The following is a 56,258-nucleotide window of genomic DNA, read 5'->3' on the forward strand; positions in this document are numbered from 1 at the left end:
CGCCGTCGCGGATGCCGGCCAGCGGCCGGCACTACCAAAGCCGCCCGATTCGACATGTCATGACTCAGCCCCGGTAGGTGTCGACCTTGGTCGACACGCTCTCGCGCCGTCGCGGATGCCGGCCAGCGGCCGGCACTACCGCCGCCGGGCATCGCGCACCCGGCGTACTCATCAACCTCAATACACCGGCAGATCGATGTAACTGGCCTGCGCTGCGCTGTGCCAGACCCGCTGCGTGGCCTTCTGGTAATCGCCCGGCTTGGCCAGGTAGATGTTCGGCACGTAGGTCTGCGGATTGCGGTCATACAGGGGGAACAGGCTGGACTGCACCTGCACCATCACCCGATGGCCCTTCTGGAAGGTGTGGTTGGCGTTGGGCAGGTCGAAGCGGTACGGCAGCACCTGGTTGGCGGCCAGCGGCTTCGGATCGCTGAAGCTTTCGCGGTAACGGCCACGGAAGATCGCCAGCGACACCGGCAGCTCGTAGCCACCCATCTCCGGCGTCGACGCTTCCTGGTCCGGATACACGTCGATCAGCTTCACCACCCAGTCGCTGTCGGTGCCACTGGTCGAAGCCTGCAGGTGCACCACCGGCGCGCCGCCAATGCGCAGCGGCGCGGTCAGCGGTTCGGTGATGAAGGTCAGCACGTCCGGGCGGCCATCAACGAATCGCTGGTCCTTCACCAGCCAGGTGGTCCACATGTCGCGGTCGCCGAAGCGGACCGGGCGCGGCACGAACGGTACCGGCTTGGCCGGGTCGGACACGTATTCCTCGAAGTCCCCCTCGCCCGCCGCCGGTGCCTGGAACGCCAGCTTGCCGCCGGCGCGCAGGTACAGCGGCTTGCTGCTGGCGGCACAGCCCTTGTCGCAGCTGCGCGGCCAACCCTTCAGGCGGTCCCAGTGGTTTTCGCCGGTGTTGTAGATCAGCACCGGCGGCGTATCGGCCGTCGGCACGCCATCCACCAGGTACTGGTCGAAGAACGGCTTGAGCACATCGCGACGGAACTGTAGCGCGGTATCGCCATCGAACTTCAGCGCACCCAGCTCGCTGCCGCCGTAGTTCACCTGGCTGTGCCGCCACGGGCCCATCACCAGATAGTTGCGGTTGTTGCCGCTGTCGCGCCCTTCCATCGCCTGGTAGGCGTGGTTGGCACCCCACATGTCTTCCTGGTCCCACAGGCCCTGCAGCCACATGGTCGGCACCTTCAACGGTGTCTTGGCCATCACCGCGTCCAGCGCCTGGCCCTGCCAGAAACCATCATAGGCCGGGTGCTCGACCAGCTTCTTCCACCAGGTCAGCTGGTCCACGCCGGTGAAACGCGCGTAGTCACCGGCCGAACCGAGGCGCAGGAAGGTGCTGTAGTCGTCATAGCCGAGGCTGGGCAGCGGCGTGCCCTTGCCGCGCTTCTCGGTCTGCATTGCGAAATAGTTGAAGTTGACCTGGCGGAACGCACCGTAGTTGAGCCAGTCGTCACCCATCCAGCCATCGACCATCGGGCTCTGCGGCGCGGCCACCTTCAGTGCCGGGTGCGGGTCGGTCAGCGCCATCACCACGGTGAAACCCTCGTACGACGAGCCGAGCATGCCGACCTTGCCGTTACTCTCCGGCACATTCTTCACCAGCCAGTCGATGGTGTCCCAGGCGTCGGTTGAGTGATCCACCTTGGTGTTGTTCAACGGCCCGCGCAGCGGCCGGGTCATCACGTAATCGCCTTCGGAGCCGTACTTGCCACGGATGTCCTGGAACACGCGGATGTAGCCGCCGTCGACGAACACCTCGTCGCCCTGTGGCAGCAGGTCGCGCATGCGCGGCGAGTCACTGCGGTTGGCACGGCCAGCAGCGTCGTAGGGGGTGCGGGTCAGCAGGATCGGGGCATTGCGGGCACCCTTGGGCACCACGATCACCGTATACAGCTTGGTGCCATCACGCATCGGCACCATCACCACGCGCTTGTCGTAGTCACGACCGACATCGGGGGCAACGAAGGGCTTGCCGCTGATGTCCGGGGTCATCGGCGGGGTATCGGCGGCCAGCACGGCGCTGGACAGGCAAAGGGCAATGGCTACAGCGACGGCACGCATACGCATGGACAACCCCTCCCGGCAGGAAAGCTCCAAGCCTACTCCTGCCCCGAGCCATGAAGTGTGTGCGGGCTTTGCATTCTGCGGTGGATGCAGGCAGGACTGATGGCACATGTGCGGCCAATGTGGGAGCAGTGCGTCCTGTAGAGCCGAGCCCACGCTCGGCTCAGACCGCCGCGACCTACCCGAAGAGCAGCCGAGCGTAGGCTCGGCTCTACAACATCAGGCCACCACCACCTCATGCAGTGCCAGCCAGCGCCAGCGACCCTCTTCCTGCCGCAGCACCGCCAGTGACTCCCGCCATGCAGGCGTGCTGCCATCGAGCGAATGCCCTTCGCGATAGCGCAGCACCGCCAGCGGTGAAGGCGCTTCCACCGCGTGCACGGCGTCGATGGAAATCCGCAGCCCGGGGCGCGCCCCGTGACCGCCCGCGAACAACGCCTGCACGGCTTGCCGATCCAATCGGCGACCCGCGATGCCGACCATGCTGAAGTCCGCGCTGAAGTGCGCCATCAGATCCTCCAGCGCATCGGCGCCGACATCGGCACGGAACCAGGCCTGCAGCTTGTCGTGCAGGTGGTGGATTTCATGTTCTGCGGTGGTATCCATCAGATGTTCTCCGGTTGCGAAAGGGTGAGCAACTGCGGCCGGCGCAGCAGCGCCATCGGCAGCAGGGTCAGTACCGCGGCCAGACCCAGCGCCATGCCGGTGGCGTGGGCCGGCAGCCATTGCATGGCCAATGCCAGCAGCAGCGCGATGGCCGCGGTGCCCAGGCAGAAGCTGAGCTGGCGGTTGAGGTTCCAGAGTGCGCTGGCATCGCCCAATGCTTCGCCCTCGACCCCATGGAAGGCCAGCGTCTGCGCGGTGCTGCTGCACAGGCTGCCGCCGGCGCCCATCAGCGCGAACAGCAGCCCGGCCAACGCGAAGGCCGGCTGCGGCAGCAGCGCCATCAACAGCAGGCCGCTGGCCTGCAGGAGCATGCCCGTACGCAGTACCGTGGCCGGGCCGAAGCGCGCCAGCAGGCGCTTGCTGGCCGTGATCGCAATGGCCGAGGCCAGCGCCCAGGGCAGCATCAACGCGCCGATGCGTGCCGCGCTGTAACCGGCCTGGTGCAGCTGCAGGGTACTGACCAGCTGGCTGCCGATGAACACACCGGGCACTGCCAGATAGACCAGCATCGCCAGGCGCAGGCCCCGATGGGACAGCAGCGACCAGCGCAGCAGGGGCTGCGCCTGCTGCCGTGCATGCCGCAGGTGGGCCGCCGCCAACAGCATTGCGATCAACAGCAGTACGGCACCGGCGGCCCGATGGCCGGGTTCACCCAGCCAGGTCAACGCCAGCAGCAGCGCGCCCAGCGCCAGCATCGCGGTGGACAGCGCATAGGCCTGCAGGCGCGGCGCACTGCGCGCGCCATCGGCCGGCATCCAGGCCAGCACCAGGCTGATCGCCACCACCGCCAACGGCAGGCTGGCCCAGAGCACGCCGCGCCAGGACAACCACTGCACCAGCAACCCGCCCAGCGCCGGCGCCAGTGCGGGCACCAGCAGCGCCACCAGCAGGATGCGGCGGGTCAGCGCACCACGCTGGTCCGGCGTGCATTGTCGGTACGCTGCCGCCTGTGCCACCGGAATCAGCAGGCCACCGGCCAGCCCCTGCAGCAGGCGCCAGCCCAGCAGCCAGCCGATACCCGGTGCGGCGCCGGCCAGCACAGCGGCAACCGCGAACAACAGCAACGCCACCAGCAGCAGGCGACGCTCACCACAGCGCGCGGCCAACCAGGGCGCCAGCGGAATCACCACGCTCAGGCCCAGCATGTAGGCGGTGCCCACCCAGGCCAGGGTACCGACATCAGCGTGCAGTTCCGCTGCCAGTGCCGGATAGGCCACCGTGGCGATGAACATGTTGACCAGATCCAGGGCGAACACCAGCAGGAAGATCGCCTCATGGCGCAGGCGGGGGGACGGCATCGGCGGTGCTCCAGCAGAGAGACCGCCAGCATGCCGCCCGGGAGCTGTTGGAAAAACACGACAACACCTGCAACACTGTCAAATCTTTTTTGACAATGAACCGCCATGGTCAGTCTCGATCGCTTCGATATCTTCCGTGCCGTGGTCGAGGCCGGCAGCCTGACCGCAGCGGCCGATCGGCTCGGCCTGAGCCGTGCGGTGGTCAGCTTCAACCTGAAACGGCTGGAGCAGGAGCTGGGCGTGACCCTGCTGCTGCGCAGTACCCGCCACCTGGCCCTGACCGACGCTGGCGAACAGTTCCTGCAGCACTGCGTACAGGCGCTGGATGCCGCGCAGGCGGCAATCGATGCCGCGCGGCGCGACCAGCACCAGCTGCAGGGTGTGCTGCGCCTGACCACCACCCCGGAGTACGCGCAGCTTCGCCTGATTCCCGCACTGGAAGCCTTCCGTGCGCGGCATCCGGCCCTGCAGCTGCACCTGTCCACGTCTCCCGCGCCGGCAGACCTTATTCCCGAGCGCTTCGACCTGGCGATCCGTCTTGGCCGTCTGCCCGATTCGGGCCTGCATGCCAGTGAACTGGAACGGCACCCGCTGTGCGCGGTGGCGGCTCCGTCCCTGCTGGCACGCCTGCCCTCTGCCGATGCGGCCAACGACCCCGTGCAACTGGGCACCCTGCCCCGCCTGGGTTACCCGCGCCTGGCCGACGTGCCGGTGGTCGCGCCCGACGGCAGCGACGCCTTGTTTGCCACCAATCCGGGCAATGCAGTGGTGCGCGTGGATGGTGCCAGCAGCCTGCGCGCCTTCGCCGTGGCCGGCGCCGGGGTCACCGTGCTGCCACGCTGGCTGATCGAGGACGACCTGGCCCGGGACCGCCTGCGCCCGGTGCTGCGCCAGCACCGCTTCCCGCAGCAGAGCGTGTACGCGGTCTACCCGCACAGCACGCAGCCCTCGCCGAAGGTGCGGCAGCTTATCGATTTCCTGCGCGGGTGGTTCGCCATATGAAAAGGGGACGGAGGGGATTAAGTCGTTTATGCATAAACGACTTAATCCCCTCCGTCCCCTTTTTCAGGCACGGCCCTTGCGGGCCGTGCCTTCAAGCCTCAGCGCAGCACCTGCTCCACCAGCTGCACGTCCACCGTCTGCAGCGGTTCGGCGGCGTTGCGCGACAGCTGCACCTGGTAGGTGCCACCGTCGATCTTCCACTGGCGCGCCTGTGCATCGTAGTGGGCCAGCGTCTTCGGCTCGGCTTCGATGCGGATGCGGCGCTGTTCGCCCGGCTGCAGGGTCACCTTGTCATAGCCGATCAGGCGGATCGGCGTGGTGCTGCCGGCCGGCAGCTTCAGGTACAGCTGGGCCACGTCGGCACCGGCGCGCTTGCCGGTGTTGCGGATGTCGACGCTGGCGACCAGGCGCGAACCTTCCACGCTCACCTTCAGGTTGTCATAGGCGAACGAGGTGTAGGACAGGCCATGGCCAAAGGCGAAGGTCGGGGTCAGGCCCTTGGCCGCCATCCACTTGTAGCCGACGTTGGCGCCTTCGATATCGAAATCGAACACATCACCGAACGGCTTGGCCGGCTTGAAGCCGAGGCCGTCGATGTGCGGGCGCGGCAGCTGCGATTCGTCCGTCACCCAGGTCACCGGCAGGCGGCCGGACGGATTGACCTGGCCGGTCAGCAGTGCGGCAATGCCTTCGCCACCGCGGATGCCCGGGTACCAGGCCTGCAGCATCGCCGGCACCTGCGCCAGCCACGGTGTGCGCACCGGGCCGTTGGTTTCCAGCACCAGCACGGTCTTCGGGTTGGCCTTGGCCACTGCCGAGATCAGGGCATCCTGGTTGTCCGGCAGCTGCATGTCCGGCAGGTCCACCGATTCGGCGGCCCACTGCGTGGCAAACACGATGGCCACATCCGCCTGCGCGGCCGCCTTGGCCGCAGCAGCGGCGTTGGTGCCATCCACATACGTGATAGTCGCGTCCGGGCGCGCCGCACGCAGCGATTCCAGCGGCGAGGACGGATGGAAGATCACCGGGCCCGGCCAGGTGGTCGGCATCACGCCGGGCACCGCGTTGGTGCCCTTGGCGGTCACGCCCACCATCGATGAACCACCGCCACCGATCACGCCCTTGTCGGCATGGCCGCCGATGATGACGATGCGCTTCACGCTGTCGGCCAGCGGCAACAGGTTGCCCTCATTGCGCAGCAGTACGCTGCCCTCCTCCACCGTGCGCTGGGCAACGGCGAAGCCGGCCTCGGCATCCACCTTCTGGTGCTGCGGCGGGTTGTCGAAGTTGCCATGCAGGAACATCGTGCGCAGGATGCGCGCCACCATGTCGTTCAGGCGCGCCTGCGGCACCACGCCGCCATGCACGGCCAGGCGCAGCGGTTCATCGAAGAACACCGCCGCGTCGAACACCTCACCGGCCGACTGCTGGTCCAGGCCGGCCAGCGCAGCCTTCGAGCCACTGTGCACGCCACCCCAGTCGGACATCACGAAACCGGGGAACTTCCATTCCTGCTTCAGCACCTGGTTCATCAGGTAGCCGTTCTCGCAGCCGTAGGTGCCGTTGATCTTGTTGTACGAGCACATCGCCACGCCCGGGCGACCGGCATCCAGCGCGATCTCGAAGGCCAACAGGTCCGACTCGTGCATGGCCTGTTCGCCAATGCGCACGTCGTGGAAGTTGCGACGGGTCTCCATGTCGTTCAGCGCGAAGTGCTTCATCGAGGAGATCACGTGCTGGCTCTGCACGCCCTGGATCAGCGCGCCAACCATCGAGCCGGCCAGCAGCGGGTCTTCGCCGGCGTACTCGAAGTTGCGGCCGTTGCGCGGGTCACGCTGCAGGTTGACGCTGCCCGACAGCAGGATATTGAAGCGCTGCTGCCACGCCTCGCGGCCCATCGTGGCGCCACCGGCGAAGGCAACTTCGCGGTTCCAGCTCGATGCGGTGGACGGGCCCGATGGCATCGCCGTGGCGAAGTCGCCCGGGCGGATGCCCCCCGGATTGGTCACGCCGACACCGGCGTCGGCCGACTGCTGCGACGGGATGCCCAGCCGCGGTACGCCCGGCACGAAGCCGGCCGAACCGACCGCACCTTCCGGCAGTGGGCCGCCGTCCTTGCCCAGCCCGAAGTAGCTGTGCAGCATCTGGAACTTCTCATCCTCGGTCATCGCCTTCAGCAGCAGCGCAGCGCGCGCATCGGCGTTGAGCGTGGTGTCCATCCACGGCGTGTTGCCGTGCTTGTCGGCGGCATAGGCCAGGGTCAGCAGGGTGGCACGCAGCGTGCTGCCTTCCACCTTGAACGGCGCGCTGCTGGCGGCCTGGAAGCCGTCGCTGAAATAGCTGGCATCGGCTTCCAGCGCCACACGCGCCGGATCGAAGCCTGCGGCCTTGGCCGATTCACCGGCCACCGCGCCGAGCAGCACCGCCGGTGCACCCAGCCGCGAACGGGTGACCAGCGCCGGCAGCTGCGCCGCACCTGCACCGGCATCGGTATAGACCGCCACAGTGTGGCGGCCGTCGTCCAGGCGCAGGTAGTTCAGGCCCGGCTGGTCGGGGCCGGATTCAGCGGCGATCGGCAGCCGGGTCAGAACAGCCTGGCCGCGCTGGGTCTGGCCATCGTCCTTGCCGGCGGCAATGAAGCGGTACTCGTAGCCCAGGCCATCGGCCAGCACCTGCAGCGGATCGACCTGGCCGATGCCGCGCTGCACCTGGCGCACGCTCACCGCGTCCACCTTCAGGCTCTTCAGTTGCGCGGCCAGCGCCGGCATCGCCTCGGCGTGGGGCGCCTGTTCCAGGGTCAGCACAGTGAACGCGGTCGGGTCGGCCCAGGCCGGAGCGGCCAGTGCGGCAGACAGGGCCAGAGACAGTGCAAGCGGTTTTGTAAACGTTTTCATCGGCAGGCGTAATTCCGTTGCCAAGGCAATCGGTCCAGGGAAAGTGCCGCCGAAGGGTGCAGCGTTCATGCCGCGCAGGGGTTGCCAGGCAACGCCCCGCAGGCCGATGGACGGGCCGGTCTGCGCGCGGGACCCTCCTCCCGGCGTGACAACCTGCCTGCCCGGGCCGCGCAGGGCGACCCAATCCTGTGAAGATTGTGCGAGGGCGTTCACACCTGTCAACAGGACCTAAGTCACAGGGGCAACCCGGCCAATGGTTATCAGTCCATCACTGGCGGTCATCAGCGCGCCGCGCGAGGCTGCTGATAATGGAGATCCCTGGCCACGAATCGAGCCCATGACCGTACATCGCGACTTCGATCATCTCTGGCGCGACCGCTGTGACACCTCCAGCCAGCGCGCACCGCGCGTGCTGATCCGGGTGTTCGTGGCCCCGGGCGAGCTGGAGCGCAGCGTGGCGTTCTACGAGCAGTTGCAGGGCGTGGTAGCCGATGCGGGGTTCCCGTTCCCGGAAGCCGGGCTGCGCCTGGCGATGGTCGGCGCCTTCCTGCTGATCGAAGGCAGCCAGGCGGCACTGGCACCGTTCACCTCGACCACGGGGACACTGCTGGTCGATGACGTTCGGCCCTATCACGACAAACTGGTCGCCGCCGGCGCCGAGATCATCTTCCCGCTGCAGGTAGTCCCGACCGGGGCGGCGTTCAATGCGGTGCATCCCGATGGCACCGTGGTTGAATACGTGCATCACCGGCCGGATCCGCACGGGCGCTGAGGGGGCGCACGGCCGGGCGGCGCCCGGCACCCGCGGTAGTGCCGGCCGCTGGCCGGCAACCTCAGAAGCAACAGCCGGAGCAAAAGCGGGCTTCCTGTGGGTTGGCGGGGGTGGGGGCCGGTTGCGGGGACGCCGTGAATCCGTCTGTCGAAATAATCGATTTCGATTGAGATTCATCCACGCATGGCGTGGATCTACAATCCCTCAATGTCCTCCCCCGCCCTGCCCTGGAATGGCACGTTGCTGCTGGATGCTCACGTGGCCGTGCTGCAGGGTCATGCCGGTGACAGCGCCGCGCACGCGCACTACGCCCATCAACTGCTGCTCAGCGATGGCGCAGCCTGGAAGGTCGAGGTCGATGGCGTGCAGCAGCAAGGCCAGCGGCTGTGGCTGCCGTCATTCCAGCCGCACGCGATCCTGTTAGCGCCAGAAGCAGGCTGCACGGTGTTCCTTGAGCCGACGCATGCCAATCCCGCACAGATCCAGCAATACCTGCACGCACTGCCGGGCAACGCGCTGGAACTGCACGGCTGGCTGCCCCGGCTGAGCCGCCCGCAACCGTTGGACCGCCGCGTGCAGGCGGCATTGGCCCGTATCGCCCAGCACCTGCCCGGCCCGGTGCCGGCCGCCGATATCGCCGGGGCGGCGCACCTGTCGACCAGCCAGCTGCACCGGCGTTTCCAGTCTGATCTGGCGGTGACCCTGCGCGGCTGGGTGCTGTGGCAGCGGCTGCGCCGCGCACTCATGCATCATCTGCGCGGGCACACCCTGACCGACAGTGCGCATGCCGCTGGATTCGCCGATCTGGCCCATCTGTCGCGCAGCCTGCGCCGCATGTTCGGTATCGGTGCCGCGCAGCTGCAGGGCCTGCAGCTTCACGCGGCCTGACACGGCCCATCATCCGCGCCTGCGCAGACCTTCCGGCAGCTCCGGCACCTCGCCATGCGGCAGTTCGCGGAACGGCGCCAGCAGCTGTCCCGGATAATCGCGCGGATAGTCCGGTTGGCTGCCGATGCCGAGGTCGCGCTGCTGCAGCCGATAGCCCGGCGCATCGAAGGCGGTCCCCAGCAGGTGATCCCAGACGGTCAGGAACAGGCCGAAGTTGACGTCGCCAGCGTTGCCGTAACGCATGTGGTGGAAGCGGTGCAGCGGTGCCCACGCCATCACCCGGCCCAGCAGGCCCGGGCGCATGTCCACGTTGGAGTGCTGCAGCAGCAGCTGGATGGCAATGGCGAAGGCCAGCACCGCAGCCACCGGCATCGGCAGGCCCAACAGCAGCAGCGGCAGTACGCCGCCCACTGCTTCGGCCGCCTGGTGCAGCGGATGCTTCATCAAGCCGTTGAAGCCGTACATGCGGGTGACGCTGTGATGCACCGCGTGCAACCGCCACAGCCAGCCGATGCGATGGCTGGCGTAGTGCACCAGGGTAATGCCAAGGTCGGCGCAGACGATGGCCAGCAGTACCTGCAGAACGAACGGCCACTGCAGCGGCCACAGCTGCCACGGAAGGAGCGCTGCCAGCAGCGGCACCGCAGCGATCGACAGCAGGTTCAGGCTTTCGTTGACCAGTGCATGCAGGGTGTCACGCAGACTGTCGCCGTGGTCGTGGTTGAACGCGGGGTCATACGGCCAGGCACGTTCGGCAGCGAACGAAACCGCGATGGCGACCGCCAGCAAGGCCAGCAGCCATAGCGGATCGCCATGGAGGTGGCCGACCCAGACGACGGCGGCGGCAACGAAACCGAGCAGGAACAACGGGGCATACAGGCGGAGGATCCAGTGTTTCATGGGCAACCCGGAACGTGAGGGGCCTGCATGCTGGCGCGGCACGACGGTTGCGCGCTTGAACAAACGGCGCAACCCGCCCCGTCTCGGTGGATATCCCCCCTTTGGCCGACACCGCGTTTCCCCCACCCACGGATGGCGTGGATCTACAATGGCGCCCTCATCGCGCCCGGTACCGGCATGGATTCCTTCAACCTGATGCGCGCCTTCCGCCGCATCGTCGAACGCGGCGGGCTGGCCCGCGCTGCCGAAGACCTGGGCATGTCGCCGGCCGGGCTGAGCAAGCAGTTGCGCGCGCTGGAAACGCACCTGGGCGTGGTGCTGCTGCAGCGGACCACGCGGCGCATGAGCCTGACCGAGACCGGCCACGCCTATTACCGCGAATGCTGCCGCCTGCTCGACGAATTGGACGCATTGGAACGTGGCATCGCCGAACAGCGTGGCGAGGTGGCCGGGCGCCTGCGTGTCAATGCACCGCAGTCGTTCGCACTGAGCACGCTGTCGCCGCTGCTGCCACGCTTCCTTCAACAGCATCCACAGCTGTCGCTGGACCTGGTGATGGAAGATCGCCTGCTCGATGCGGTCGGTGAGGGTTTCGATGTGTCGTTGCGGCTGCGTGCCGAGCTGGACGACTCGCGACTGGTGGCGCGCCGGCTTGCCTCGCTGCAACAGGTGCTGTGCGCTGCCCCGTCCTACCTGCGGCAGCGTCCAGCACCGCAGTCGGTGGACGATCTGCAGGTGCACAGTGTGCTGGCCTACAGCCTGTCCGACTCCCCCGGCAGCTGGCCGCTGCTCGGCCCGGATGGGCAGGTGACCATCACCCTGCCGGCACGCGTCACCGTCAACAACAGCCTGCTGCTGCGCGACCTGCTGGTGGCCGGCATGGGCATCGGCGCCCTGCCCTCGTTCCTGGCGGCACCAGCGCTGGCCCGTGGCGAACTCCAACAGGTGCTGCCCGACCACCGCTATCCGCCACGCTTCGTGCATGCGGTCTATCCCACGTCGCGCCACCTGCAACCCAAGGTGCGTGCCTTCATCGATTTCCTGCACGCCGAGCTGCCCCGCTGCGCCGGCCTGGATTCGTAACCGCCAGCGAAAACTGAGCTGCCCACGGCGCGCTGTTTCGGCCCCACCGCGCTGCCTAATCTGCCGCCTCCCCTCTCACCGATGGCAGGCAGATGTCTCCCGTTCCTTCCCCCGCCACCGCCGCGCCGGTGGTCGACTTCTTCCACGACGTGGTCTGCGGCTGGTGCTTCGTGCTGGCCCCGCGCCTGCAGCAGGTCTCGGCCGAACTCGGCATCCAGGTGCGCCATCGCAGCTTCGTGCTGCAGGACTCGCGCGCGCAGATGGTCGAGGTGTTCGGCTCGATGGAGCGCGCCAAGGCGATCATCCTGCGCCACTGGACCGACTGCGCCGCGCATGAAGACAGCGCGCGCATCGATATCGAAGGCATGCGCGCACAGGACTTCGAATATCCCTCCGGCTGGCTCGGCGCACTGGCCTGCCAGGCCGCAGGGTTGATCGGCGGCAATGATGCCCATGGCGCAATGTTCGACGCGGTGCAATGGGCGCACCTGCACCAGCACCGCAACATCGGCGACGCCGAAGTGCTGCTGGATATCGCCGAATCACTGGGCCATCCCCGTGGTGCCTTCGCTGACCACATGCGCAGCGACGCAGTACGCCAGCACGTGCAGACCGATCGTGCCGACGCCGCTGCCCTCGGCATCCGCTCCATTCCCACCGTGATCGGCGGCAACGGCCTGCGCCTGCAGACCCTGCCGCTGCCGCAACTGCGCCAGGCCCTGGCGCCCCTGGTCGCGGCCTGAGCCGCACCCTCCCCACCCTGCAAGGAGATTCCCCCATGACCCCACGTATCCTGGCCAGCGCGCTGGCCCTGCTACTGGCCGGCACTGCGGCGTCCACCACCGTGTCCGCGCACGAACGCGTTCCCTCCGGCCAGCAGGTCGGCACCAGCCCCTGGGGGCCGAAGGACGAGATCGGCCGGCTCAACCTGATCACCGAAGCCTCGCGTGCGGCGATCCTGTCGCGGGTCAGCGGCGGCAAGGCCTATGACCTGGCCACCGACTACTACGTCGGCATGCCCAGCTGGCAGGACGCCGGCGACCCGCACTACCAGTTCTGGATGACCCACACCCCGCGCGGCACGGTGATGGATGATCCGATGGGCGTGGGCGAGAGCATGAACCTCACCCGCAGCTACACCGGCACCGCGTTCTCGATGTACAGCCACACCGGCACCCACATCGATGCGCTGAACCACTTCGGCATCCACGGAAAGATCTGGAACGGCTTCGAGGCCGACAAGCATCTCGGCGATCGTGGCTGGAATGTCACCGGCATCGAGAAATTCCCGCCGCTGATCGCGCGTGGCGTACTGATCGACGTGGCCGCCGCCAAGGGCGTGGACATGCTGCCGGACAGCTACCGCGTCACCCGCCAGGACCTGAAGGATGCGCTGGCACGCCAGCGGGTGAAGCTGCAGCAGGGCGATGTGGTGCTGATCCGTACCGGCCGCATGCGCCTGTTCGAACAGCCCAAGGCCTACATGGCCAACCCGCCGGGCATGGGCCTGGACGCGGCGCGCTTCCTGGTTGAGGACAGCGGCGCGATGATCGTCGGCGCCGACAACCTGAGCTTCGAGACCTTCCCCTCGGAGGTGGCCGACGACTACGTGCCGCTGCACACCTACCTGCTGGCCCAGCAGGGCGCGCCGATCATCGAACTGGTGGCGCTGGATGAACTGGCCCGCGACAAGGTCTACGAGTTCGCCTTCATTGGCGGCCCGCTGAAGATCCGCGGCGGCGATGCCGCGCCGCTGCGCCCGGTCGCGCTGCCGGTCCGCCCGTAACCGGGCCCTGTGGGTGCCGACCTGGCTCGGCACTCCTTTTCCACTTCAGCAACCTGAAACCCGGCCCGCCAATTTCATTAGTAATTCTACTCACAAGGCGAGTAGCATGTCTGGTCTCAGCCCCTGATACCAGCCCGCCGATACTCGCTCCATGCCTGTCGTTTCCGCCCGTTCCTGCCGCTTCCAGCCCGCCCGGCGCCTCCCTTGGAGGACCGGCTGATGGGCGCCGTCGTCGCCCTCGACCGGCTGCTGGACGGCCGCCAGTTGTGGCGCGGCCCGGCCCGCCAGGGGCCGGCCAGCGACCACCTGGCCAGCGGCCACCCGGCGCTGGACGCACGCCTGCCCGGCGGCGGCTGGCCGGCCAGCGGGCTGTGCGAGGTGCTGCAGGCGGCGCCGGGCGTTGGCGAACTGGCCCTGGTCTGGCCGGCGCTGGCCAGGCTGAGCCAGCGCGACCGCCCGATCGTGCTGGTCGCCCCACCCTATCGCCCGCATGCCCCGGCCTGGGCCGCGGCCGGGCTGGATCTGGCCCAGCTGCAGATCATCCACGCTGCGCCGAAGCAGGCGCTGTGGGCGGCCGAACAATGCCTGCGCTCTGCCGCCTGTGCGGCGGTGCTGTGCTGGCCGCACCAGGCCGACGATCGCGCCCTGCGCCGGCTGCAGGTCGCCGCCGACAGCGGCCAGTGCCTGGGCTTCGTGTTCCGCGAGGCGCAGGCAGCGCGCAACCCCTCCCCGGCCAGCCTGCGCCTGCAGCTCGACCACGGCCAGGTAAGGGTGCTGAAGTGCCGTGGCGGCCTGCCACCCGCGCAGCCGTTGCCACTGGCCATCACCCACTGAGGCCGCGCCATGCACTGGGCCTGCCTGTTGTTGCCGCAGCTGGCGCTGGACAGCGTGCTGCGCCTGCAGCCGGACCCCCAGCGGCCACTGGTGCTGCTGCAGGGCCCAGCGCAGCGCCGCGTGCTGCGTGCGGTCAGCCCGGCCGCGCGCGCAGCAGGGCTGCGCCCGGGCATGCTGCTGTCGGCTGCGCAGGTGCTGGTGCAGGACATGCACCTGCACGACTACGACCCTGACGCGGAACAGCACACCCGGCAGCTGCTGGCCAGCTGGGCCTACGCCTACAGCTCGCAGGTCAGCCTCGATTTCCCGCATGCACTGGTGCTGGAAATCGGCGCCAGCCGTGCCCTGTTCGGTGACTGGCTGACGATCGAAAAGCGCCTGCGCAACGAACTGCATGAACTCGGTTTCCGCCACCGCCTGGTGGCCGCCCCCACGGCACATGCCGCGCGCGTGCTGGCCAACGTCCACGACGGCCTCGGCATCGATGCGCAGCAGCTGCCAGCGGCACTGGCACAGCTACCCTTGCCGCGCTGCGGCCTGCCCAGCGACGCGGTGACCGTGCTCGGCCGTTCCGGCCTGCGCACGCTGGGTGCGGTGCTCGAGCTGCCGCGTGACAGCCTGGCCCGGCGCTTCGCACCGGAGGTACTGCAGCAGCTGGATGCACTGCGCGGCCTGCCCACCGCGCCGCTGCGCTACTACCAGCCACCGGACCGTTTCGATGCGCGCATCGAATTCGAATACGAGATCGAATCCAGCCAGGCCCTGCTGTTCCCGCTGCGCCGCCTGCTGCTGGACCTGGCCGCCTTCCTGTGTTCGCGCGATGGCGGCGTGCAGCGCTTCGACCTGCATTTCGAGCACGACCTGCTGCCGGCCAGCGTGCTGACCATCGGCCTGCTGGCCCCCGAACGCGATCCTGCGCTGCTGTTCGAGATCGCACGCAACCGCATGGAAGCGTTCGCCCTGCCGGCCGGCAGCCGCGCACTGCGCCTGCAGGCCGAGCAGCTGCCACCGTTCGTGCCCGCCGCGCGTGACCTGTTCGATACCCGGCCGGCGCAGGCGATGCCCTGGAACCAGCTGCGCGAGCGCCTGCGTGCGCGGCTGGGTGATGACGCCGTGCAGCCGCTGGCGGTGCAGGCCGACCATCGCCCCGAACGCGCCAGTGGCACCCAGCCACCGGCCAAGCCCCCGTCGTACTGGCCACTGCGCCCCGGCTGGTTGCTGGACACCCCACAACCGTTGCGTGACCCGCGCCTGCGCATCGTCGCCGGGCCGGAGCGGATCGAATCGGGCTGGTGGGACCAGGCCGACGCACGCCGCGACTACTACGTGGTGGAAACCGCACACGGCCAGCGCGGCTGGGCCTTCCGTGAGCGCAACGATCCGCATGCGCCGTGGATGCTGCACGGCTGGTTCGGCTGAGCCGCCATGCACAGCGAACTGCCCGGCTACGCCGAACTGCACTGCCTGTCGGCCTTCAGTTTCCAGCGCGGTGCTTCGATCGCCGAAGAACTGTTCGCGCGCGCCGCTGGCCAGGGTTACCGGGCACTGGCGATCACCGACGAATGCTCGCTGGCCGGCATCGTGCGCGCCTGGCAGGCGGCGAAGGCGCATGGCGTGGCGCTGATCGTCGGCGCCGAATTCCAGGTCGAGGACGGGCCGAAGCTGGCCCTGCTGTGCACCGACCAGGCCGCCTATGCCGGGCTCTGCCAGTTGATCACCACCTGCCGGCGGCGCGCAGCCAAGGGCGAGTACCGCTGCCTGCGCGAGGACCTGCTCGGCCTGCCCGACGGCCTGCTGTGCCTGTGGCTGGACCGGCAACCGGCCGCCACCGACCTGGAACTGCTGCGCGCCGGCTTCAATGATCGGCTGTGGTTGGCGGTGGAGCTGCACCACGAACACGACGACGCACGCCGCCTGCAGCAGCTGCAGGCCTTCGGCCAACGCCACCGCCTGCCGCTGGTCGCCAGTGGCGACGTGCACATGCACGTGCGCCGCCGCCGCGCCCTGCAGGACACCCTGACCGCGATCCGCCACCGCTGCAGCGTGGCCGAGGCTGGCTGGCGCCTGTTCCCCAACGGCGAGCGCCATCTGCGTCCGCGCACCGCGCTGGCCCAACTGTATCCGCCCGAATTGCTGGCCGAGACCCTGCGCATCGCCGAGCGCTGCCACTTCACCCTGGAACAGCTGCAGTACACCTACCCACGCGAGCTGGTGCCCGAGGGGCATGACCCGGACAGCTGGCTGCGCGTGCTGGTCGAGCGTGGCATCCCCTGGCGCTGGAAAGGCGGCATCGAACCGAAACAACGCGAGCAGATCGAACACGAACTGGCGTTGATCAAGCAGAAGAACTACGCCTCGTACTTCCTCACCGTGCAGGACATCGTGCGCTTCGCGCGCAGCCAGGACATCCTCTGCCAGGGCCGCGGCTCGGCGGCCAACTCCGCGGTGTGCTTCGTGCTGGGCGTGACCGAGATCGACCCGGCACGCAGCAACCTGCTGTTCGAGCGCTTCATCTCCGCCGAGCGCGACGAGCCACCGGATATCGACATCGATTTCGAGCACGAGCGCCGCGAGGAAGTGCTGCAGTACGTGTTCAAGCGCTATGGCCGCGAGCGCGCCGCACTGACCGCGGTGGCAATCAGCTACCGTGGCCGCAGCGCGATCCGCGACGTGGCGCGTGCACTTGGCCTGCCGATGGACCAGGTCAACGAACTGGGCGCGGCGATGGACCACTGGGGCGGCAACATCCCATTGCCGGAAACCCTGCGCGAGCGCGGTTTCGATCCGGACACGCCCTTGATGCGGCGCCTGCTGGCGCTGACCGCCGAGCTGATCGACTTCCCGCGCCACCTGTCGCAGCACCCCGGCGGTTTCGTGATTTCCGAACATCCCCTGTCGACCCTGGTGCCGGTGGAAAACGCGGCGATGGCCGACCGCACCGTCATCCAATGGGACAAGGACGATCTGGATGCCACCGGCCTGATGAAGGTCGACTGCCTGGCGCTGGGCATGCTTACCGCCATCCGCAAGTGCCTGGCCATGCTGAAACAGCATGGCCTGCATGAAGGACGCATGGATGCGATCCCGCCCAAGGATGCAAAGACCTTCGACATGATCTGCGCCGCCGACACCATCGGCGTGTTCCAGATCGAATCGCGCGCACAGATGGCGATGCTGCCGCGCATGCAGCCACGCACGTTCTATGACCTGGTGATCGAGGTGGCGATCGTGCGCCCTGGCCCGATCCAGGGCGACATGGTGCACCCCTATCTGGAGCGGCGCCGGATCCTGCGCGAACAGGGACCGGACGCGTTGAACGACCCGGACAACCCGCTCTACCCACCGCAGCTGGAACGCGTGTTCGCACGCACGCTGGGCGTGCCATTGTTCCAGGAACAGGTGATGCAGCTGGCGGTCGAAGCAGCCGGTTACACGCCTGGCCAGGCCGATGCCCTGCGCCGTTCGATGGCGGCCTGGAAACGCCGTGGCGGCTTGGAACCGCATCGTGAAAAACTGCTGGCAGGCATGTTGAAAAACGGCTTCAGCCGCGAATACGGTGAGCACCTGTTCGAGCAGATCAAGGGGTTCGGTGATTACGGTTTCCCGGAAAGCCACGCCGCCAGCTTCGCCCTGCTGACCTATAACAGCTGCTGGCTGAAATGCCACCATCCGGCCGCGTTCACCGCCAGCCTGATCAACAGCCAGCCGCTGGGTTTCTACAGCCCCGACCAGCTGCTGCAGGACGCGCGCCGGCATGGCATCCGCGTGCTTCCCGTGGACGTGCGCCACAGCGACTGGGACTGCACGCTGGATTTCAGCAGGGGCGCGGCCGCGATCCGGCTCGGCCTGCGCCTGGTCGACGGCTGCAATGAAGCGGCTGTACAGGCCATCATGCGCGAACGTGCACGGCGCCCGTTCGACGATGTGGGCGACCTGTGCCAGCGCACCGCCCTGGATCGCCGCCAGCAGGGCCTGCTGGCCGATGCCGGTGCGCTGCGCGGGCTCAGCGGCCATCGCCATCGTGCACGCTGGGATATCTCCGGCGTGGAGAACCGGCTGCCGCTGTTCGACCAGGCCCGCGCCACCGCTGAAGCACGCGTGCCGCTGCCCCTGCCCAGCGCCTGGGAGGACATGCAGGCCGATTACCGCAGCATCGGCACCACCCTCGGCCGCCACCCGATCTCGTTCCTGCGCACGCAACTGCGCAGCCGCGGCTGCCTGGATGCCGCGCAGCTTGCGGGCCACGGCCATGGCCGTCGCGTGCGCATCGCCGGCCTGGTCCGCATGCGCCAGCGCCCGCAGACCGCCAGTGGCGTTACCTTCCTCACCCTTGAAGACGAGACCGGCATGGTCAATGCCGTGGTCTGGCGGCACCTGGCCGATCGCCAGCACCGGGTCCTGGTCGATACCCGGCTGATGCAGATCGACGGCCGCCTGGAACGCGTCGATGGCGTGCAGCATGTCATCGTGCAGCGCATGCACTGCCTGGATGAACTGTTGCAGGGGTTGCGCAGCCACAGCCGCGATTTCCATTGACGATACACAGCGTCACACAATGAACTGGCCATCGGTCGCCCGCATCCGCTATCGTCGCTGCATCCAAGGAAGGACGACACGATGCCGCGCGCACTGCTGCTGACCACGCTGGTGGTCTCCACACTCGCCCTGCTGGTTTCCGGCTGGACCGCCTGGAGCCTGCATCGCAGCCAATCGCCACAGCGCATCATCGAAGCGCGAGGGCTGATCATCCACGATGGCACGGGCCAACCCCGGGTGATCCTAGGCGCGCCGGTGCCCGACCCCCTCAGCCGGGGCCGTATCCAGGGGCCGCGCGCTACCGCCCTGTCCGGCCTGATCCTGCTCGGCCCGGATGGCTCCGAACGCGGGGGCTATGGCACCAGCGATCGCGGCGGTGAAGCCGTGCTGACCCTGGACGATGCCAATGGCACCACGGAAGTGTTCAAGGTGGTGGCCAACCCGGACCGTGGTGCCAGCCTGATGGTCAAGCACCAGAACAACACCGGCGCCATGCTCACCTCATGGCAGGGCAAGCCGGAACTGATGTTCGTCGATGACAGCGGCCAGTCCCACTACGTGCGCCCGGGCGCCAACGCCGCGCCCTGATCTGCTTCTGTAGCGTCGAGCCATGCTCGACTGCTTCTACCAACAGCAGCCGAGTATGGCTCGGCTCTACAAAGGCGAAGCAACGTCGAGCATCGCTCGACGCTACAGACCGCACACCGCCGCCAGGTCGTCAGCCAGCGGCCGCAGTTGCGCCGCGCCCAGCGCCGCGCAGGTGATGCGCAGGCCATGTGCCGGCGCCGCCACCGCGAACACCTCGCCAGCGCGCACATGCCATCCGCGCGCGGCCAGCGCCAGCACCTGCGGATGGCTGTCGCCCGGCAACGGCAGCCACAGGTTCAATCCCTCCATCGGCAGCGGCGTCGGCACGCCACGCGCGCGCAGCAGTTCCTGCAGCGACTGCAGGCGCTGCTGGTAACGCTCGCCTGCCGAGGCGATCTTCGCCCGCTGCGTTGACGACGCCAGCACCGAGGTTGCCGCGTCCTGCAGCAGGTGACTGACCCAGCCGATACCGGATGCCAATCGCAGCCGCAACCGCATCGCGGTTTCTTCATCGCAGGCCAGCCAGGCCAGCCGCAGGTCGGGGCCGAGCGGTTTGGACAACGAACGCAGCAGCGCCCAGCGCCGCCCATCCAGCGGCAGTACCGAGTGATAGGCCTGCTGCGAGAGCAGCGCATAGTGATCGTCGATCAGCACTGCTACCTGCGGGTACGCCGCCAACAACTGCCGCAACGCCCGCGCCCGCTTCGCATCCAGGCTGGCCCCGGTCGGATTGTGCGCCCGGGGGGTGAGCAGCACCGCACGTGCACCAGCCTCCAGCGCCTGCCGCAGCGATTCGACCTGCATGCCCTGGGCATCCACCGCCACCGGCAACGGCGCATGACCCGACGCATTGAGCACATTGAGGCTGCCGAGGAAGCATGGATCCTCCACCGCGATGCGATCACCCGGCAGCAGCCACGCCGCCAGCAGGCGCTCGATGCCATCGACGGCGCCATGGGTCAGCTCCAGCGCATATCCCTCGGGGCAATCCGCATCCAGCGAGGCGCGTGCCAGCGCCTGCAACCTCGTGTCGACCGTACCCACGCCATACAGCCGCGGCGCCGCCGGGGTCAGGCGCAGGTTCGGCAGCAGGCGCGGATCCGGGTTGCCACCGGCCAGGTCCTGCAGCGCCAGCCCCGGGGTGCTGCCCTCGCGCGCCAGCGGCGGCGGCAGGCCACGCACCACCGTGCCGCGGCGGCCCGCCGTGCTGGCCAGTCCCGCCGCATCCAGGCGCTTGTAGGCAGCAGCCACGGTGTTGCGGTTCACGCCCAGCTGCTCGGCCAGTTCACGCACCGGCGGCAGCACGCTACCGGCCGGCAGGCGGCCCTTGCCGATGCCGTCGCGGATGCTGTCGAAGATCGACTCGGCGCTGTGCCCGGTGATTTTCATTTTGTCCTATGCCAAAATATCTCTTGTCCTGTGCCAGTGTATCCCACCCTGGCCACCCTGCATTGGAGGTGCCCGCATGCCCCTTGCCGCTGCCGACTGGCCCGTCGCCCAGTCCGTTGAACAGATCGCCGCCAACCTGGTCACGGTGCGCCAACGCATCGCCGATGCCTGCGCCCGCGTCGGCCGTGACCCGGCCAGCGTGCGCCTGCTGCCGGTCAGCAAGACCGTCGATGACGCCCGCATCCGCATGGCGGTGGCCGCCGGTTGCCGCGAGCTGGGCGAGAACAAGGTGCAGGAGGCGCAACGCAAGGCCGAGACGATGGCCGATCTTGGCGTGCACTGGTCGGTGATCGGGCATCTGCAGACCAACAAGGCGCGCTACGTGGCGCGCTTCGCCAGCGAGTTCCAGGCGCTGGACAGCCTGCGCGTGGCCGAAGCACTGCAGCAGCGCCTGCAGCTGGAAGACCGCACGCTGGATGTGTTCGTGCAGGTCAACACCTCCGCCGAACCCAGCAAGTACGGCTTGGAACCCGCTGCCGTCGAGGCCTTTGTGCAGCAGCTTCCAGCGTTCGATCGCCTGCGCGTGCGCGGCCTGATGACGCTGGCCATCTTCACCCCGGAGGTCGAGCGCGTGCGTGCCTGCTTCGTGCGCCTGCGCGAACTGCGCGACCAGCTGCAGCGCACTGCACCTCCCGTCATCGACCTTTCGCAGTTGTCGATGGGCATGTCCGGAGACTTCGAAGTGGCGATCGAGGAAGGTGCCACCGTGGTCCGCGTCGGGCAGGCCATCTTCGGCGCACGCGCCACCCCGGACAGTTTCTACTGGCCCAGCAATGGAGCCTCCGCATGAAGCACGCGGTCGTCCTGCAACACGTCGCCTTTGAAGACCTCGGCACCCTGCAGCCACTGCTGTCGGCACAGGGCTGGCAGCTGCAGGTGCTGCAGGCCGGTGTCGACACCCTCGATCCGGCCGAAACCGCCGACCTGCTGGTCGTGCTGGGCGGCCCGGTCAGCGTCAACGATGTTGATCGCTATCCCTTCCTCAACGACAGCATCGCGTTGTTGCAACGTCGGCTGCAGCAGCAACGGCCCACGCTGGGCATCTGCCTCGGCGCGCAGCTGATGGCGCGCGCACTCGGTGCCGACGTCGCCGCCAGTGGCGGCAAGGAGATCGGCTTTGCGCCGCTGCTGCTGACTGATGAAGGCCAGCGTTCTCCGCTGCAGTCCCTGCAGGGCATTCCGGTACTGCATTGGCATGGCGAGGCGTTCGAACTCCCGGCCGGTGCACGTCGCCTGGCCAGCACGCCGGCCTGCCGCCACCAGGCCTTCGCCATGGGCAGCCATGCGTTGGCCCTGCAATGCCACCCGGAACTGGATGCCCGCCAGTTCGAACGCTGGCTGATCGGCCACACCCTGGAGCTGGCGCAGGCCGGCATCGATCCGAACGATCTTCGCGCCCAGGCACGCCGTTACGGTGCACCGCTGGCGGCGGCGGCCACCGCGATGTTCGACCATTGGCTGCAGGAGCTGCCGGAGACACCGCAATGAACTACCGATTGCAGATCCACCGCGATGGCGCCCACTGGGGCCACTTCGACTGCAGCGGCCCCGATGCCATGCAACGCATGGACACCATCGCCGCGCAGCTGCCTGCCGAACAGGGCTTCCAGCTGAAACGGCAGAAAGGTGTCGGCGAAGAGCGCATCCTGTCCAGCAATGCCGACGGCCTGCGCGTACTGGCTTCGCAGATCCAGTACCGCGACATCTGACGATCGTCACGGTAGTGCCGGCCGCTGGCCGGCACCCGAATCTGGCCGGCCAGCGGCCGGCACTACCACGGCTGTTCGCCCGCGTGCGAAGCTTCACGCATGCTGACCCTGCAACGCGGCAGCCACCACGGGCTGCTGGTCGCCCCGCGCTGGCCCTCCACCCGTATCCAACTGGAAGAAGAGGTACTGCAACGCCTGCTCGATGCGCAGGCAATGCTGCCTGCCGGGCTGCGACTGCTGCTCACGCGCGGCTTCGAACCCAGCCACAGCCGGCTCGGCAGCTTCCGTCGTGGCGTGCGTTGGCTCGGTATCGCGTTGTTCCGGGCCTGCTATCCGCAACGCCATGATGAGGTCGATGCCATCTTCGGCGCCAACGGCCACGACATCGATGGCCGTCATATCGATGTCTCGCTGGTACTGCACGGCAAGCGGCTACGGCTGCTGCCCGTGGGCGTATTCACCCCGCCACGCTGGCAGGATCGTCGCGTCGCCCGCCATGCCGAAGCGGTCGCGCGGGTGAAGCGCAGCCTGCAGCGCTGCGGCTTCAAGCTGCATCACAACCCCACCGAAGCCCTGCAGATCCACTGCGATTATCGCCCGCGCTGATCTCCCGTCCCGGGCAGGCGTGTCACGCCCATCGATAGATGCAAATGATTCTCTTTTGCTGTAAGGTGCAGCCGCTGCCCTTGCCGCCGCGGGCTGTTCCCTTTCCCAGTTGTCGCCCGCCCCGTGTCCACGCCTGTCGAACCGACGGATGTCGCGCAGCTGTGCGCGGCCCATTACCGGCCGCTGCACGCCCATGTCCGCCGTAAACTCCCGCAACGCAGCGACGCCGATGACGTCGTCCAGGAAACCTGGCTGCGTGTCCTCAAGGTCGCCGCCAGCGGCCTGCTGAGCAACGGCCGCGCCTACCTGTACCGCGTCGCCCACAATCTGATCGCCGATCACTACCGGCAACGCCAGCGCCGTCGTGAGGAAGCGCTGGATGATGCCCAACTGCACGCCCTCGCCGATCCTGCGCCGCTGCCGGAGCAGCACCTGCTGGACGCCGAACAGCTGCGCCATCTCGACGCGATCATCGCCGCGCTGCCACCGCGCTCGCGCCAGGTATTCCTGCTGGCCCGGGTGGAGCAGATGGCACTGGCCGAGATCGGCCGCCGGCTCGGCATCAGCCGGCAGACCGCGCACGGCCATCTGCTGCGTGCGCTGGTGGCGCTGCAGCAGGTACCCGGCGCATGAGCCCGGAGGCGATCGCGCGCGAGGCCGCGCGCTGGTGGCTGGACGGCCACGACGGCGGCCGCGACGAGCGTGCCTTCAACCAGTGGTACTACGCCGATTGCCGCCACGCCGCGCAGTACCAGCACCTGCAGGCGCTCTGGCAGGCCGGTGATGCCACGCCCAGCCTGCAGCGGCATCAGCGCAAGCGGCAGCGCCGGCACCTGCGCGACGCCGGCACTGCCGTGCTGCTGCTTTGCGTCTTGGGCCTGTATACCCGCCAGGCCGCACCACCGGCCGCGCAGGTGATGCGCACGGCGACAGGCGAGATCCGTGAAGAAGTACTGCCGGACGGCTCGCACGTGCTGCTGTCACCCGGAAGCGAAGTCCATGTCCGCATCGATGCACAGCGCCGCCAGCTGCAGCTGCAGCACGGCCAAGCCTGGTTCAAGGTAGCCGCCGATGCGCAGCATCCGTTCCAGGTGCATACGACGCACGGCATGGTCACCGCGCTCGGCACGGCCTTCGACCTTGCCGTGCAGGACAACGACAGCGTGGTCACCGTCACCGAGCATCGCGTCCGTGTGGACAGCGGCACCCGCAGTGAGCAGGCCATCGAAGGGCAGCAGCTGCGCTTCGATGGACAGGCACCGATCATCGGCCTGGCCGCCAGCCACAGTGCCCTGGCCTGGCGCGAGCGTCGCCTGCATTGGGTCTCCACGCCCTTGGCCGAGGTCACCCAGGGCCTGGATCGCTGGCATGGCGGCCACACCTGGATCATCGGCGCACACCTGCGCCAGCAGCCGGTCACCCTGCTCGGCAGTGCAGACGGTGCGGCGCGCAGCCGCGACCAGCTGGCCACGCAGCTGCATGTACGCGTGCTGCGCCTGGGCGCGGGCGTGCAGGTGTGGCTGCCGCCACGCAGGGAACATCGCGATGCACCCTGACATCGGCCCTGCCACTGCGTCTACCCAGGATGACGACGCGCTGCGTCAGCCCCTGGAGCTCCCGATGCTGTTTCACCGTCCCCTTGTCCTCGCCCTGTCACTGGCCTGCGCCGGTCCGCTTCCGTTGTTACCTGCCAGCGCACACGCGCAGGCCGCCTCCCGTCACTTCGATCTTCCTGCGCAACCGCTGGCCAGCGCGCTGGATGCCTACAGCCGGCTGACCGGTGTCGATCTGGTGATCGGCGCGGCATTGCCAGGCGGCCAGACGGCGCCGGCACTACGCGGACGGTTCGACGACGCGCAGGCCCTGTCGCGCCTGCTGGCCGGTAGCGGCCTGCGCCCCCGTTTCATCGACGCGCGCCGCGCCACCCTGGAACCGGCGCCGGCCGCCCCCTCAGATGGCAGCCGTCGAACCGGCCCGCTGCGCGTACAGGGCGATATCGCACACGGCCATTCCCCCGGTGCAGGCGCCAGCCAGTATGTCCCGGCGGCCCGCGATGGCTTTGCGCCCGCCGTCGGCAGCGAGCGCGTGGCGATGGCCGAACGCCAGGACGGCAACAGCCTGCTGCGTTCGATGCCCGGCACCCACAGTTTCCACTCGCGCAGCCAGCCCGGCCTGCAGGTCAACATCCGCGGCATGACCGGCGCCGGGCGGGTCAACACCATGATCGATGGTGTCACCCAGACCTTCCGCAACAACGCGGGCCATGGCTCCGGCGGTCCGTTCGCCTACGTCGACCCTTTCCTGCTGGCCGGTGTGGACGTGCAACGCGGTGCGGTCGCCGGTGGTGATGGTGCCGGCACGCTGGCCGGCAGTGCCAATTTCCGCACGCTGGACATCGACGACCTGCTCGGCGAAGGCCGTGACTGGGGCCTGCGTGCGGGCTATCGCCATGGCAGCAACGGCTATGGCAGCGGCCGCACCTTCGCCGGCGCATGGCGCCACAGCGAGGACGGCGGTGACCGCCAGTTCGGCCTGCTGGCCGCTGCCAGCAGCAGTCGCAGCGGCGAGTACGCCACGGCACGCGGGCAGAAGAACAATGCCGACCCCGGCAGCCAGCAGCCCAGCAGCTGGCTGTTGAAAGCACGCCTGCAGCCCAGTGACCAGCATCGGCTGGACCTGAGCCACATGCGCTACGAAAACGACTTCTACCACAACTACCCGTGGCAGATTTCCGCACGCAACCAGCGCGCCAGCTACCACTACACGCCCTACACGCCGTGGATCGACCTGCGCGCGACCTTCGCCGGCAACAAGACCCGGCTGTTCTATCCACCCGTGGAGGATTCCAGCTACATCGGCCGCCGCACCCACACCAGCCTGAGCAGCTGGACGCTCGACAACACCAGCCGCTTCGATATCGGTGCACTGCAGGCACGCTGGAACACCGGCATCAAGCACCAGTCGGACGTCTACGTGGCCGACACCCCCATCCTGCGCGGCGCCAACCCCCAGGGCCGCAGCCAGCTGGACGGCGTGTTCAGCACGCTGGAACTGCAGTACGACATCTACGCGCTGACTGCAGGCCTGCGCCAGGATCGCTATGGCATCCGCGGCCACGTCCCGGTGTGCTCGGATGTGCCTGGCCAGTGCGCCGAGATCAACGGCGGCGGCATCGACGTGCGCCGTACCCAGCGCGCACTCAGCCCCAGCCTGGCGGTATCGTGGCAGGCCACCGACTGGCTGCAACTGTTCGCCGAAGCCTCGCGTACTTCCCGCCCGCCGCGGGTGCAGGAGATGTTCTTCGAGAAGATCCCGCTGGAAGGCATGAGCGATGCCGACGGCGTGGGTGCCAACCCGTTCCTGCGCCGTGAGCGCTCGCGCAACCTGCAGTTCGGCGCCAACCTCAGCGCCTCCTCGCTGCTGACCGACGGTGACCTGGCGCAGCTGCGCGTCACCCGCTTCGACAACCGCATCCGCGACTACATCAAGCCGCAGTACCTGCTGATCGTGCACCCGCCGGAGGTGGGGCCTTTCGTGGTACCGATCGACAGCGATCAGCAGCTCACTGCCTGGACCGATGCCCTGGACGTGGACGACTTCAGCACCACCACGCGCTGGATGAACCACCCCGGCGTGGTGCGCATGCGCGGTATCGAGCTGGAAGCGCACTACGCCAGCGCGCACTACCACGCCACGCTGAGCTGGACCCGCTCGCGCACCAGTGCGCCTGCCATCGAATTCGTCAACCTGGAAGACATCACCGCCCTGCCCGACCGCTTCTGGACGTTGGATGTCGGCGGCCGCTGGTGGCAGCAGCGCGTGCAGGCCGGCCTGCGCGCCGAATACTCCGGGCCCACCGAAGAAGGCTACGACTTCTTCCAGACCCGCAGGACCGGCGGTACCGGTGTACTGCTCGACTTCTACACCAGCTTCAAGCCCCAGCCCAACACCACGCTGTGGCTGAACATCGAAAACCTGCAGAACAAGGCCTATGACAACAATGCCTCGATCGACAGCATCTTCAGCCCGATCCTGGACCGCGGCAACGGCCGTGGCCGCACCGTCTCGATGGGCGTCAATGTGGCGTTCTAGCCGTCGCTGGCTGCCGCTGTGCCTGCTCGCACTGGCCGCAATCGCCAGCGCGCAGCCTATGCCCGGCACGGTGATCGACCTGGCCAGCGGGCAGCGCCTGGACGAAGCCGCGTTCGTGAAGCGTGCAGCGAACGCCCCGCGGCTGCTGCTGGGCGAACGCCACGACCTGGCCGGTGACCACGCCGCCCAGCGCTGGCTGCTGCACGCGCTGCAACGGCAGCGTCCACAAGGCGCGCTGGTGATGGAGATGATCGCCAGTGAACGCCAACCGCGCCTGCAGCGGGTGCAGCGCTGGCTGGCCAAGGGCAACCATGCCGATGGTGCGCGCCTGCAGGCGCTGCTGGGCTGGGATACACGCTGGACATGGGCCACCTATGGCGGGCTGGTACAGGACGCCACCGCCGCCGGCATCCCCCTGTTCGGCGGCAACCTGTCGCGTGCCGAGGTCAATGCGTTGCTTGCCTCCAACACGTCGGTGCGGTTTCCGATGCCCACCGCCCGGCAACGCCTGTCGGCCGTGGTGCTGGCCCAGCACGCAGACGCCGCACCGATGCTGGAAGGGATGCTGGCCGTGCAACAGGCCCGCGACACCCGCATGGCACAGGCACTGACCGCAGCCCCTGCACCCGCGCTGCTGGTGGCCGGCCGCTGGCATGTACTGCGCGGCACCGGCGTGCCGGGCTACCTGCCACCGGAGGTACCGGCACTGGTGATCGCGCTTGCGTCACCCGACGAAGGCGTCGATGCGGCCGACGCCGATCTGCTGTGGGTGCCGGGCGATGAGTGAACGCGGCCAACACTGGCAGGCGATTGCCATCAGCATCGGCCTGCACCTGTTGCCCTTGCTGCTGTTGGTGCACTGGATGGCCGCGCCACCGTTGCTGCCGCCGCCTGAGCAGGATGTGCGCATCAGCCTGCGCCTGCTGGCACCGGCTACGCCTCCCCAGCCGGTCGAAGAGCGCCTGGCCGACACCCCCAGCCAGGCGCAGCAGGCGCGCGCGTCGCAACCGGCGAAGTCGCCCCCTCCGCCAAAGCCCACCGCCGCGCGCGAGGGCGAGGTGGCCGCCAGCGAGCTCGGTGGCCCTGGCCGGCAAGCCCTGCCGGTCGCCCCGCCTGCGGCCGTGACCGATGCGAGTCCCGCACCGGCATCGATCACGGCCGCGCCGCCCGCTCCCGACGCACCACCGGCGGACTTCCAGGCCGGCGCCGCCAGCGACCAGTGGGAAGCCCGCCTGATGGCGCGGCTGGAGCGTTATCGCTACTACCCCGCCGTCGCGCGCTCGCGCCGGCAGCAGGGAACGACTTGGGTCAGGGCCAGCATCGATCGCGAGGGACGCCTGCAGGCCCTGCGGCTGGAGCAGTCCAGCGGCCAACCGATGCTCGACGACGCCGCACTGCAGACGTTCCGCCGCGCGCAGCCGCTGCCGCCCATTCCCATGGAAATGAAGGCACCGCAGGAACTGGTGGTGCCGGTGGAGTACTACCTGCGCTAGGCGGCGTAGGCCTCCGCCTCGATCTCGAACAGCATGCCGTCCAGCGCCAGCCGTGGCACAGGAATCAGGGTGCAGGTCGGCGCTGCGCCGTTCGGCCAACGCCGCCGTACCTGCCGGGCGATGATGCCCAGCCGGTCCTCGTCGTGGTCGACCACCAGGATTCGCAACCGCGCGACATCGGCCAGGCTGGCCTGCGCCGAACGCAATGCGATCTGCAGGTTGTCCAGTGCCTGCTCGACCTGTTCCCCGAAGCCGGGGGAGAGATGACCATCGGCATCCTCACCGCCCTGCCCGGCGATATGGATCACCCGCGCCGGCAACCGCACCACGGCCACGTGTGAGTACCCATTGGCGGCAGGGTCGTAGAGGCCGGGAGGATTGAACAGCTCCAGCAGGCCGTGACTGAGGTCCGGGGTGGTCAGCAGGTTCATGCCGCATGCCTCATGGGGAATGCGAGGCAGTCTGCGACCTCAACCAGAGTTGAGGTCAAACCGATCCGCTGCAACAGTCCGGTCCGCCATGCGCAACGATCGTGCCCACGTGTAGAGCCGAGCCCACGCTCGGCTGCTCAGCGCGAATGGCAGCCGAGCATGGGGCTCGGCTCTACCGTTCACGGCTCACGTCCACGCCGGGTCTGCCGTGAAATCAATGGTCAGCCAGAACGTACTGCCCCGAGCATCCAGCCGCACCGCGATCTCGTCACGCATCGCATCGACTTCGCCTACCGACCCCAGCGGCGTGATCGGGTCAGCCAATACATGGATCTCGATGAAGCGCATCCGCCCCATCTTCGCCACATGGCTGGTGAAACCGGCATAGCCACGCTCGGCCACGAACGCCTGCATCACCTGCTGCACGCGCCGGTCCAGATCATCCGGCGCCACCTGCAGCACTTCGCGCATGGCCTTCCACGCGCTGCGCGCCGGCACCGGCAGCATCGCCAGGCTGATCAATGCCAGCACGATCGAATCCAGGTACGGCACCCAATGGTGCCACTCACCACCGTGCAGGACCAGCGCCAACACGAAGGCCAGCACCACTGCCAGGCTCATCAACCCGCCCAGCAGCCAGCCACGCACATCCAGCCATAACAGCGCCGAGCGCAGATGCCGCGCCCGCTGCGCAACGAACGCCGCCATCGCCAGGTTGCTGGCACTCAGCAGCGCCGCCCACCACAGCGCGGGCCCGAATTTCACTTCGTGCCCGCCCGTGGTCAGGCCGATCACCGCGTTGGCCAGCGCATACACGCAGGCCAGCGACAGGATCACACCACCCAGCGCTTCGACCATCGGCTCCAGGTGCCAGTAGCCGTACTGAAAGCGCGGGCTTTGTTCCCGCGCCACCAGCCGCAGCACCGACAACGACACCAGGGTCAGGGCGACGTCGACCAGGCTGTACACGCCGTCGAACAGGATGGCCTGCGATCCCACCAGCAGGCCACCGCCGAAGCCGACCGCGCTCACCGCAAGGGTGACCCCGATCGAGAACGTCAGGATGCGTTGCTCGCGCGCGGTATCCATCGTTCGCCGATGAGCCGACCGTTACGGGTCAGGCCTTCAGCACCTCCACCTTGTACGAGACCGCATCACCCTCCTGCTCGATGATGAGCCCGTGCACGTCCGATTCGAAGCCCGGGAAACGGGCGTTCTGCTCGCGGGCGATGCGCAGCGACTGGATGATCGGCTCGTCGCTGTCGCCGAAGCGCTCGCCCGGCATGATGGTCGGGATGCCCGGCGGGTACGGCACCAGCATGGTCGCCGCGATGCGGCCACTGATCTGCTCGATGTCGACCCGCTCGATCTCGCCCTTGACCAGGTGGTTGTAGGCATCGGCCGGGGTCATCACCGGCGTCGGCAGGTCCACGTACATCTCGCGCATCACCTTGGCCACGGCAAATTCCTGGTTGAACGCATGCAGCGCGTCGCACAGGTCACGCAGGCCCCAGCCGGCGTAGGCATTCGGATAATCGGCGGCCAGCGTCGGCAGTGCCTGGCTCAGCGGCGCATTGCGGTCGTACAGTTCCTTGAACGCCATCAGCTCGGTGACCAGGGTGCTCCACTTGCCCTTGGTGATGCCCATCGAGAACAGGAACAGCACCGAGTACAGGTTGGTCTTTTCCACGGTGATGCCGCGGCCCCACAGGAACTTGCTCAGCACCGCCGCCGGGATGCCCAGCCTGCCCATGCTGCCGTCCATTGCCAGGCCCGGGGTCAGCAGGGTCACCTTGATCGGATCGATCAACACATAGCCGTCAACCAGGTTCTCGAAGCCGTGCCAGTGCGCGTCCGGCCGCAGGTACCACTCCTCGCGCTTGGCCACCAGCGGTGCCGGCGTATCGCCCTTGTCCAGGCTGCGCTCGACCTGGGTTGGCTGCCACACGCTGAACCACCAGTCGTCGCGACCGAGATCATCGCGGACGTGCAGCATCGCGCGGCGGAAGGCAATTGCCTCGTCATGCATTTCCTGCACCAGCGAGCGCCCGGCATCGCCTTCCATCATCTTCGAGGCCACGTCACAGGCGGCAATCACCCCGTAGTGCGGGCTGGTCGAGGTGTGCATCATGAACGACTCATTGAAGCGCTCGGCATCAAGGTTGCGTTGCGCCGAGTTGCGGACGTGGATCATCGACGCCTGCGAGAACGCAGCCAGCAGCTTGTGGGTGGAATGCGTGGTGAAAATGATCGCATCCTGCTCACGCGGCTTGCCCTTGGCCATGCCGTAGTGGTTCTCGTAGAACGGATGGAACGCGGCGTAGGCGTACCACGCTTCGTCGAAGTGCAGGAAATCGACCGCGCTGCCGATCTCGTCGGCGATCTTCTCGGCGTTGTAGCACAGGCCGTCATAGGTCGAGTTGGTGACCACCGCGATGCGCGGCTTGGAACCGGCCTTGTACGCCTGGCTGGCCAGCGGGTTGGCCGCGATGCGCTGCTGCAGCGACTCCGGCGTGAACTGGTCCAGGCTGATCGGGCCGATGATCCCGTGCGCGTTGCGACTGGGCGTGAAGTACACCGGCACCGCACCCGTCATGATCAGCGCGTGCAGCAGCGACTTGTGGCAGTTGCGGTCAACGAACACCACGTCGCCGCGGGCCACCGTGCCATGCCAGACGATCTTGTTGGCGGTGGAGGTGCCATTGGTGACGAAGAAGGTGTGGTCGGCACCGAAGTTGCGTGCCGCCTCGTTCTCGGCATCCTTGATCGGGCCGGTGTGATCGAGCAGCGAGCCCAGCTCCGGCACCGAGATCGACAGATCGCTGCGCAGGGTGTTCTCGCCATAGAACTGATGGAATGCGCGGCCGACCGGCGACTTGGTGAATGCCACGCCGCCTGCATGGCCCGGCGTATGCCAGGAATAGTTCGACTCGGCCGCATGATGGATCAGCGCCTTGAAGAAAGGCGGCAGCAGGTTCTTCATGTAGTCTTCGGCCGCGCGCATCACCTGCCGCGAGATGAAGCTCTTGGTGTCTTCGAACAGGAAGATGAAACCGTGGATGTACTTGAGCAGCTTGCTCGGCACCTTCTCGATGGTGCGGCGCTCGCCGTACAGGAACACCGGCAGATTGGCACGGCGCGCGCTCTGCTCGCGCAGGAAGGCGGTCAGGCGCTGGAACTCGCCATCCACCTCTTCGCTGCCATCGATCGAGATCAGCACCGCCGAGGCCGCCACGTAGGTGCGGGCACCGGCCCGGGCGTCATCCAGGTTCAGCCCGCACAGCACGCGCTGGTCGTTGCTGCGCAGCTCTTCCACCAGCGCACGGATCAGGATGCCACCGATGCGCGGCGACTCGTAGTCGTTGTCGATGACAATGACCGGGTAGTCCAGGGACTTGAAGTACACGTTGATTCTCCTTGTCGAACTCAGGAATGCCGGGCGCCGGCGCTGATCGCCGAGGCCTCGCGGGCGCGCTGCCGCTGCTGGCGGCGCTCCTCGCTGAAGAAGGGATAGAACACGGTGATGAACAGCACGAACAGGAAGGCGTACTGCACGATGGTCCCCGACGAGCCGTAGATCGCCCACAGGCAGTACACGACGGTCAGGCTGGTCAGCGTCCAGAACGCACCGGTGTGGACCAGGGTGTGCGAACGCTCGACCACGAAGTAGCACGCCACGCACGAGTAGATGTAGGGCAGCAGGGTCAGCACCACGGCCGCCGACGTGATCACGTCGAACTGGGCCGACGCGGTTTCCGAGGTGGAGGTCACCAGCACCGCCAGGGTCATCAGCACCGCCACGATCAGCACGCCCTTGACCGGCACGTCGTCCTTGTTGGTCTTGCTGAAGATGCTCGGGAACAGGCCGTCATCCGACGCTGCCTTGGCACTCTGCGCGGTCAGCAGGATCCAGCCACCCAGCGAGCCGGCGGCACCGATGAAGGCGCACAGGCTGACCAGCGCGCCGCCCCAGCCACCGACCGCCTTGGCCGCCGCCAGCGCGAACGGTGCGTCGGACACCTGCAGTTCCGCGTTCGGCACCATGCCCATGATCACCGACGAACTGGCGATGTAGGCGATGGCAGCCAGGAACACGCCGGCCAGCGTCGCGCGGGCGACGTTCTTCTCCGGATTTTCGACCACACCGGCAGTCACCGATGCAGACTCGACGCCGATGAAGGCCCACAGGGTCAGTGCCGCGGCGCTCGAGATCGCACCGAAGTTCGACTCGCCAGACACGTTGTAGGCGCCCTTGAAGATGTCGGCATCGAAGAAGAACCAGCCGAAAATGGCGATGCCCAGGATCGGCACCAACGCAAAGCTGGTGGTGACCGTCTGCACGCGGCTGACGAAGGCCGGACCGATCACGTTGGCAAAGCTCAGTGCCCACACCAGCACCAGCACCGCGATGCAACGCACCAGCGGCTCGGACAGGATCGGGAAGAAATAGCTGAAATAGCCCACCGCCGCGATCGGAATGGCGACGTTGCCGATCCAGTTGGCGAACCAGTAGATGGTGTTGGTCTGGAAGCCCATGTACGGCCCGAACCAGTCGCGCGCGTAGGCATAGGGACCGCCCGCCTTGGGTGCGAGCTTGCCCAGCTTGGCGAACACGAAGGCCAGCAGCAGCGCACCGGCGGTGGTGATCAGCCAGCCCCAGATCGAGGCGGTACCGATCTTGGCCAGGCTGGACGGCAACAGGAACACGCCTGAGCCCATCATGTTGCCGGCGACGAGGAAGGTGGCTCCGACCACCCCGATTTTCTTTGCTTCTGCCATGACGATCTCCGGTACTGGCATGAGCCCGGCAGCACCGGGCGTGGGGACGGTTACGCTGGCGTACGACCGCTGGCGTCTATTTGATGAAGTTGTATTGCAGGCTGCCCTGCACCCGGACCGTGTCGCCGCGTGCGCCGCCCTGCTGTTCCAGCCGGCCGTACAGCAGCTCCATGCCCATCGTCCAGGACGGCGCCGGGCTCCAGATCAGGTTGAACACGCCGTAGCGGCTCTGCCGGAATGCATCAGCGGCGAGTGCGGCGTTGCGCTCCAGGGTCAGCTGGCCAAAGATCAGGTTGGAGCGCCACAGCGCGGACCAGTAATGGGTGTAGCCGACGAAACCGCCGTGCAGGTCCAACGCGGCGAGGCGGCCATCGGCACCGACCACTGCGTCCAGTCCGGAGCCGGTCAGGTCGGCGGTGTAGCGACTGAGGCCGCGCCCGCCGAGTACGCCGAACAGCAGCAGGTCGCGCTCGCCCACTGACGCCGAGCCGCTCAGCTGCAGGCCACCGGCCATGCGCCGGTCGCGCTCGCCATCGCCGTCGTAGGCCAGGCTGCGTGCCACCGCGCCCAGCTGCAGGTGGCCCCAGTCGCGCTCCAGGCGCGCGGTCACGGTCACATCGGGCAGGCGGTTGACTGCCGTGCGAGCATCGCTGGCGCCGGCGAGTTCAGTCTTCGGGTCTTCAGCAGCGACGGTCAGGGTGTTGCCCTTGCCTATCGCAAAACTGTGGTGGATGCCCGCCACCAGCAGGTATCCGGCGCCGCCCGGCCCGGCGAAGTCAAGCGTATCGGGCAGGCTGTCCGGGTCCATGAAGCTGGAGTAGCCATAGCCGGCATAGGTGTTGCCAAGCTGTCCATAGGCGTGTCGCAGGCGGAACTCATACCCCTCACTGCTGCCGTAGAAATCGTTCTCCAGGTAGAAACGCAGGTTGCCGTGCGTGGTCGGGCGCCGCGCCTCGAAGCTGAAGCGGGTCTGCTTGGCATGGATGTTGAAATTGGAGACATCGCGATGGCTGCCACCCACCGGCATCGACGACGGAATGAACTGATCTTCGTCACCGGCCGCACGCGAATCGGCAATCGCATCGAGCTTGGCGTAGCCGCCAATGCGGATCACCGTATCGGTGCCGGGAATGGTGAAGAAGCCTTTCAGATCGGGGTCGGTCGGACCGGCTGCGCTGTCGGGACGCGACGCCGCCGTTGAGGGATCGGCCACCGATTCGCGCTGCGGCAGCACCGGTTGCGCCACGCCCGGCACCTGGGTCGGGTGCAGCATGCTGGCGCTGCCGCCCGCCGTTGCTGCCGGGGTCGGGGCCTGCGCCACGGCGGCAGGCGCTGAGCCCTCGCGCTGCTCAAGCCGATCCAGGCGCTGCTGCATGCCTTCCAATGCCTGGCGCATGGCAGCGATTTCCTGCCGCAACGCCTGCGCATCTTCCTGGCCATGCTGCTGCGCATACGCTGGCGCGATCGCCAGTGCGGTCGAACAGGCCAGACTCAGTACAGCCAAGCGCATTGCATCCTCCCTGGACAAACACTCGCAGCGCGCTGGCCGGATACAGGCGCACAGTGCCCTGGCCTCGCGTTGCCGTTGCTGGAAATGCGGATACTGCGTTGACGACACCGGCCAGCCTGCATCCGGCAGGCAACAGGACGATGACACTGCCCTGCCCGCACCGGTGTCGAGTCCATCAAGGCCGCGCTGCCAGAGAGGTGGCGACCGCAGCGGTCTGGGTAACAATCGGGGAGTGAGAGTGTCGTGAATGGCTGTGCCGACCGCCCTGGTTCAAGGCATGTCTGGCGCGGCATCCATGGCGCGTTGACGCTGTATTCCATGCGTCAACAGGCTAATCCGCCTGTCGTTTTTGACCTTGATTGGAATCAAGGCGCGATGCTTGATGTCAGTCACGATTCAGATGTGACGACGAACAGCTGCTGCGCAGCCCTGCTGCCCTCTCCGCCCGCCGCAGGAGCGCCGAAATGCAACAGGCCCGCATGCTGCCATGCGGGCCTGTCGGTTACATCACGACGTTGGCGGCGATCAGCGCGGACCCAGCACCGTCTGCAGGTCGGCGCCCTGCGGCAGGCCCGCGCGACGCTGCACCTGCCCTTGTGCATCCTGGAACAGGATGCCCGGCGTGCCCTGGAAGCCCATCTCGATCATCAGGACCTGGTTGGCATCAAGCTTGCCTGCGATCTCGCGACTGATGCTCGGTAGCGCCTTGATGCCGCCACGGTCGAACTGGTGCTCATTCTCCAGCAGCGCCGCGCTCGGATCACGCGCCGCGAGGATGGCGGCGGCCTTGGCCGGGCTGTCCTCGCGGATCACGCCAACCATGATGTGGCGCAACTGCACCTTGCCGGCGTCAACCCACGGACGCGCCGCTTCCCAGAACTTGTGGCAGTACGGGCAGTTGGCATCGCTGAAGGTATAGACCACACGCGGTGCATCGGCCTTGCCGTCACGCACCCAGGCGCTGGCTTCCAGCTTGGTCCACATCTTGGCCGACATCGGTGCAGCGACCAGCTTCTCCACCGCCTCGGCGGCCACATCGTTGCCTTCGGCATCGAACAGGCTGCCCACCAGCACATGCTTGCCGTCGGCGGTCACGTACGCGGCGGCGGGCTGCTGCCCCCCCACCACGCCGGCGAAGCCACGCAGGCCACCCGGTGCATCAAACTCGGCAACGACTTCGAAGCCGTGCTTCTCGATGCCTTTCAGCACTGCGGGACGGTCACCCTTGGCCGCGGTGGCCGGAGCGCCGGCGGCCGGCGCTGCCGCCGTCTTGCCCGGCGGGGTCTGGGCCTGGCTGCAGGCGGCCAATGCCAGCATGACCGGCAGCAACAGCACCGCCGGAGCGATGCGCAGGGAAGTCGACAACATGGGAACTCCGTAATGAGATGCCCGCGCAGGCTACCGCAGCCGGCGCAGTTTGTGTTCAAGACCCGCGGCCGTCAGTTCGCCAAGGTGCAGTTCACGCAGGCGACCTTCGGCGTCGAAGAACAGCGTCGACGGATAGGCCTGCACACCCAGCACGGTTGACGCCGAGGCGGTATCGTCCAGCAGCACATTGCCCAGCCGGAGCTGTTCGGATGCAATGAAACCCTTCACTTCGTCCAGGGTTTCCCCCTGGTTGAGGAACACGAACTGCACGTCGGTGTGGGTCTGCTGTGCGGATGCCAGCACCGGCATCTCGCGCCGGCAGGGCCCACACCAGCTGGCCCAGAGATTCAGCACCAGTGGCTTGCCCCGGAACTGCTGCAGGTCGATCACGCGCCCCTGCAGATCGGCCACCTGCACCGCCGGCAGCGGCATCCGCTGCTCCTGCCAGGCTGACAGCAGGTGGCTGCCCACCACCCACGACACCACGCCCACCAGTGCGCCCGCCAGCACCGGCGCACGCAACGCGCGCCAGAGCCGCAGCCGCCAGGTGCCCCACGCCAGGCCCGCAGCCAGCACGACTGCAAGGTGATACCCACCGTCGGCGATCTGCAGGATGCTCCACGGGGCCTCACGGTAAAGCGCGAAGTTCAAGGCGACGAAGCTGATGCGTCCGCACAGCAGGCCGATCAGCAACATGTCCAGAACCAGGCTGGCCGCGGAAGGCACTGCCATCCCGTCTTTCCGACGCGGCCACAGGCGTGCTACCGCCATGGCCAGCAGCACGCACATCAGGATCAACACCACCGGCATCGGTACCGGTCCCACACTCGACATCAGCCCACCGGCCCCATCATCCGTTACCTGCATGGTCGAAGCGTCGCGCCCAGGTTGCAAGCGCGACGCCTACTGCAGGCATCAGGCCACGCTGCGCGGCATCTGCATGCCGGGCGCCGGTTGCAGCCCGCGCAGGCTGCCTGCCACCGATGACAACAGCGGCCGCTCGCGCCGCTTGTTGTGGACCAGCCGGCGATAGTTGGCCGGCGTCATTCCAACAATGCGCAGGAACAGACGACGGAATGCGCTCTGGTCGGCATAGCCCACGCCCCAGGCCACTTCATCGATGCCCGCCCCCTGCTGCAACAGCGTCTGCGCCTTGGCGATACGCAACCGCTGGCAATACTCGATCGGGCGCAGGCCGGTGGCCTTCAGGAAGCGCCGCTGCAGGGTGCGCGGCTCCAGCCCGGAAATCTCACAGATCGCACCGAGCGTGGCGCCGCGCGCAGCGGTGGTATGCAGCCAGCGTTGCGCCTTCAGTACGTCGCGATCGCCGTGGGCGAAGTTGGCACTGAAACGCTCGAGATCCTGCTGGATCGCCGCCGGAACCGTGATCCCCAGCTGCTGCGCCACGGAACTCGCCACGCCCTGGCCGTGCAGCCGGTACAGCAGGCGCAGGGCGAGGAAGCGCCAGGCCTGGGAACCGGCCACCGTCAGCAGGTCGCCGTCATCGACCAGCGCGCGCTCGCTGGGTACCCAGCTGGCCGACTGCCCCTGCAGGCCCGGATGGCGCCCGAGGTCCGGACCACTGACGGTGCGCCCAGCCAGCAGACCGGCGCGTGCCAGCATGCTGACACCGTCGCTGGCGGCAGCCAGCAGACTGCCACCGTCGTAATGCGCGCGCAGCCAATCCAGCAGCACCTCATCGGCGCGCAGGCAGACGCCCTGGCTGATCTGGCCAGGCACGGCGATCACGGCGGGGATGTCCGCCTCGAGCATCTCCGCGCCGGCAATGCGATGCACGCCGGTCTGGCTGGCCGGCACGATCCAGCGGGTCACCAGGACACGCTTGAACGGACGGCGCTGCTGCTGGGCAAGCCGGTTGGCGACATGTGCCATCTCGGTCAGCACGGAGGCGGCCGACGGGTCGCCTCCTGGGTATTCGACCACCGCGACCTCGACGAATCCTTCGTTCCTGAATCCTTCCACAGACCATCTCCTCGGTTCGTTGCAGGCCGTCCAGCGGCCGGTTCAGGCGCAGGGTAGGAACTGCCACGACGGTGGGGCTATGAAGAAAGTTGCAAAGTGCGCTGAATGCGCCGTCAGCGACGAGACCTTGACCCTAGACCAGACTCAAGGCTTCACAATGAGCGGCAGCATCCGCAGGAATCCGCCATGAACATTGGTCAACTGGCACGCCGGGCCGGCGTGCCGATCGATACGGTGCGCTACTACGAACGCCAGCAGTTGCTGCCCACGGCGGCACGCTCGGCCGGGGGCTACCGCATCTTCGGTGAGCAGGACCTGCGCCGGCTGCGCTTCATCCGCCGCGCCAAGACGCTGGGCTTCAGCCTGGAAGAAATCGCCGAACTGCTGGCGCTCAGTGACCGCCACTCACAGGACATGGGCAGTGTGCGCGACACGGCGCAGGCCCGGCTGCAGGACATTGCACAACGCATGGCCGAACTGCAGCGCATGCACACCGCGCTTTCTCAGCTGGTCGACGCCTGCCCCGGCCACGGCACGCTGGATCAGTGCCCGATCCTGGCGGCGCTGACCGACGACGCGGCATAGCAACGCGCGTGAAGAAAAGTGCAACAAATGCTTGCCAACCCCCGGGGGCAAGGCTATTATTTCGCTCCTCAGCGACGTGGGGCCATAGCTCAGCTGGGAGAGCGCCTGCATGGCATGCAGGAGGTCAGCGGTTCGATCCCGCTTGGCTCCACCAATCTTTCGGCATTAGGCCGTCGAAAGGTCGCTAAAGAACATTGATGAGAATTGCGTCCCCATCGTCTAGAGGCCTAGGACATCACCCTTTCACGGTGGCGACCGGGGTTCGAATCCCCGTGGGGACGCCACTCATCACGAACAACGAGGACCCGGCCGATAACCGGGTCTTTTTTGTTCACCGCCTACCGGCATTCAGGTTGTGGCGTTGCGGTTCCCCTGCCCTCGTGGCGACGGTCGAACCGGAACGAAAAAAGTTCAAAAAAAACTTCCACAAACGTGAACACGCAGGTATGATAGGCGGCTCGGTAACACGGGGCCATAGCTCAGCTGGGAGAGCGCCTGCATGGCATGCAGGAGGTCAGCGGTTCGATCCCGCTTGGCTCCACCACTTTCGACATTAGGCCGTCGAAGGTTCTACAACTTGAAGTTTTTCGTGCGTCCCCATCGTCTAGAGGCCTAGGACATCACCCTTTCACGGTGGCGACCGGGGTTCGAATCCCCGTGGGGACGCCAGTTTCAAAACGGACTCTGCTCCCGGCAGATCATCCGGAGTTTCATGGGGCCATAGCTCAGCTGGGAGAGCGCCTGCATGGCATGCAGGAGGTCAGCGGTTCGATCCCGCTTGGCTCCACCACTTCGACATTAGGCCGTCGAAGGTTCTACAACTTGAAGTTTTCGTGCGTCCCCATCGTCTAGAGGCCTAGGACATCACCCTTTCACGGTGGCGACCGGGGTTCGAATCCCCGTGGGGACGCCAATTCTTGAAAACCCCGACTCCGATCGGGGTTTTTCTTTGCCTGTGATTCCTGGGAAGGCCCTATCCACGCATGGTGTGGATGGCTTCACCCCGATTACGGCTCAGAACCGCCGATACATCCCGATCGATGCCGGTGCCGTGGGCGCGAAACCAAACTGTGCGTACAACCGATGCGCCTCGCCATCGGCCAGCAGGCTGACGTACGCCGATGGCGGCAGGTTGGCCTGCATCCAGCCATCCAGGCGCCGCATCACTTCCTTGCCCAGGCCCTGCCCCTGCAACCGCGGCAGCACCGCGATATCACAGACCTGCAGGTGGCAGCCGCCATCGCCGACGATACGGCCCATCGCCACCAGCTCAGTGCCCTGGTAGGCACACACGCCGAACAGCGTATTGGGCAGCGCGCGGGCGGCCGCTTCCCGGGCCTTGGCACTGAGGCCTGCAAGCACGCGCAACCGGCAGTAGTCCTCGACCGTGGGCACGGCTTCGCGGAACTGGCAGGTGATGGAATCAGTCATGCGGCATCTCCAGATGGGTCGGGCTATCCTGCCGCATCCACGTCGCAGCCGCTGCGACCCAGGCCCCCAGAGTCCCATGTGCTATTCCGCCCTGATCCGCGCTGACTACGCCAAGCTGGTACGCGAGTTCGGCGCCATCCTGTCGCTGGAGGAGTTCGCCGAACTGTACGCACACGATCCAGGCAAGAAGCGGCCGAAGACGCCGAAGGCGATGGATGACGGGTTCGCCGGTGCGCGTACCGAACAGGGCCGGGACATCGTGGCGAAGATCCAGCAATGGCATGCGCAGGAGCAGCAGGCGCTGGAGGCTGAACTGGTCCGGCAGCGCGAACGACGCGATATTGCCCATGCCACGCTGGCCACCCGGCCCACGCAGAAAGCGCGCAATGACCTGCGCGTGGCTGGCAACCGCATCGAGCGCGCGCAGGCCCGGCTGGACGACCTGCATCGGGTGCAGCTGCTGCCGCGCGACAACCGCATTTTCCCCGGCACCTACGCGCCGGTGATGGTCAGCGAGAACGGCCGGCGCGTGATCAAGCCGATGCGCTACCAGTGCCGGTTGCCGGACAAGCCGGCGCGCAACGACGTGCTGTACCCCGGCACCTACAACGCGCGGCGCGACAGCCTGGAAGGTTACTGGCGGGGTGCGTTCGGACTGCGCCACGGCGTGGTGGTGGTGCAGGCTTTCTACGAGCACGTGCCCCGCCACGCCATCGCCGGCCGCAGCCTCGGTGCCGACGAAAAGGAGCAGGACGTGGTGCTCGAATTCCGCCCCGATCCACCCCGCGACCTGCTGCTGGCCTGCCTCTGGGCGGAATGGGAAGGACCGGAAGGCCGCCTGCTTTCGTTTGCCACGATCACCGACACACCGCCCAGCGACGTCGCCGCTGCCGGGCATGACCGCGGCGTGGTACCGATCCGCAGGGAACACCTGGACGCCTGGCTCAACCCCGAACCGGATGATCTGGCGCGCCAGTACCGCATCCTCGATGACCGCGAGGAAATCCGTTACGTGTACGAGGAAGCGGGCTGAGCGCCGGACGCGAATGAAAAACCGCGCGTGGGCAGGGCTCCTGGATCAGGGGTTGCCGCCGCGCATCGCAGACGTGAGGATTCAGCCCCCGCAGCTTCCCCCTGCCGGTGCGTGGCGAGCGGCTCAGGCCTTGGCGCTGGAGCGTCCCACCGCACGCGCCAGCGCCCGCGACAGATCGGCCGACAGGTACGGCTTGACCAGCAACAGGCCGGCCAGCATCGGCGCAGGCAGCTGCTCGGCCAGCATCCCGGTGGCCAGCACGAACGGAATGCCACGCGCCGAAAGCGCTGCAGCCACTGGCTCACTGGTCTCGTTGCGGGCCAGCCGGTAATCCAGCAGGGCCACGTCAGGAGTGCTCTGCTCCAGCAGCCGCAGGGCCTCGGACACACTCGCGGCAAGCCCGACCACAGTCGCACCGGCATGCACCAGCTGCATCTGCAGCAGGGCCGCACTCATCTCGTCGTTCTCGACCACCAGCACCCTCAGGTCCTGCAACACTGTCATCAGCTACCGCTCCTGGAGGCAATTGCACGTCGGGAGTATAGCTACCAAGGGGCCAATGCCGACAGGAACCGCCCTGATAGGCTCTCCTACTAGGCATCTCCTGCCGACCTCGGTTACACTCGCACGCTGCCTGCCGGTGTGGCGGAATGGTATACGCAGCTGACTCAAAATCAGCCGGGGGTGACCCCATGAAGGTTCGAGTCCTTTCACCGGCACCACTGCATCAAAGGCCAGGTCCATGACCTGGCCTTTTGCATTTCCCGGACCGGAGCGCCGACACTGGCGAGGATGCCCCAGCATGCCCCTCCCACGCTCGCCGACATACTGCGCGCCCATCGCCACGTGCGGGGGCAGCCCCGCGACGTCTGGACGTACGCCCACGGCAACGCCGTCGTGTCACCCCGATGAAACGAAAATGTGACAGCCGACAAGGTTGCGAATAGCACTAGCGCACACTTTTCTTGCCAGCCTCACCTACTTCTGCCTATCGTGATCCCAGCCGGATCTGGGGGCGGGGGAATGCATGACGTTGCGTGCGGCACTGTTTTTCATGGTCACGCACGCGCTCGTCATTGCCTTGATCGGCCCGCAGGACCCGGTTGGCTCCTACCTGATGCTGATCACCGCCCCCCTTCTGGCCGCTCTGGCCTGCGTGCGACGCGCGCGCGACAGCCAGGCGGCCTGCAAGTGGCGAACGCTGGGCGCTGCCGTCGGCCTGTTCTCGCTGGCCCTGCTGGCCCTGCTGTATCGCAATGTGGCCGGCCTCAGCCCTGCGCAGATGACCGCCTCGTCGCTGATCCTGTATGTGTTCTACCGGATTCCGCTGACCTACGTTGCCGCCAGCCCAGGCGGCGGCAACCGCTGTATCCGTGCGGTGGACCTGGCGGTCATCGCGCTGCTGTGGTTGCTGTACTTCGTGCATACGCGGGCGATGGCACACCTCAACACCGCATTGTGGACGCAATGCCTGCACACCCTGAGCAACGTGCAGAACAGCCTGGTGTTCTGCTTCGCGCTGATCCGCTTCCTGGCCGAGGACAATGCCGACCGCCGCGACTTCTTCCGCACGTTGACGATCTACGCGCTCGGCTACTTCCTGATGGCGCTCTACATCAATACCTGGCAGCCGCAGGTACCCGATGGTGGCTGGGGCGACCTGCTGATCAGCGGGCTGTTCGTGCTGCTGGCAGTGCTGGCCGGCAGCACGTACCGCCCACCGGCGGTGGCTGTGCCGCGCAACCTCCGCCGCATCGTCGATGCCGGCGTGCCGCTGATGCTGCCGTTGCTGCTGATGATGGTGGCGCTGCTGGTGGCACGCCTGCAGCCGACCCTGGCCACCGTGGGGTTCATCGGTGCCATGCTCGGCCATGCCCTGCGCAGCGTGCTCACCCAGGTGCAGATCCAGCGTGAGCGCGACGAGCTGGCGCTGCTGGCCCGGCGCGATCCGTTGACCGGGCTCGGCAACCGGCGCAACTTCGATGAAGCGCTCGGCAGCGCGCACGGCCGCGCCCGTCGCCAGGGCGTGGGGCTGGCGGTGCTGATGATCGATATCGACCACTTCAAGCGACTCAACGACACCTACGGGCATCCGGAAGGTGATCGCCGCCTGCAGGCGGTCGCCGCGATCCTCGACGGCTGCCTGCAACGCGGTGATGACCTGCTGGCCCGCTACGGCGGCGAGGAGTTCATCGCCGCCCTGCCCGCGCCCGACATCGGCCACGCCCTGGGCCTGGGCGAGCGCCTGCGCGCCGCCGTGGAAGCCGCCGCCCTGCCCGCCGCCCAGGCCCACGTGACCATCAGCATCGGCGTGGCCTGGCAGGCCGCGCATGATGAGGGTGACCCGCGCAGCCTGGTCGAGCGTGCCGACCAGGCCCTGTACCGGGCCAAGCATGCCGGCCGCAACTGCGTGCACGCCGCCCCGGCCGTCGAGGCCGGGGAACAACACGCCGACCGCCGCGCCTAGACCGCGCGCAGCACCGCCGCACCATGCATGTGCCCCGCCCCACCCTGCACGCGGAAGCTGGCCACCGTCTGCAGCAGCTGCGCCGACTGTTCTTCCATGCTGCGCGCCGCGGCCGAAGCTTCCTCGACCAGCGCGGCGTTCTGCTGGGTGCCCTGGTCGATCAGATCGACGGCATGGTTCATCTGCTGGATGTCGTCGCTCTGCTGCTGCGCGGCCGTGCTGATCTCGGACATCAGGTCGCTGACCCGGCGCACGTTGACCACGATCTCGTCCATGGTGCGGCCGGCGCTCTCAACCTGCGCGGTACCGGCACCGACATTGGCCACCGACGCATCGATCAGCTGCTTGATCTCCTTGGCGGCACTGGCCGAGCGCTGCGACAGTTCCCGGATCTCGGTGGCGACCACGGCGAAGCCACGCCCGTGTTCGCCCGCACGCGCGGCTTCCACCGCGGCGTTCAGGGCAAGGATGTTGGTCTGGAAGGCGATGCCGTCGATCACGCCGATGATGTCGACGATGCGGCGCGAGGACGCGTTGATCACCGCCATGGTTTCCACCACTTCGTGCACTACGTTACCGCCGCGCGCGGCGACATCGGCGGCACCACCAGCCAGCTGACTGGCCTGCCGTGCGTTGGTCGCGGTGCGCTGCACGGTCTCGGCCAGGCCCTTCATCGACACCGCGGTCTCCTCCAGCGACGCTGCCTGCTGCTCGGTGCGCTGCGACAGATCGCTGTTGCCCTGCGCGATCTCGGTGGCACCGACGGCGATGGTGTCAGCGGCGAACTTGATCTGGCCGATGATCGCGGCCATCGCCTCGACCAGCGAATTCACCCCTTCGCACAGCTCGGCGATCGGCCCGGTCTTGTCGGCGGTGGCCACGCGCCGGGTCAGGTCGCCCTCCTTGGCGGCCGCCACCACTTCACGGGTCTGCGCCACGGCACGCTGCATGGCCTGGTTCTCATGCACCTGCGCGGTGATGTCGGTGGCGTACTTGACCACCTTGAACGGCTTCCCGTTGAGGTCCAGGATCGGGTTGTAGGACGCCTGGATCCAGACCTCGCGTCCGCCCTTGCCGAGGCGCCGGTACTGGCCGGCATCATATTCGCCACGGCCGAGCTTTTCCCAGAACTGCCGATACTCGGCACTGCTGCGATACTCAGGTTCGACGAACAGCGAGTGGTGCTGGCCACGCACATCATCCAGGCTGTAACCGGTGGCAGCCAGGAAGTTGTCGTTGGCCGACAGGATGCGGCCATCCATGCTGAACTCGATCACCGCCTGCGACTTGTCGATCGCCGCCAGCTGGCCGGCCGAGTCGGCCGCCTGCAGCTTCTGCGCAGTGATGTCAGTGGCGAACTTGACCACCTTGTACGGACGCCCCTGTCGGTCCAGCACCGGGTTGTACGAGGCCTGGATCCAGATCTCGCGCTGGTTCTTGCCAAAACGCCGGTACTGGCCCGCGTCATATTCGCCACGACCCAGCCGCGCCCAGAAGTCACGGTATCCGGCGCTGCGCGCCTGCTCGGGGTCGACGAACAGGGAATGATGCTTGCCCTGGATCTCCTCCAGCCGGTAACCCATCGCCTGCAGGAAGTTGTCGTTGGCCTGCAGGATGGTGCCATCAAGGGCGAACTCGATGACCGCCTGGACCCGGTGCAGCGCCGCGACCTGCGCCTCCAGCTCGGCACGGCCATCGGCCGCCGCCTCGACGCCGCTGCGGTGCTGCGGTGCCAGCGCGCCCAGCAGGGCGCGCCACGGCGACCAACGGGTATGCAGCTCGGCCGGCGCCTGCGCGCCCGCCGTAAAGCCTGGAATGAGCATTGTCTGATCCTCGGTGTCCGGTAAGCGGTTGCGACCCGACGGGCGGGATGCCCGGCGGCAACTTCAGTTGCTTGGGACTACAGGTACCGGCAGGCACCCCTCGAGCGGCTGGCAAGAACGTCTGGTGCGGGTGCGATCGGCATAGGGAGCGGCGGAACACACAGCGCGGGCCGCCCGTCGGGGGCAGCCTGGGGTCCTGCAGCGGGCGACTTGAGCGGGATCCAGAGGGAATATCGGCGATGCGATCGGTGGCTTTAGCCGGATTCCGCGACGTCCGTCGCATCTTCAGATGCTGCTGCAGGGATGCGGTAGACAATCGCGATGCACTTCACATTCTGCTCACGCGCGACAGGGGCACCGCCGAGCGGTTTCGCCAGGCGCCGGCTGGGCGGGTTCTGCTCGGCACCGGGTGTCGTCAGGGCATATGTCGCGCGTTGTCGCCGTCACTGGGCATAGCCTTGCCCGGCACGCGGATGCAGTTCAAGCGGAAAAGGTTTGCATGACCAACGGGAGATCCGATGGCAGATGAAACTGGCCAGCATGCAGCGAACCGCAGGACGCTCACTGACACGGAGATCGCATGTTCCCACGCCTGGCCAGTTTCCTCATCCTGGGCCTGTGCAGCAGCGGCGCCTTCGCTGCCGACGCCACCTACCGCCCCAGCTTCCATCCCGACCAGCTGAAGGGCCCGCCTGCCGGGCGCCCGAACGAAGTGCTGGTACTGGGCACCACCCACTTGTCCGGCCTGCCCAAGTCCTTCCAGCCCGCCTTGCTTGAACCGTTGCTGCAGCGACTGGTCGCCTGGAAGCCCGAGCTGATCGCCACCGAAGACCTGTCAGGCCTGCAGTGCGATTTCATGCGTCGCTACCCGGCACGCTATGCGGAGAGCGTGGCCACCTACTGCTTCGACACCACCGCTGCGCAGGCTGCGACCGGACTGGACGTGCCTACGGCGAACACCCAGGCCGAGCACCTGCTTGCGACCTGGCCGGACGAGCCGACGCCCGCCCAGCGTCGTCGGCTCGCAGCATTGTTCCTGGCAGCGGGTGAACGCGGCTCGGCGCAGGTGCAGTGGCTGCGCCTGCCTGCGTCCGAGCGCAAAGGCGGTGATGGACTGACACCTGCCTTGGTCGAGATCCTCGAAAAAGGCCTGGTTCGCCGCAATGAAACCCACCTGATCGCCGCCGAGGTCGCCGCCCGCCTCGGGCAGGAACGCCTGTGGGCCGTGGACGACCACACGGCCGATTCGCCCACGCCCGCCGAGGATGAAGCGGCGGCCAGCGCGGCCATCACCGGTGCCTGGAACAATACGCACTCGCGCGCGCGGCGGGAGGCCGATGAACGCCTCGTGGCCGATCTGGACAAGCCCGCCGGTGTCATGGCGCTGTATCGGGACTACAACAGCCCGGCGGCGGCGATGGCCGCCTACCAGAGCGACTTCGGCGCGACGCTCGTCGAGCCGTCCTCCAAGGCGTTCGGCCGGATGTACGTCGGTTACTGGGAAACCCGCAACCTGCGCATGGTCGCCAACATCCGCGACGTGCTGAGCCAGCATCCTGGCAGACGCATGCTGGCCATCGTGGGTGCCTCGCACAAGGGCTACTACGAGGCCTACCTCAATCAGATGCATGACGTGCGGCTGGTCAGTGCGGACACGGTATTGCGTTGACGGGAACAGGTGCCGGCCATGCGCCGGCGCTATCCTGCAAGGCCCGATTCGCAGGTGCCGACATGCTGAAAGTGATCGCCGAGGATTTCATCCATCCCGATGCGGTGGACACCGTGCTTCCCCTGTACCGGGAGCTGGTCGCATGCACGCTGCGCGAGCCGCGCTGCCTCGGCTATGAACTGTTCGTCGACCAGAAGGATCCGGGCCACTTCATCTTCATCGAGCTGTGGCCCGACCGCGCCGCGCTCGACCTGCACTGTGCCAGCGAACACTTCCAGCGCCTTGTGCCACAGATCAATGCCTTCCAGTGTGCGCCGTGCCGGTTCCTGCTGATGGATGCCGTACGGGTGTAGTGCCTGCAGCGGGATGCACATGATCGCTGCGGCCATGCCGCCACTGCAACAGGCAGGCCGCAACCGTGCAGGACAGGCTCAGGACCAGCAGCGCGACTGCACCTTGCTGCAACACGGGCAACAACGCCCGTGCGTGCAGGTCGCCGCGCAGCTGTTCGGCGCGTAGACAGGCGGCCAGCGCCAGGCACCAGCCGATCAGGGCCGGAATGAACTTGCGTACCGCAACCGGGTTCCAGGCATTCATGGAGGTTACCTGCGTGAGTGGAGTGCGCGCAGTATTCGCGCGCGTCCTCTCACAGGCTGAGATCAGTCCTCCGCGGCGTCGGGATCGTCACCCGGAAGCTGGGACAACTCGCCCTGCACCTGCACGTTGTTGCGCCCCATCGCCTTGGCCCGGTAGCACTGGGCATCGGCCGCAGCCACCGCCTGGTCCACGCTCATGCCGCCGGCCAGCGGCGCGATACCGATGCTGGCACCGATCCGCAGCCGGTCCTGGTCCCACGGAATGGACAGCGCGGCCAGGGTGTGCAGCAGCTCGCCCCCGATGCGGGCCGCACGCCGCGGCGTGCAACCGGACAGGATGACCGCGAATTCGTCGCCGCCCAACCGTGCCACCACGTCCGAATCGCGCACGCCATGGCGCAGCACGCTGGCCACCGCCCACAGCACGGCATCGCCGGCCAGATGGCCCCAGGTGTCGTTGACCGGCTTGAAGCGGTCCAGATCGATGTACATCAGCGAGGCAGCCTGGCCGGTGCGCTCCACGCGGGTGATCGCCTGCTGCAGGTGTACCTCGAAACCGCGGCGGTTGCTCAGTTCGGTGAGCGGATCGATCTCGGCCAGGTGGCGGGCTTCGCGCTGGCGTGCCCGCTGCTGGGTGTCGTCGCGCAGCACCCACACCGCGCCGCGCACGTGGCCTTCGTCATCGCGCAGCCAGGCGCGGGTCAGGTCCACCGGCACCGTTGCCGTGCCCAGGCGCAGCAGCAGGTCGGCGTGCAGGTCCACCGCGTTGCTCTCCGGGTCCAGCAGCACCGTCACATCCAGTACCGAACCGGGCGCGTACTCGGTGGTCAGCGCCAGCACGTCCTGAACCTTGTGCCCGGCCAGCGACAATGCGCCATCACCGGCCAGGGTGCGCACCGCAGCCGCGTTGGCGTAGTCGATGCGGCCATCAAGGCTGACGCTGAGCACCAGGTCGGCCACCGCATCCAGCGTGATTCGGCTGCGTTGTTCACTCTCGAACAGGCGCTGCTCGCTGCTGCGCTGGGCGGTGATGTCCTGGATCTGCGACACGAAATGCAGCGGTTCGCCATGCTCGTTGCGCACCAGCGACACCGACAGCCGCGCCCAGATGATGCGGCCGTCGCGGTCGAGGTAGCGCTTTTCCAGGTGATAGTGGCTGCGTCGCCCGGCCAACAGGTCCTGTACCAGGGCCAGGTCGGTCTGCAGGTCATCGGGATGGGTCAGGCGCTGGAAATCGACCTGCAGCAGCTCTTCTCGCGGGTAGCCCAGTATCCGGCACAGCGCGTCGTTGACATCCAGCCAGCGTCCTTCCAGCGACACCAGTGCCATGCCCAGTGCGGCGGAGGTGAACGCGCCAGCGAACTTCTCTGCCGAAAGTCGTGCTTCGGCGCGTGCCTGCAGGATCTCGGTAATGTCGATGGCCATGCCGACGTAGCCGATGCGCGTTCCATCGGCACTCTCCATGCGGCTGATCGACAGGCGTACCTGGCGTGACTGGCCATCCTTGCGCAGCAGCGTCCACTGCCGCGAGTAGGTCTGCCCGTCGGCACGCGCGCTCAGCGCCTCGAACACGCCGGGAAGATTGCCATCAGCATCAGCCAGCGGCTGCAACCACGCTTTCAGTTCGGCTGGATCGTGGAAGGCGTCGAGCCGGCGCTGGCCGACCACCTCCGCCGCGCTGTAGCCCAGCAGGCGCTCCGCCCCCGTGTTGAACAGGGTGATGGTGCCATCGGTATCGGTGGCGATCACCGCCACCTCATCGGACGCATCGACCACGGCCTGCAGGCGCTGCCGGGTCTCGGCCGCGTCCTGCCTTGCCTGCTGCAGTTCGGTGACATCGGCATGGGCACCGGCCATCCACAGCGGCTTGCCCTGCCCGTCCCATTCAAAGACCCGGCCACGGTCCTGGATCCAGATCCACTGGCCGTTCCTGTGGCGCATGCGCAGCAGGCAGGCGTAGTTGTCGCTGCGCCCTTCGAAATGGTCGTCCAGCGCTGCATCGGACAGCGCAATGTCATCGGGATGGACCAGCTTCAGGAACGTCTTCTGGCAGATCGGTTCCAGCTCATCCAGGCGATAACCGACAATCTCGGCCCAGCGCGCATTGACCCGCATCTCGCCGGTCTGCACGTTCCATTCCCAGGTACCCGCAGCGGTACCGTCGATGATCATCGCCAGCCGGCGACGCTCTTCAGCCAACGCCTGCAGGCGGCGCTCCAGCAGTCCATTGCCGTGGGTGCCCTGGCCCGGCATCACTCCGGTCCCCTGCCGGCACGGGCAGGCGCCGACCGCAGCGAAGCACTGCGGCCTGCAACGAAGACGGCGGGTCGTGCTGGCGTCATGGTCCTCCCCAGCGACAGCGGGGAGGCCAAACGCCCCCCTCAGGCGCAAGTGTGCGCAATCACGGGGAAAACCGACAAGTCCCCCGACCCGGATCAACCGTGACGGGGGGCACGATCCTCAGCTGCGCTTGGCCCGGGCAAAGGCTTCGGCCAGGGCATTGTTGGCCGGCGGCGCAGACTGGGCCGGACGGCCGCCAGCGCCCTGGCCGCGGTTCGGTCCACGGTTCTGGCCGCCAGCGTCACGGCGCGGCCCTTGGCCCTGGCCCCGCTCATCGCGCTGGCCCGGGCGGCTGGTGGCCTGGCCCGGGGTATCGTCCAGGCGCCGGGTCAGGGCGATGCGCTTGCGCGCCACGTCCACCTCCAGCACCTTCACCTTGACGATGTCACCGGCCTTGACCACGTCGCGCGGGTCCTTCACGAAGGTATCGGCGAGCGCCGAGATGTGGATCAGGCCGTCCTGGTGCACGCCGATATCGACAAAGGCCCCGAAGGCGGCCACGTTGCTGACCACGCCCTCCAGCACCATGCCCTCGCGCAGGTCCTTGATGTCCTCGACGCCCTCGGCGAAGCGCGCCGCCTTGAACTCCGGGCGCGGGTCGCGGCCCGGCTTTTCCAGTTCCTTTAGGATGTCGCGCACGGTCGGGACGCCAAAGGTGTCGTCGGTGAACTGTTCTGCCTTCAGGCCACGCAGGAAGCTGCCGTCACCGATCAGCGCCTTGATCGGGCGCGCGGTGCTGGCCACGATGCGCTCAACCACCGGATAGGCTTCGGGGTGTACCGCCGAGGCGTCCAGCGGCTGGTCGCCATCGGCGATGCGCAGGAAGCCGGCGCACTGCTCGAAGGTCTTCTCGCCCAGGCGCGCGACCTTCAGCAGGTCCTTGCGGCGCTTGAACGGGCCGTTGTCGTCGCGATGGCGCACGATGTTCTCGGCCACCGTGGCCGACAGGCCGGACACCCGGGACAGCAGCGCGGCCGAGGCGGTGTTGACATACACGCCGACCGCGTTCACGCAGTCCTCCACGCGCGCGTCCAGCGCCCGCGCCAGGCGGTACTGGTCCACGTCGTGCTGGTACTGGCCGACACCGATCGCCTTGGGTTCGATCTTGACCAGTTCGGCCAGCGGGTCCTGCAGGCGACGAGCGATCGATACCGCGCCACGCAGCGACACGTCCAGCCCCGGGAACTCCTTGGCCGCGAACTCGGAGGCCGAGTACACCGAGGCGCCCGCCTCGCTGACCACGACCTTCTGCAGCTTCGGGTTGGCGGCAGCCTTGATCGCTTCGCCGGCCAGCTTGTCGGTTTCGCGGCTGGCGGTGCCATTGCCGATCGCGATCAGCTCCACGTTGTGCTTGGCGCACAGCTGCTTGATCGTCTGCACCGACTGCTCCCACTGGCGGCGCGGTTCGTGCGGGTAGATGGTGTCGGTGGCGACCAGCTTGCCGGTGGCATCGACCACGGCGATCTTGCAGCCAGTACGGATGCCGGGGTCCAGGCCCAGCACAGTCTTCGGGCCGGCCGGTGCGGCCAGCAGCAGGTCCTTCAGGTTGTCGCCGAACACCGCGATGGCTTCGGCTTCGGCCTTTTCGCGGGCCTGGTTGAACAGGTCCAGCAGAAGATGGGTGTGCAGCTTGGCGCGCCAGGTCAGGCGGCAGGCATCCAGCAGCCAGCGGTCGGCGGCACGCCCCCGGTCGGCGATGCCGGCCTTGCGTGCCACCCGACCCTCGGCGTACTGGTGGCCCGCTTCGGCATCGCTGCCCGGGTCCAGTTCCAGGAACAGGATCTCTTCGCGGCGCGCGCGGAACAGCGCCAGCAACCGGTGCGAGGGAATCTTCGCCAGAGATTCGGCATGTTCGAAATAGTCGCGGTACTTGGCGCCTTCGGTTTCCTTGCCCTCGGCCACGCGGGCACGGATCACGCCGGTCTCGCCCAGCCAGGTGCGCAGCTCGCCAACCAACGCGGCATCTTCGCCCCAGCGCTCCATCAGGATCGCGCGGGCGCCTTCCAGCGCGGCCTTGGTGTCGGCCACACCCCTGTCGGTATCGACGAAGGTGGCCGCGAACGTCTGCGGGTCCTGCGTCGGATCGGCCAGCAGGCCATCGGCCAGCGGCTCCAGACCGGCCTCGCGGGCGATCTGGGCGCGGGTACGTCGCTTGGGCTTGTAAGGCAGGTACAGGTCTTCCAGCCGGCTCTTGGTATCGGCGGCCAGGATGTCATTGCGCAGCTCGTCGCTGAGCTTGCCCTGCTCGCCGATGCTGGCCAGCACCGCCGCACGGCGGTCCTCCAGCTCGCGCAGGTAGGTCAGCCGGGTTTCCAGGCTGCGCAGCTGGGTGTCGTCCAGGCCACCGGTCACTTCCTTGCGGTAGCGCGCGATGAACGGAACGCTGGCGCCCTCGTCGAGCAGGCCGACGGCGGCGCGTACCTGGGCGGACTGGGCACCGATCTCGTCGGCGATGGTCTGGGCGATCTGCTGGGCGAGCGCGCTCTGGGCGTTCTTGGCGTCGTGCATTGCTTCAGGTCTGAGCCGCGTTACGGGAAGAGCCCATTCTGGCAACCGACGACGGAGCCGGACAAGGCATTGACAGGGGACGGGGTTCAGCGGCGTAGCCGGAGTGGACGCCGGCATCCTGGCAAAGAGCGGGCCCGGACTGGCCCGGGGCTGGGATGCCGGCGCGGGCGCGCGATGGTGGGCGCGCCCTGCCGCGTGTTGCGAAGGTCAGCGGTAGTGGCGGGCAGCGCGCTGCATGACGATCTCGTCACGCATGCCTTCCAGGGCCATCAGGCGGACCTTGCCGACACCCTGCAGTTCCATGAACCGCTCCGTGTAGAACTCCGGCCCCAGCGCGGTGTCGGCGCGGGATTTGCTGAAGCCGTAGGGCACCACGCCCTTCTCGCCATCCTTGCTACCACCGACATAAAGAACGATTGCCATGTGATGTATTCCTCCAAATTGCTACTGCGTACTGCACTCGATGAGCGATGCTGCGAGCTCATCGGGGGAGAGCTTACCGCGTCGAACCTGACTGGAACGTCACGAAGGCTAATGACGATCGGTTGCATGCAGATGACTGCGGGATCGCAGCAGAATGCTTACGGATCCTTAACTTCCGGCTAACGATCCGTGGGGGATTCCCGCCAACGGCGCAGCCCCTCGTGGGTGGTCGTGTAACGCGTTTCATGTGATTGGGCCGCGCACCCACCTCGCCCGGCCCCTGACAGTTTTTCGGGCACGTCCAGCCACGGAAAAGAAAAAAGAAGACCAAAAGCAAAAGCGGAATGGCCGGCTCGCTTCTTGTAGAGCCGAGCCCACGCTCGGCTGCTTTCCGGCCAGTCCGCGAAGCCGAGCGCAGGCTCGGCTCTACACAAGCAAGCGCAGCGCGCGACCCGCTTTTGCTGTTCTTTATCTCTTCTGTGGCTGGACGCGCACGGAATCTGTCAGCGGCCGGGTGGGTGGGGGTGGCGGGGTATCCGCGGCATGGGTCGGGCGCATGCGCCCGACGGGTTGGGCAGGACGCCCAACCCCGGTCTTGCCGTGTGCGCAGGACAGCGCACACGTGCAAGCCGCGGCCAAGCCCCCCATGGATGGGTTCACGGCGTCCCCGCTGGCCCCACCCACCCGGCCAGCCCCCAGGAAGCAGGCATTCCGCGACCAAGCCACGAGGGGCGGCGTCGTTGGCTGGAAACTACGGCCACCAGCCGTGCCCGAACCGGGCGAAATGATCGGCCGCCCGCTCGAACGGATTGCGCGCACTCACCCCGCCACACAGCAGGTACACCGGCAGGTACAGCGGCCCCAGCACCATGTACTGGTAGACATGCGCACGCTCATGGTCGTCCAGCCGGATCAGCGGCTCCACGCCCCACCCCGCCTGATGCGCGTAGGTCCGGCAGGAAATGCCAAGATCGTGGCCCGTGTGCAGGATCACATTGCCCAAGGTGATCGCCCCACCCGGCCCCCACGGCCAGCGGTCGAACACCAGCGCGCAGTCACGCCCGCTCCAGCGCAATGTCGCGCCGCCGAGCATGCCGGCCAACCCACCCATCAGGCCGATCAGGGTGTTGGGCAGGGTCCACACCGCGCCCAGCACCTGCAGCGCGCGCAGCCAGATCGGCCAAGGCCGGGAGGCGGTGTTCAATCGGCCTCGTTCGGCATCAGCAGCCACAGGATCAGGTAGACCAGGATGCCGGGGAAGGCCGCCGAGGCCAGCGACAGCAGCACGTAGACCACCCGCAGGAGGGTGGCATTCCAGCCGAAGCGATGGGCAATGCCACCCATCACGCCGGCGATCATGCGGTCGTTCAATGAACGCGACAGTGTCTTGGGCGTGGTGTTCATGGCGGCGGCTCCGGGCAACGGACAGGGCAGTCGAGCGTGGCTCGACTCTACACCCTGCCCATGTCTACGGCGTGCGGTGACGCAGCGCCTGCAGGCGCGCACCGAACCAGGTGGCTGCGGTCTGTTCAGGCTGCCCCGGGCACTGGATGCGATAGGGTTTGCCGCTCATGCTGCTCTGGCTGGCGGCGCGCTCGATGAACTGCTCGGCGCTGTCCACCATGTCCTTCTTCAGCAGATAGTCGTACTTGCGCTGCAGATGCGCGCGCGCATCGCCGCCGTCGTACCAGCTGCCATTGCGCTGGAACCGGCACTGGGAGCCGTCCAGGCTGGCGATCAACTGGGCGATCTCCCGCCGTGCATCCGCACTGGGTGCGGCCTGGGCAAGGGGCGCTGCCAGCAGTACCGCAAGAATCAACAAAACCCGGTACGTCATCATCCCTCCAAGTCAGTCGAGCAGGGCTCGACTCTACAGGTCGCGCGCCTTCAGCCAACCATCGATCGTGGCCGGCACTTCGCGCTGCGCGCGCCCGGACACGTAGATGCCGATATGGCCACCGCGGAAGCTGGACTCGGTGTAGTCGTCCGTGCCCAGGCGCCCGCGCATCGCGCGCGAGGCGTCCGGCGGCACCAGATGATCCTGCTCGGCGTAGATGTTCAGCACCGGCAGCGTCACCTGCGACAGGTCCACTGCTTCCTCGCCGATCCTTACCGTGCCCTTCATCAGGCCATTGGCCTGGTAGAACTGCTTGATGAAATCGCGGAACGCCTCGCCCGCCAGGTCCGGCGAATCGAAGATCCACTTCTCCATGCGCAGGAAGTCCTCCAGCGCCGCCTTGTCATCGAGGATGTCGAGCAGGCCGACGTACTTCTGCACGTTCAGGCGGAACGGCTTGAGCATCAGGTAGCTGGCGTTCATCAGGTCGGCCGGGATGTTGCCCAGCGTATCGACCAGCAGGTCCACGTCCACCTGCCGCGCCCAGTGCGAGAGCATGTTGTCGGCGGTCTGGAAATCGACCGGGGTGACCATGGTGATCAGCTTGCCCAGCTTCTGTTGGCGCAACGCTGCGTAGCACAGCGCGAACACGCCGCCCTGGCAGATGCCGAGCAGGTCGACCGGGCCACCACTGCGCACGCGCAGCGCATCGACCGCTCCGTCGATGTAGCGCAGCAGGTAGTCCTCCAGGGTCTGGAAGCGTTCGGACCGGTCCGGGTAGCCCCAGTCCAGCA

The 56,258-nt window shown here is 67.4% G+C and carries 49 protein-coding genes and 7 tRNA genes (1 of these 56 running past the window's edge); 32 read left to right on the forward strand and 24 right to left on the reverse strand.

Annotated features, from left to right (window positions below; translation table 11 throughout):
• Positions 1–177: 177 nt before the first annotated feature.
• The 3 genes from AC5P8F_RS17100 to AC5P8F_RS17110 form a co-directional block, all read right to left on the reverse strand.
• Positions 178–2,088, reverse strand: coding sequence for a CocE/NonD family hydrolase (locus AC5P8F_RS17100; protein ID WP_495220557.1), 1,911 nt, complete (start codon positions 2,086–2,088; stop codon positions 178–180).
• A gap of 216 nt (positions 2,089–2,304) precedes the next feature.
• Positions 2,305–2,691, reverse strand: coding sequence for a DUF4440 domain-containing protein (locus AC5P8F_RS17105; protein WP_495220556.1), 387 nt, complete (start codon positions 2,689–2,691; stop codon positions 2,305–2,307).
• Positions 2,691–4,049, reverse strand: a complete 1,359-nt coding sequence (locus AC5P8F_RS17110; protein ID WP_142234901.1) for an MFS transporter — start codon at positions 4,047–4,049, stop codon at positions 2,691–2,693. Before AC5P8F_RS17110 ends, AC5P8F_RS17105 begins: the two co-directional genes overlap by 1 nt.
• Before the next feature lie 105 nt (positions 4,050–4,154).
• On the opposite strand from AC5P8F_RS17110, the gene AC5P8F_RS17115 reads away from it, so the two are divergent.
• Complete coding sequence (locus AC5P8F_RS17115) at positions 4,155–5,051, forward strand: LysR family transcriptional regulator (RefSeq protein ID WP_164077361.1); 897 nt, start codon at positions 4,155–4,157, stop codon at positions 5,049–5,051.
• 98 nt (positions 5,052–5,149) lie between these two features.
• Here AC5P8F_RS17115 and AC5P8F_RS17120 read toward each other — a convergent pair whose 3' ends face one another.
• The gene (locus AC5P8F_RS17120) at positions 5,150–7,945 is read right to left on the reverse strand and encodes a beta-glucosidase family protein (protein WP_227864519.1); all 2,796 of its coding nucleotides are present in this window, start codon (positions 7,943–7,945) and stop codon (positions 5,150–5,152) included.
• Between the two features lie 337 nt (positions 7,946–8,282).
• Between AC5P8F_RS17120 and AC5P8F_RS17125 the strand changes: the two genes are divergently transcribed.
• Complete coding sequence (locus tag AC5P8F_RS17125; RefSeq protein WP_014647503.1) at positions 8,283–8,717, forward strand: VOC family protein; 435 nt, start codon at positions 8,283–8,285, stop codon at positions 8,715–8,717.
• Positions 8,718–8,900: 183 nt separating this feature from the next.
• Positions 8,901–9,605 (forward strand): AraC family transcriptional regulator, encoded by a 705-nt coding sequence (locus AC5P8F_RS17130; protein ID WP_343229549.1) that lies wholly within the window; start codon positions 8,901–8,903, stop codon positions 9,603–9,605.
• 9 nt (positions 9,606–9,614) lie between these two features.
• On the opposite strand, the gene AC5P8F_RS17135 is transcribed toward AC5P8F_RS17130, so the two are convergent.
• Positions 9,615–10,505 carry a sterol desaturase family protein gene (locus AC5P8F_RS17135; protein WP_046431202.1) on the reverse strand — a complete coding sequence of 297 codons (891 nt, stop codon included), beginning with the start codon at positions 10,503–10,505 and terminating at the stop codon, positions 9,615–9,617.
• A gap of 132 nt (positions 10,506–10,637) precedes the next feature.
• Between AC5P8F_RS17135 and AC5P8F_RS17140 the strand changes: the two genes are divergently transcribed.
• The 7 genes from AC5P8F_RS17140 (at position 10,638) to AC5P8F_RS17170 (ending at position 19,332) form a co-directional block, all read left to right on the forward strand.
• Positions 10,638–11,588 carry a LysR family transcriptional regulator gene (locus tag AC5P8F_RS17140; RefSeq protein ID WP_014647506.1) on the forward strand — a complete coding sequence of 317 codons (951 nt, stop codon included), beginning with the start codon at positions 10,638–10,640 and terminating at the stop codon, positions 11,586–11,588.
• A 92-nt stretch (positions 11,589–11,680) separates the two neighbouring features.
• Complete coding sequence (locus AC5P8F_RS17145) at positions 11,681–12,331, forward strand: DsbA family oxidoreductase (protein WP_495228638.1); 651 nt, start codon at positions 11,681–11,683, stop codon at positions 12,329–12,331.
• A gap of 35 nt (positions 12,332–12,366) precedes the next feature.
• The gene (locus tag AC5P8F_RS17150) at positions 12,367–13,374 is read left to right on the forward strand and encodes a cyclase family protein (protein ID WP_049418880.1); all 1,008 of its coding nucleotides are present in this window, start codon (positions 12,367–12,369) and stop codon (positions 13,372–13,374) included.
• 219 nt (positions 13,375–13,593) lie between these two features.
• Positions 13,594–14,208 (forward strand): translesion DNA synthesis-associated protein ImuA, encoded by a 615-nt coding sequence (imuA, locus tag AC5P8F_RS17155; RefSeq protein ID WP_014647509.1) that lies wholly within the window; start codon positions 13,594–13,596, stop codon positions 14,206–14,208.
• A 9-nt stretch (positions 14,209–14,217) separates the two neighbouring features.
• Positions 14,218–15,627, forward strand: a complete 1,410-nt coding sequence (locus AC5P8F_RS17160; protein WP_046431214.1) for a Y-family DNA polymerase — start codon at positions 14,218–14,220, stop codon at positions 15,625–15,627.
• A 6-nt stretch (positions 15,628–15,633) separates the two neighbouring features.
• The gene (locus AC5P8F_RS17165; RefSeq protein WP_032957267.1) at positions 15,634–18,744 is read left to right on the forward strand and encodes an error-prone DNA polymerase; all 3,111 of its coding nucleotides are present in this window, start codon (positions 15,634–15,636) and stop codon (positions 18,742–18,744) included.
• Positions 18,745–18,825: 81 nt separating this feature from the next.
• Positions 18,826–19,332, forward strand: a complete 507-nt coding sequence (locus AC5P8F_RS17170; RefSeq protein WP_049440952.1) for a hypothetical protein — start codon at positions 18,826–18,828, stop codon at positions 19,330–19,332.
• A gap of 102 nt (positions 19,333–19,434) precedes the next feature.
• On the opposite strand, the gene ptsJ is transcribed toward AC5P8F_RS17170, so the two are convergent.
• The gene (gene ptsJ / locus AC5P8F_RS17175; RefSeq protein ID WP_046431219.1) at positions 19,435–20,721 is read right to left on the reverse strand and encodes a MocR-like B6 salvage transcription factor PtsJ; all 1,287 of its coding nucleotides are present in this window, start codon (positions 20,719–20,721) and stop codon (positions 19,435–19,437) included.
• Between the two features lie 76 nt (positions 20,722–20,797).
• On the opposite strand from ptsJ, the gene AC5P8F_RS17180 reads away from it, so the two are divergent.
• The 9 genes from AC5P8F_RS17180 to AC5P8F_RS17220 all read left to right on the forward strand — a co-directional run bounded on the left by AC5P8F_RS17180 (position 20,798) and on the right by AC5P8F_RS17220 (position 28,681).
• Positions 20,798–21,571, forward strand: coding sequence for a YggS family pyridoxal phosphate-dependent enzyme (locus AC5P8F_RS17180; RefSeq protein ID WP_041863572.1), 774 nt, complete (start codon positions 20,798–20,800; stop codon positions 21,569–21,571).
• Positions 21,568–22,269 carry a glutamine amidotransferase gene (locus tag AC5P8F_RS17185; RefSeq protein WP_111205925.1) on the forward strand — a complete coding sequence of 234 codons (702 nt, stop codon included), beginning with the start codon at positions 21,568–21,570 and terminating at the stop codon, positions 22,267–22,269. Before AC5P8F_RS17180 ends, AC5P8F_RS17185 begins: the two co-directional genes overlap by 4 nt.
• Positions 22,266–22,490: a hypothetical protein gene (locus AC5P8F_RS17190; RefSeq protein WP_014647516.1), complete on the forward strand. Its 225-nt coding sequence runs from the start codon at positions 22,266–22,268 to the stop codon at positions 22,488–22,490. The genes AC5P8F_RS17185 and AC5P8F_RS17190 overlap by 4 nt, the downstream gene beginning before the upstream one ends.
• Before the next feature lie 99 nt (positions 22,491–22,589).
• Positions 22,590–23,096: a hypothetical protein gene (locus AC5P8F_RS17195; protein ID WP_014647517.1), complete on the forward strand. Its 507-nt coding sequence runs from the start codon at positions 22,590–22,592 to the stop codon at positions 23,094–23,096.
• Positions 23,097–23,219: 123 nt separating this feature from the next.
• Positions 23,220–23,729: an RNA polymerase sigma factor gene (locus AC5P8F_RS17200; protein ID WP_046431229.1), complete on the forward strand. Its 510-nt coding sequence runs from the start codon at positions 23,220–23,222 to the stop codon at positions 23,727–23,729.
• Positions 23,726–24,652 (forward strand): FecR family protein, encoded by a 927-nt coding sequence (locus AC5P8F_RS17205; protein WP_346601874.1) that lies wholly within the window; start codon positions 23,726–23,728, stop codon positions 24,650–24,652. The genes AC5P8F_RS17200 and AC5P8F_RS17205 overlap by 4 nt, the downstream gene beginning before the upstream one ends.
• A 64-nt stretch (positions 24,653–24,716) precedes the next feature.
• Positions 24,717–27,188 carry a TonB-dependent receptor gene (locus tag AC5P8F_RS17210; protein WP_495220555.1) on the forward strand — a complete coding sequence of 824 codons (2,472 nt, stop codon included), beginning with the start codon at positions 24,717–24,719 and terminating at the stop codon, positions 27,186–27,188.
• Positions 27,175–27,975, forward strand: a complete 801-nt coding sequence (locus AC5P8F_RS17215) for a ChaN family lipoprotein (RefSeq protein ID WP_495220554.1) — start codon at positions 27,175–27,177, stop codon at positions 27,973–27,975. The genes AC5P8F_RS17210 and AC5P8F_RS17215 overlap by 14 nt, the downstream gene beginning before the upstream one ends.
• Positions 27,968–28,681, forward strand: a complete 714-nt coding sequence (locus tag AC5P8F_RS17220) for an energy transducer TonB family protein (protein ID WP_049406194.1) — start codon at positions 27,968–27,970, stop codon at positions 28,679–28,681. The genes AC5P8F_RS17215 and AC5P8F_RS17220 overlap by 8 nt, the downstream gene beginning before the upstream one ends.
• Here the strand turns inward: AC5P8F_RS17220 and AC5P8F_RS17225 are convergent.
• The 8 genes from AC5P8F_RS17225 to AC5P8F_RS17260 all read right to left on the reverse strand — a co-directional run bounded on the left by AC5P8F_RS17225 (position 28,678) and on the right by AC5P8F_RS17260 (position 38,752).
• Positions 28,678–29,112, reverse strand: coding sequence for a RidA family protein (locus AC5P8F_RS17225; protein WP_075075601.1), 435 nt, complete (start codon positions 29,110–29,112; stop codon positions 28,678–28,680). The genes AC5P8F_RS17220 and AC5P8F_RS17225 overlap by 4 nt on opposite strands.
• 186 nt (positions 29,113–29,298) lie before the next feature.
• The gene (locus tag AC5P8F_RS17230; RefSeq protein WP_032957286.1) at positions 29,299–30,201 is read right to left on the reverse strand and encodes a cation diffusion facilitator family transporter; all 903 of its coding nucleotides are present in this window, start codon (positions 30,199–30,201) and stop codon (positions 29,299–29,301) included.
• A gap of 28 nt (positions 30,202–30,229) precedes the next feature.
• Positions 30,230–32,518, reverse strand: coding sequence for an Orn/Lys/Arg family decarboxylase (locus tag AC5P8F_RS17235; RefSeq protein ID WP_495228640.1), 2,289 nt, complete (start codon positions 32,516–32,518; stop codon positions 30,230–30,232).
• 20 nt (positions 32,519–32,538) lie between these two features.
• On the reverse strand, positions 32,539–33,891 hold the full coding sequence (gene adiC, locus AC5P8F_RS17240) for an arginine/agmatine antiporter (RefSeq protein WP_021204506.1): 1,353 nt from the start codon (positions 33,889–33,891) through the stop codon (positions 32,539–32,541).
• Positions 33,892–33,967: 76 nt separating this feature from the next.
• A complete protein-coding gene (locus tag AC5P8F_RS17245; RefSeq protein WP_495228642.1) occupies positions 33,968–35,401 on the reverse strand; it encodes a DcaP family trimeric outer membrane transporter in 1,434 nt (477 codons plus the stop codon).
• A gap of 525 nt (positions 35,402–35,926) precedes the next feature.
• Positions 35,927–36,769, reverse strand: coding sequence for a thiol:disulfide interchange protein DsbG (gene dsbG / locus AC5P8F_RS17250; protein WP_032957294.1), 843 nt, complete (start codon positions 36,767–36,769; stop codon positions 35,927–35,929).
• Positions 36,770–36,799: 30 nt separating this feature from the next.
• Complete coding sequence (locus AC5P8F_RS17255; RefSeq protein ID WP_032957295.1) at positions 36,800–37,603, reverse strand: redoxin family protein; 804 nt, start codon at positions 37,601–37,603, stop codon at positions 36,800–36,802.
• Between the two features lie 81 nt (positions 37,604–37,684).
• The gene (locus AC5P8F_RS17260) at positions 37,685–38,752 is read right to left on the reverse strand and encodes a GlxA family transcriptional regulator (RefSeq protein WP_180834939.1); all 1,068 of its coding nucleotides are present in this window, start codon (positions 38,750–38,752) and stop codon (positions 37,685–37,687) included.
• A gap of 186 nt (positions 38,753–38,938) precedes the next feature.
• On the opposite strand from AC5P8F_RS17260, the gene AC5P8F_RS17265 reads away from it, so the two are divergent.
• The 7 genes from AC5P8F_RS17265 (at position 38,939) to AC5P8F_RS17295 (ending at position 40,250) form a co-directional block, all read left to right on the forward strand.
• On the forward strand, positions 38,939–39,337 hold the full coding sequence (locus AC5P8F_RS17265) for a heavy metal-responsive transcriptional regulator (RefSeq protein ID WP_014647531.1): 399 nt from the start codon (positions 38,939–38,941) through the stop codon (positions 39,335–39,337).
• Between the two features lie 78 nt (positions 39,338–39,415).
• Positions 39,416–39,491 (forward strand) — tRNA-Ala (locus AC5P8F_RS17270).
• 54 nt (positions 39,492–39,545) lie between these two features.
• Positions 39,546–39,621, forward strand: a tRNA-Glu gene (locus AC5P8F_RS17275).
• 184 nt (positions 39,622–39,805) lie between these two features.
• A tRNA-Ala gene (locus AC5P8F_RS17280) sits at positions 39,806–39,881 on the forward strand.
• Between the two features lie 49 nt (positions 39,882–39,930).
• Positions 39,931–40,006, forward strand: a tRNA-Glu gene (locus AC5P8F_RS17285).
• 45 nt (positions 40,007–40,051) lie between these two features.
• Positions 40,052–40,127: transfer RNA gene (locus tag AC5P8F_RS17290), tRNA-Ala, on the forward strand.
• Between the two features lie 47 nt (positions 40,128–40,174).
• Positions 40,175–40,250: transfer RNA gene (locus AC5P8F_RS17295), tRNA-Glu, on the forward strand.
• Positions 40,251–40,351: 101 nt separating this feature from the next.
• Here AC5P8F_RS17295 and AC5P8F_RS17300 read toward each other — a convergent pair.
• Entirely contained in the window at positions 40,352–40,768 is a 417-nt protein-coding gene (locus AC5P8F_RS17300) for a GNAT family N-acetyltransferase (protein ID WP_014647532.1), read from the reverse strand.
• 76 nt (positions 40,769–40,844) lie between these two features.
• On the opposite strand from AC5P8F_RS17300, the gene AC5P8F_RS17305 reads away from it, so the two are divergent.
• Positions 40,845–41,801, forward strand: a complete 957-nt coding sequence (locus AC5P8F_RS17305) for an SOS response-associated peptidase family protein (RefSeq protein ID WP_049404942.1) — start codon at positions 40,845–40,847, stop codon at positions 41,799–41,801.
• A gap of 123 nt (positions 41,802–41,924) precedes the next feature.
• On the opposite strand, the gene AC5P8F_RS17310 is transcribed toward AC5P8F_RS17305, so the two are convergent.
• The gene (locus tag AC5P8F_RS17310; RefSeq protein WP_032957303.1) at positions 41,925–42,305 is read right to left on the reverse strand and encodes a response regulator; all 381 of its coding nucleotides are present in this window, start codon (positions 42,303–42,305) and stop codon (positions 41,925–41,927) included.
• A 132-nt stretch (positions 42,306–42,437) separates the two neighbouring features.
• Between AC5P8F_RS17310 and AC5P8F_RS17315 the strand changes: the two genes are divergently transcribed.
• A tRNA-Leu gene (locus AC5P8F_RS17315) sits at positions 42,438–42,523 on the forward strand.
• A 305-nt stretch (positions 42,524–42,828) separates the two neighbouring features.
• Positions 42,829–44,268 carry a GGDEF domain-containing protein gene (locus AC5P8F_RS17320; protein WP_014647535.1) on the forward strand — a complete coding sequence of 480 codons (1,440 nt, stop codon included), beginning with the start codon at positions 42,829–42,831 and terminating at the stop codon, positions 44,266–44,268.
• Here AC5P8F_RS17320 and AC5P8F_RS17325 read toward each other — a convergent pair.
• The gene (locus tag AC5P8F_RS17325; RefSeq protein ID WP_495220552.1) at positions 44,265–46,091 is read right to left on the reverse strand and encodes a methyl-accepting chemotaxis protein; all 1,827 of its coding nucleotides are present in this window, start codon (positions 46,089–46,091) and stop codon (positions 44,265–44,267) included. The genes AC5P8F_RS17320 and AC5P8F_RS17325 overlap by 4 nt on opposite strands.
• Before the next feature lie 580 nt (positions 46,092–46,671).
• Here AC5P8F_RS17325 and AC5P8F_RS17330 point away from each other — a divergent pair.
• The 3 genes from AC5P8F_RS17330 to AC5P8F_RS17340 all read left to right on the forward strand — a co-directional run bounded on the left by AC5P8F_RS17330 (position 46,672) and on the right by AC5P8F_RS17340 (position 48,279).
• Complete coding sequence (locus AC5P8F_RS17330; protein WP_495220551.1) at positions 46,672–47,760, forward strand: DUF5694 domain-containing protein; 1,089 nt, start codon at positions 46,672–46,674, stop codon at positions 47,758–47,760.
• A gap of 62 nt (positions 47,761–47,822) precedes the next feature.
• A complete protein-coding gene (locus AC5P8F_RS17335) occupies positions 47,823–48,113 on the forward strand; it encodes a putative quinol monooxygenase (protein ID WP_046431272.1) in 291 nt (96 codons plus the stop codon).
• Between the two features lie 19 nt (positions 48,114–48,132).
• Positions 48,133–48,279 carry a hypothetical protein gene (locus tag AC5P8F_RS17340; RefSeq protein WP_495228644.1) on the forward strand — a complete coding sequence of 49 codons (147 nt, stop codon included), beginning with the start codon at positions 48,133–48,135 and terminating at the stop codon, positions 48,277–48,279.
• 140 nt (positions 48,280–48,419) lie between these two features.
• On the opposite strand, the gene AC5P8F_RS17345 is transcribed toward AC5P8F_RS17340, so the two are convergent.
• The 7 genes from AC5P8F_RS17345 to phaC form a co-directional block, all read right to left on the reverse strand.
• Complete coding sequence (locus tag AC5P8F_RS17345) at positions 48,420–50,609, reverse strand: PAS domain S-box protein (protein ID WP_014647539.1); 2,190 nt, start codon at positions 50,607–50,609, stop codon at positions 48,420–48,422.
• Between the two features lie 207 nt (positions 50,610–50,816).
• Complete coding sequence (locus AC5P8F_RS17350) at positions 50,817–53,204, reverse strand: Tex family protein (protein ID WP_495220550.1); 2,388 nt, start codon at positions 53,202–53,204, stop codon at positions 50,817–50,819.
• Positions 53,205–53,411: 207 nt separating this feature from the next.
• Positions 53,412–53,627, reverse strand: coding sequence for a hypothetical protein (locus AC5P8F_RS17355; RefSeq protein WP_005410085.1), 216 nt, complete (start codon positions 53,625–53,627; stop codon positions 53,412–53,414).
• Positions 53,628–54,378: 751 nt separating this feature from the next.
• Complete coding sequence (locus tag AC5P8F_RS17360) at positions 54,379–54,831, reverse strand: hypothetical protein (protein ID WP_169412771.1); 453 nt, start codon at positions 54,829–54,831, stop codon at positions 54,379–54,381.
• On the reverse strand, positions 54,828–55,031 hold the full coding sequence (locus AC5P8F_RS17365) for a PspC domain-containing protein (protein ID WP_014647543.1): 204 nt from the start codon (positions 55,029–55,031) through the stop codon (positions 54,828–54,830). The genes AC5P8F_RS17360 and AC5P8F_RS17365 overlap by 4 nt, the downstream gene beginning before the upstream one ends.
• A gap of 64 nt (positions 55,032–55,095) precedes the next feature.
• Positions 55,096–55,464, reverse strand: a complete 369-nt coding sequence (locus AC5P8F_RS17370) for a YfeK family protein (protein ID WP_014647544.1) — start codon at positions 55,462–55,464, stop codon at positions 55,096–55,098.
• Positions 55,465–55,497: 33 nt separating this feature from the next.
• Positions 55,498–56,258 carry the 3' portion of a class III poly(R)-hydroxyalkanoic acid synthase subunit PhaC gene (phaC, locus tag AC5P8F_RS17375; protein ID WP_046431281.1) on the reverse strand. 307 nt of this gene lie beyond the right edge of the window, so only the last 761 of its 1,068 coding nucleotides appear in the window; its start codon lies beyond the right edge, outside the window; its stop codon occupies positions 55,498–55,500.

Source organism: Stenotrophomonas sp. YJH_SMC_69, assembly GCF_059370495.1.

What these genes read in the sequence shown, in the direction of transcription:
- AC5P8F_RS17130 (WP_343229549.1), top strand. Translation starts at nt 8,901, where the DNA reads ATGGCGTGGATCTACAATCCCTCAATGTCCTCCCCCGCCCTGCCCTGG.
- AC5P8F_RS17135 (WP_046431202.1), bottom strand. Translation starts at nt 10,505, where the DNA reads ATGAAACACTGGATCCTCCGCCTGTATGCCCCGTTGTTCCTGCTCGGT.
- AC5P8F_RS17220 (WP_049406194.1), top strand. Translation starts at nt 27,968, where the DNA reads ATGAGTGAACGCGGCCAACACTGGCAGGCGATTGCCATCAGCATCGGC.
- AC5P8F_RS17265 (WP_014647531.1), top strand. Translation starts at nt 38,939, where the DNA reads ATGAACATTGGTCAACTGGCACGCCGGGCCGGCGTGCCGATCGATACG.
- AC5P8F_RS17300 (WP_014647532.1), bottom strand. Translation starts at nt 40,768, where the DNA reads ATGACTGATTCCATCACCTGCCAGTTCCGCGAAGCCGTGCCCACGGTC.
- AC5P8F_RS17325 (WP_495220552.1), bottom strand. Translation starts at nt 46,091, where the DNA reads ATGCTCATTCCAGGCTTTACGGCGGGCGCGCAGGCGCCGGCCGAGCTG.
- AC5P8F_RS17160 (WP_046431214.1), top strand. Translation starts at nt 14,218, where the DNA reads ATGCACTGGGCCTGCCTGTTGTTGCCGCAGCTGGCGCTGGACAGCGTG.
- AC5P8F_RS17330 (WP_495220551.1), top strand. Translation starts at nt 46,672, where the DNA reads ATGTTCCCACGCCTGGCCAGTTTCCTCATCCTGGGCCTGTGCAGCAGC.
- AC5P8F_RS17365 (WP_014647543.1), bottom strand. Translation starts at nt 55,031, where the DNA reads ATGAACACCACGCCCAAGACACTGTCGCGTTCATTGAACGACCGCATG.
- AC5P8F_RS17210 (WP_495220555.1), top strand. Translation starts at nt 24,717, where the DNA reads ATGCTGTTTCACCGTCCCCTTGTCCTCGCCCTGTCACTGGCCTGCGCC.
- dsbG (WP_032957294.1), bottom strand. Translation starts at nt 36,769, where the DNA reads ATGTTGTCGACTTCCCTGCGCATCGCTCCGGCGGTGCTGTTGCTGCCG.
- AC5P8F_RS17255 (WP_032957295.1), bottom strand. Translation starts at nt 37,603, where the DNA reads ATGTCGAGTGTGGGACCGGTACCGATGCCGGTGGTGTTGATCCTGATG.
- AC5P8F_RS17115 (WP_164077361.1), top strand. Translation starts at nt 4,155, where the DNA reads ATGGTCAGTCTCGATCGCTTCGATATCTTCCGTGCCGTGGTCGAGGCC.
- ptsJ (WP_046431219.1), bottom strand. Translation starts at nt 20,721, where the DNA reads ATGAAAATCACCGGGCACAGCGCCGAGTCGATCTTCGACAGCATCCGC.
- AC5P8F_RS17350 (WP_495220550.1), bottom strand. Translation starts at nt 53,204, where the DNA reads ATGCACGACGCCAAGAACGCCCAGAGCGCGCTCGCCCAGCAGATCGCC.
- AC5P8F_RS17205 (WP_346601874.1), top strand. Translation starts at nt 23,726, where the DNA reads ATGAGCCCGGAGGCGATCGCGCGCGAGGCCGCGCGCTGGTGGCTGGAC.
- AC5P8F_RS17165 (WP_032957267.1), top strand. Translation starts at nt 15,634, where the DNA reads ATGCACAGCGAACTGCCCGGCTACGCCGAACTGCACTGCCTGTCGGCC.
- AC5P8F_RS17230 (WP_032957286.1), bottom strand. Translation starts at nt 30,201, where the DNA reads ATGGATACCGCGCGCGAGCAACGCATCCTGACGTTCTCGATCGGGGTC.
- AC5P8F_RS17145 (WP_495228638.1), top strand. Translation starts at nt 11,681, where the DNA reads ATGTCTCCCGTTCCTTCCCCCGCCACCGCCGCGCCGGTGGTCGACTTC.
- AC5P8F_RS17305 (WP_049404942.1), top strand. Translation starts at nt 40,845, where the DNA reads ATGTGCTATTCCGCCCTGATCCGCGCTGACTACGCCAAGCTGGTACGC.
- AC5P8F_RS17355 (WP_005410085.1), bottom strand. Translation starts at nt 53,627, where the DNA reads ATGGCAATCGTTCTTTATGTCGGTGGTAGCAAGGATGGCGAGAAGGGC.
- AC5P8F_RS17100 (WP_495220557.1), bottom strand. Translation starts at nt 2,088, where the DNA reads ATGCGTATGCGTGCCGTCGCTGTAGCCATTGCCCTTTGCCTGTCCAGC.
- AC5P8F_RS17110 (WP_142234901.1), bottom strand. Translation starts at nt 4,049, where the DNA reads ATGCCGTCCCCCCGCCTGCGCCATGAGGCGATCTTCCTGCTGGTGTTC.
- AC5P8F_RS17180 (WP_041863572.1), top strand. Translation starts at nt 20,798, where the DNA reads ATGCCCCTTGCCGCTGCCGACTGGCCCGTCGCCCAGTCCGTTGAACAG.
- AC5P8F_RS17120 (WP_227864519.1), bottom strand. Translation starts at nt 7,945, where the DNA reads ATGAAAACGTTTACAAAACCGCTTGCACTGTCTCTGGCCCTGTCTGCC.
- AC5P8F_RS17190 (WP_014647516.1), top strand. Translation starts at nt 22,266, where the DNA reads ATGAACTACCGATTGCAGATCCACCGCGATGGCGCCCACTGGGGCCAC.
- AC5P8F_RS17245 (WP_495228642.1), bottom strand. Translation starts at nt 35,401, where the DNA reads ATGCGCTTGGCTGTACTGAGTCTGGCCTGTTCGACCGCACTGGCGATC.
- AC5P8F_RS17320 (WP_014647535.1), top strand. Translation starts at nt 42,829, where the DNA reads ATGACGTTGCGTGCGGCACTGTTTTTCATGGTCACGCACGCGCTCGTC.
- AC5P8F_RS17150 (WP_049418880.1), top strand. Translation starts at nt 12,367, where the DNA reads ATGACCCCACGTATCCTGGCCAGCGCGCTGGCCCTGCTACTGGCCGGC.
- AC5P8F_RS17225 (WP_075075601.1), bottom strand. Translation starts at nt 29,112, where the DNA reads ATGAACCTGCTGACCACCCCGGACCTCAGTCACGGCCTGCTGGAGCTG.
- AC5P8F_RS17345 (WP_014647539.1), bottom strand. Translation starts at nt 50,609, where the DNA reads ATGCCGGGCCAGGGCACCCACGGCAATGGACTGCTGGAGCGCCGCCTG.
- AC5P8F_RS17370 (WP_014647544.1), bottom strand. Translation starts at nt 55,464, where the DNA reads ATGACGTACCGGGTTTTGTTGATTCTTGCGGTACTGCTGGCAGCGCCC.
- AC5P8F_RS17310 (WP_032957303.1), bottom strand. Translation starts at nt 42,305, where the DNA reads ATGACAGTGTTGCAGGACCTGAGGGTGCTGGTGGTCGAGAACGACGAG.
- AC5P8F_RS17215 (WP_495220554.1), top strand. Translation starts at nt 27,175, where the DNA reads ATGTGGCGTTCTAGCCGTCGCTGGCTGCCGCTGTGCCTGCTCGCACTG.
- AC5P8F_RS17185 (WP_111205925.1), top strand. Translation starts at nt 21,568, where the DNA reads ATGAAGCACGCGGTCGTCCTGCAACACGTCGCCTTTGAAGACCTCGGC.
- AC5P8F_RS17170 (WP_049440952.1), top strand. Translation starts at nt 18,826, where the DNA reads ATGCCGCGCGCACTGCTGCTGACCACGCTGGTGGTCTCCACACTCGCC.
- AC5P8F_RS17125 (WP_014647503.1), top strand. Translation starts at nt 8,283, where the DNA reads ATGACCGTACATCGCGACTTCGATCATCTCTGGCGCGACCGCTGTGAC.
- AC5P8F_RS17105 (WP_495220556.1), bottom strand. Translation starts at nt 2,691, where the DNA reads ATGGATACCACCGCAGAACATGAAATCCACCACCTGCACGACAAGCTG.
- AC5P8F_RS17140 (WP_014647506.1), top strand. Translation starts at nt 10,638, where the DNA reads ATGGCGTGGATCTACAATGGCGCCCTCATCGCGCCCGGTACCGGCATG.
- AC5P8F_RS17195 (WP_014647517.1), top strand. Translation starts at nt 22,590, where the DNA reads ATGCTGACCCTGCAACGCGGCAGCCACCACGGGCTGCTGGTCGCCCCG.
- AC5P8F_RS17340 (WP_495228644.1), top strand. Translation starts at nt 48,133, where the DNA reads ATGATCGCTGCGGCCATGCCGCCACTGCAACAGGCAGGCCGCAACCGT.
- adiC (WP_021204506.1), bottom strand. Translation starts at nt 33,891, where the DNA reads ATGGCAGAAGCAAAGAAAATCGGGGTGGTCGGAGCCACCTTCCTCGTC.
- imuA (WP_014647509.1), top strand. Translation starts at nt 13,594, where the DNA reads ATGGGCGCCGTCGTCGCCCTCGACCGGCTGCTGGACGGCCGCCAGTTG.
- AC5P8F_RS17335 (WP_046431272.1), top strand. Translation starts at nt 47,823, where the DNA reads ATGCTGAAAGTGATCGCCGAGGATTTCATCCATCCCGATGCGGTGGAC.